The organism is Kitasatospora sp. NPDC038210 (genome assembly GCF_055600605.1).
Genome location: NZ_JBVJYK010000025.1, coordinates 1 through 55,330, shown reverse-complemented (window position 1 = coordinate 55,330; position 55,330 = coordinate 1). Strand labels below are relative to the sequence as shown.

Sequence of the window (55,330 nt, the reverse complement as noted above, 5' to 3'; positions counted from 1 at the left end):
GCACGGTGGGCGCGTCCGGTCCGTCGGGCGGCGGGGCGGCGACCGCCGAGGCGGTCGTGGTGGCGCCGATGTCGGCGACGGGCAGGGGCGTCGGCACGGCGGGACGGGACGCCGTGGGAGCGGGCGGAGTCGGGACCGACGTGGCCCGGGGCGCGGTCGGCCGCGTGCCCTCGTGGACCCGGGCCGGCGGCGGCGCGGGAACCTCGGCGGCCGGCCCGGGGTGCGACGGCGACGGGTGGGCCGGCGACGCGGACGGTGCGGTGGGTGCGGGCGAGGTCGTCGGTGGCTGCGTCGCCGGGGGACTGGCCGTGGGTGCGGGCGTGGGCGTGGGGCTGGGCGTCGGGCAGTCGGTCGGCGGTGGTTGGGGCCGGGGCGGCGGGGACGGCGGATGGACGTGCGGTGGCCGGGGCGGCAGCGGAACCGGGACCATCGGGAAGGGAACCGACGGGAGCGGCAACGGGTACGGACTCGCGGCGTGGTCCATCCCCCGATCATCCGACCGTCGGCACCGCCGTCGTCCTGCCTATTCGACCCAAACCCCCGTCCCTGGTGAACAGTTGGCCCCCGCAACGGAACGCCCGTGTCCGACTGATCCGGGTGTTCGACGGCCCGGCCGGTCGCGTGTGGTCGGTCGCCCGTGGCCGGTCGGGCCGTCACCGGTGGAGGGCGGCTTCGCACCACTCCTCCGCGTAGGGCCGGCAGAGCGTGGACGGGGTCAGCGCCCCGTACACCACCAGGTCGTCGGTGCCGGAGGCGAAGGTGAGGGTCAGCGTCCGGCCCGGGCCGACCATGTCGGTCAGTTTCCAACGGCCTTCGCCCTGGTACCAGGGCTCCACGAGGGAGTGCTGCGCTCCCGTCGCGGCCGTCGCGGTGGTGGCACCGGTGGCGCGGAAGGTGCCGTCGGCCGCCAGGGCGAGGGTCTCGCCGTTCGGGCCGCTCCAGGTGCCGACGACGGCCCGGCCGGCGGGATCGCCGGAGGTCCACGGTTGCTCGGCCTCGTAGCCGGTGACCCCCCACACCGCCCCGGCGACGGACAGGCCCGCCGCCGCCAGTGCCCCGCACCCGCGCAGCCACCGGGCCCGGCCACCGGCCCGCCCCCCGGTGACGGCGGCGAAGGCGACGACGGCAGCCACGGCCAACACCTGCAGCGGCCACAGCAGCGCCAGCAGCAGGCCGAGGTCGCACCAGGCCAGCCAGGCCAGGCCCGACCCCTCGCCCCGGGAGCGCCGCAGCTGCGCCCCGGCCAGACCGGCCGTCCCCGCCCCGACCGCCCAGAGCGCGGAAACCAGCAGGTAGTGCCCGAAGCCGCCGGTGTCCGTCGGGTTCGGGCCGCTCCAGGTCACCAGCCGCACCAGCGCGAGCCCCAGCAGGACCAGGGTGATCCCCGCACCGGCGAACGCCGTCAGCAGGAACCGCGCCGTCCCCCGGAAGGCTCTGGCCCAGGCCGCCGTGCCGGTTCCCGGCGCGACCTCGTTCCCGCCGTCCACGCGTCCCCCGTCGTCCACGCGTCCCCCGTCGTCGCGATGCTCGGTGCTCGGCCGACGATAGCCACCGGCGGCCCGTCGATGATCGGACCGCCCGGTTCCGGTACAGAACTGCGACAACCCGCCGGGCGACGCCTCGTGCCCACCGGCGTTCGAGTGGTGTAGGGCGGCTGCCCGGAGGAGTCACCGGCCCGTCGGCGGTCGAGCGGCCCCGGAGTGGTGAATGGCTGGAGCGGGCACCGTGGTGCCCCGCTCGTTTCCCGAGTCCAGGAGTGCTCATGTCGCTGCTGCCCGTGGCGGTGCGCCGTCTGATCGTCCTTCTCCCGCTCGTCCTGCTCGCGCTCGGCGTCGTTTCCGGCGGTCCGGGAGCGTCGACCGCTGCCGCGGCGGCGGAAGGTGTCCGGGCCGGTACGGACTGGGACGCCGTGGCCCGGTGCGAGAGCGGGGGGCGGTGGAACACCTCCACCGGGAACGGCTACTACGGGGGCCTGCAGTTCGACGCTGAGACCTGGCGCTCCAACGGGGGCCTCGCCTACGCGCCGCGCGCGGACCGGGCGACGAGGGAGCAGCAGATCGCGGTGGCCGAACGGCTCGCCGCGCGCCGCGGCCTGACGCCCTGGCCGGCCTGCGGGGCCCGGTCCGCCCACGGCGGTGACCACTCCGCCGCGCACCCCACCGCCCACACCGCCGCGCGCACCGACGGCCGCGGGCGCGGCAACCGCCCGGTGTACGCCCGGCCGCACGTACCCGCGGCCTCCCTCGCCCCGCAGCACACCGCCGACCCGGACACCGTCGCGGAGGCGAGCGGCGACCGGCGCACCGGCACGTGGACGGTGGGGGAGGGCGACACCCTCGGGGACATCGCGCAGGCGGTCGGCGTCCCCGGCGGCTGGCCCGCCCTGTACGCCCTCAACCGCGGCACCGTCGGCGACGACCCCGACCTGCTCCTGCCCGGCCAGGTCCTCACCCTGGCCGCCTGACCGCGGGGAGCCCCTCGGCCACCGGCCACGGGTGATCCCGCGGCCCGCGGGCGCTTCGAGCCGGTCCACCGGGCCCCGGCTCCGGAACCCGCCGGGGCACTCCGGACCACCCGCGACGACGTGACCGACCCCGTCGACCCCGTCGGCGCCGTCGACACCACGGCCCGTCAGTGGGACCGGACCCCGGGCCGGACCCCCTCGGGCAGGCGGGCGGCGAACGGCGTGTCGAGCAGCGCCAGCAGGCCCGGGTGGACCAGGGCCCCGGGCAGCCGGGGGTGACGGGTGAGCAGCCCCGCCCGACGCAGCCGGGCCAGCGCCGGGCCCGGGTCGTAGGGCAGCCGCGGCCGCAGCCAGTCGGCGGACACCGCCGGGGCGGCGGCGAACCCGCGCAGCACGCCCACCGCCTGCGGGTCCTCCCGGACGGTGTCGATCGCGGCGGTGAGCAGCCGACGGTAGGCGGTGAGGGTGGCGGTGCGGTGCCGGGCGGTCTCGGTGACGGCCTCGGCGAAGACCGCACCCCAGCGTGCCCAGTCGCCGTCGGCCGCGGCCACGATCGCCTCGTCGTGCGCGCCGCGCCGGGCCTCCACCCAGCCGTCCAGGTCGAGCAGCAGCCCGGGCAGCAGGCCGGCCGCGACCAGGTCGCACTGGGCGAGCAGCCGGGCGAGCCGGCCGTTGCCGTCCGGGAACGGGTGGACGGTGTACAGCCGCAGCACTCCGAAGGCCGCCAGGTCCAGGGGCGGTGAGTCGGTGGTCACCGTCCAGTCGTGCCAGCGCCGGAGGTGCCCGTGCAGCGGCCGGCCGGGCGGGACGGCGATCGCGAACCGCCGCCCGTCCGGCCACACCACGTGGGCGTCGGTGCGGCGCAGCCCGCCGCCGCCCGGTACGGACGGGTCCTCCGCGACCAGCAGGCGGTGCAGGTCGACGAGCGCGTCCGGGGTGAAGCAGGGCCGCTGCCCCGGCCGGTCGCGGAGCTCGGCCCGGACGGACGCCACGGCGAGCAGTCCGGCGGCGGCGCGGTTCCCGGCGGAGGCCACGGCCTGCTCGGCCAGCCGGCCGCGGTCCGCGCCGCCGAGCCGGCCGGGGTGGAGGCGGGTCCGGAGCCGGGGGCGGTGGAACAGGTCCGGGTTGTCCAGGTCGGCTGCGGCCTCGCGCAGTTCGGCCAGCGCGGCGAGGGCCGGACCGCGCGCCCCGGCCGGCACCGCCTCCGCCCCGGGCGGGGGCACGACCGGACGGACCGGCCGTGCCCCGCGCTCGGTGAACGGAGCGGTCATCCGCAGGGACCGGAGACCAGCGTGCCGGTCGGCTGGGTGACCGTCACGTACTGGGTCTCGGTCTGGCCCATCCAGTTGGTCGCGGTGATGGCGTACTCGACCGTCTGGTACTCCACCCCCAGCGCCCAGGTGCCGTGGGCCGGTATCTCCACCGAGACCTCGGTGGACTGGGTGGACACGGTGTTCAGCTCGTGCCCGACGGTGAGTTTCAGCGCGTTCAGCGCCTCGATCCCGAGCTCCATGCTCACCCTGTACGACACCGAGTAGCTGGTCGTGGTCTTGATCGTGGTCGGGTGGTCGGACGTGTTCTGGACGCAGTCCTTGCGGATCACCTTCTTGTTGACGATCTTCACCGGCGTCGCCCGGGTGCCGGGGCTCGAACCGGTGGAGCCGCCGCTGGGCGGCGTCCACTCCGGCTGCACCGGGACCGGGTCGGGCTGCGCCCGTCCGATCACCCGGATCACGTCGTCGTCCGGGAACGGCGTGCTGTCCAGCGGGAGGCCGTCGACGTCCAGGACGAAGCCGTCGCCGGTGTAGTCGTGGTCCCAGGGGTCGCACGAGGTGTAGCAGTCCGCCGCGAAGGCGGCCTGCGGCAGGACGGTCGCCGGAACGGCGGTGAGGACGGTGACTCCGAGCGCGACTGCGCTCAGGGCGGTCCGGAGCTTCACGGGGGTCTCCACTGTGGGCGAGGGGGCGGACGGAGGGTCCACGACCGCCCCGGCGCTCCGGGTCGCGGTGCGTGCGGGCGGCGGTCGGCCGTCCGCCGTCGAGTCTGGCCCCGGGGTGCCACCGCGGGCATCGGTAGACCTACGCAAGATGGTTACCGAGCAGTTGCCCTGGCGGAGCGTCAGGCCGCGGGCCCGGCGCCCGGCAGTCCGCCGTCGGTGTCCAGCGGCAGCCGGGCCAGCGCCGCGCGCGAGGCCACCCCGAGCTTGCGGTAGACGCTGCCCAGATGGGTCTCCACCGTCCGCGGGCTGAGCACCAGGTGCTCCGCGATCCGGCGCGAGCTGAGCCCCTGCGCGGCGAGTTCGGCCACCTCGCGTTCCCGCGCGCTCAGCCCGCTCAGGCCGGTCGAGCCGCTCAGGCCGGTCGGCCCGCTCAGCCCGGTCGGCCCGGTCGCCTTGCTCAGCCTGGTCGAGCCGCCGGTGGCCGTCGTCGATCCGCCGGTGGCGGCCGTCGGCGCGGCCGGCTGCTCCAGCAGCGCCGACCTGACCCGCGCGCCGTCCTCGCACAGCCGCAGCGCCCCGCAGCGCCGGGCCGACTCCACGGCCTCGTCGAGCCGGCCGAGCGCGGCCCGCCGGCCCAGCGCCGCCGCCATCGCCGGGGCCGCGCCGATCACCGTCCAGGCGGACAGCAGCGGCACGCGCAGCGCGTCGAAGGCCTTGGCGGCCCCCAGCGCCAGCCGTGCCGCCGCCCGGTGGTCGCCCTCGGCCAGCGCCAGCGCCGCGCCCGCCCGGTCGGCGTGCGCCTGCTGGAAGGTCGGCCGCCCGAGCCGCCGGGCCGCCTCGTCGGCCGCCGCCGCGCTGCGCCGCGCCGTCGCGAGGTCCCCGCACAGCGCGGCGGCCGTCGTCATCACCGCGAACAACGAGGGCCTGGACGGTGGTTGCAGCAGTTCGAGGTCGGGACCGCCGCCGTCGGCGAGGGTGCGCAGGCTGCCGGCCGGATCGCCGCCGGCCAGCCGGGCCACCGCGAGCAGACCGAGCGCCGAGCCGGCCCACCACCCGACCCCCGGGACGGTGGTCCGCAGGCCCCGCTCGGCCAGCGCCACGGCCTCTGCCGTACGCCGCCGGGGCGAGGCCCAGAGCAGTGCGGAGGCGCGCATCGCCATCGCCAGCCCGGCGGCGTCGGGGGCGCCGATCTCGTCCGCCAGCCGCTCGGCGCGCCGGGCCCGGCGCTGCGCCAGGTCGAGCCGGCCCGCCCACTGGTCGAGCATCGAGAGGCCGAGCAACTGGTCGACGGCGAGGTGCTTGTGCGCGCCGTCGCCGGCCACCGACAGGCCGCGGTCCAGGTGGCGGTAGGCGTCGGTGAACCGTTCCAGGTACAGCTCGGCGCAGCCCAGCAGCGCCAGCAGTTCCGGGGCCCGGCCGGCGAAGCCGTCCGGTCGGGAGTCGACCAGGTGGGCCAGGTCGGCCACCGCCGGGTCGGCGCGGGCGAAGTCACCGGCGTAGCTGTCGCAGAAGCCGGCCAGCACCTGCAGCGCGGTCCGGCCGGGCTGCCCGGCCACCCCGGCCGCCTGGTGGGCCAGGTCGCGGACCTCGGCGGCGGTGCCGCGCAGCGCGTGCAGCAGCCCGTAGTCGAAGACCAGCTCGGCGGTCTCGGCGGGCAGCGGGGCCGTCAGCGGCCGGGGCAGCGAGTCCAGTACGGTGCGCGCCATGGCGTCGGCCTCGGCGTACCGCCCGAGCAGCCGCTCCGCGCCGACACAGGCCGCGAGGACCGCCGAGCGCGGGCCCTCGGCCAGGGTGTGCGAGCCGTGCAGGACCTGGTGGGCGAGCTCGCGCGCCTCGGCGGGCCGGCCGGCGGCGGTCAGCGCCCGGCAGCAGTCCACTGCGAGGCGGACCCGGGCATCGGTGTCCCGGCTGTCCCGTGGCCGGTGCGCGAGGACGATCCGCAGCCAGCGCGCCGCGGTGGCGGGCGCGGTCGCGAAGACCTCGGCCGCGCCCTCGGCCAGCAGCCGCAGCGCCTCGGCCGGGGCCGTGCCGCGGACCGTGTGCTCGGAGTGCCTGGCCCGGGCGGCGGCCGGGGCGTCCCGGGTCTCCAGCAGGGCCAGGGCGCGCCGGTGGAGCGCCGTCCGGAGGCCGGGGTCGATCCGCCGGTGGAGCAGCGTCCCGAGGACGGGGTGACGGAAGGCCAGTTCGCCGCTGGGCCCGGCGGCGCGCACCAGGTCGGCCCGGGTCAGCTCGGCCAGCGCCTCGGCGGCGGGGGCGGCGGCGAGGCCGCGGACCTGTGCGAGGTCACCGGGCCAGAACGGTTCACCGAGCACGGCCGCGGCGTCCAGCAGCTCGGCGGCGGCCGGGGAGAGCAGGTCGAGCTCGGCGAGCAGCGGTGCGGCGGCCCGGGGCGGGCGGCCGCCGGCGGGAGACGGGCCGGGCCCGGGCCCGTACTCCAGCAGGATCCGCACGATCCGGGGATTGCCGCCCGAGGCTGCCCGCAGCCGTTCCGCCTCCCACCGGGCCGGGGCGGCGCCGGGGCCGGTGAGCCCGGCCGGCGGGGCCTTCGGCGCTGCGGCCGGCTCGGCGGCCGGGTCGGGCGGCCCGGCGGGCCCGGTGCGCTCGGTGTGCGCGCGCAGCAGGGCGGCGACCGCGGCGGTGTCCAGCGGCCGGGGCTCGATCCGGGTGGCGGTGCCGGCCTGTTCGGCCTCGTCGAGCGCGCTGAGCAGCGCGGGCGCGGTCTGCCGGGGCCGGTGGGCGAGCGCCAGCAGCAGGCCGGGCGGCGGCTGGTCGAGGAGCTGCCCGAGCAGCCGGGCGGACGACGGGTCGGCGTGGTGGAGGTCGTCGAGCAGCAGGACCGCGCCGTCCCTGCCGAGTGCGCCCAGCGCGCGGGCGAGTTCCCGGTCGGTGGCGGAGTCCCAGCGGGGGAGGCGTGCCGGGCCGGACGGCGCGGGCGGTTCGGGCGGTTCGGCCGCCGAGCACCAGGCGTCGCGGAACACCTGGTACGGCTTGGCCTCGCCCGGAACGGCCCTGGCACGTAGCAGCGCCGCGCCGCGGTCCGCCGCCAGCCGGGCCAGGGCGTTCAGCAGGTGGGTCTTGCCGCTGCCGGGGTCGCCAACCAGCTCCAGGACACCCCCGCGACCTGCGAGGACGCCGTCGAGGAGGCGGTCCATCGCCGCCATCGGATCCGGCTCCGCCGGTAACGCCGGCCGCTGGGACACACCGCTCCTCCCCGGCCGCGTCGGCGGGCGGCCCCGCGGCCGATGCTAGCGATCTTCACGAAGGGTCCACAAGAGTGGGCGGGCCCGGCCCCGTCGCACACGCCAGGCCGTCCGGACGCACCCGCCGGACGCACCTTCCGGACCCACCCTTCGGCGGACGGAGACCGCACGCGGTCGTCCTGCCCAGGGGTCAGGTACTCGTCCGGTTCGGGTGGTCGGAGGTGAGCCGGTCGTCCCGGATCCGGCCGTCCCGGACCTCCCAGGTGCCGCCGTCCGCGGTGGCGCCGCGCAGGCCGTCCAGGGCGCCGGGGCCCGCCAGGGCGGGCAGGCGGGGATCGCCGAGGGCGGCGAACGCGACGGCGCGGGCCGGGTCGAAGTCGGTGGACCGCCGCAGGCGGCGGGCGAGCCGGGCGAAGCCGGGGACGGCGGCCGCGATCACCCAGGCGTCGGGGGTCTGGGCGGTCAGACGGCGTGCGGGCCGCAGCCAGGAGGCCGCGTCCTCCGGCCAGTCCACCCGGGCGAGGACCGTGCCGCCGCGCGCCTGCCAGGCTTCGGCGAACGTGTGCGCGGCGGCGCGGGAGGCGTCGTCCCGGCCGTGACCGATCGCGACGGTTTCGACGCCGGCCCGGGCAGCGGTCAACAGGTCTACGAGAGCCGAGAGTTCGGCGTCGGTGTGGGTGGTCACGAGGCGTCGTGGAAGACGAGGCCGAGGGTGTGCCGGCGGCCGGAGCGGACGGTGCTCACGCCGTGCCGCATCGGTGCGGCCGACCAGCCCCGCCTGCTCGCCACGGGCCGCTCCCGCGTGGTGAAGACCAGACCGTGGCCCTGCGGGAGGAGGGTGGACGAGCCGCGGGACTGGGCGCGGGCGCGCTGCTCGGTCATCAGGAACTCGCCGCCGGTGTAGTCGGTGCCGGGAGCGTCGAGGCCGATGACGACCTGCAGCGGGAAGAGCATGTCGCCGAACACGTCGCGGTGCAGGGCGTTCCAGTCGCCGGGGCCGTAGCGCAGCAGGATCTGCGCGGACCTGGCCTGACCGGCGGAGTGGCACAGCTCCAGCCACTCGTCGAGGCGGTCGGGCCACGGCGCGGGGGCGCCGAGCCTGGCGGCCCAGGTGCGGGCGACGGGCAGCAGGCGGGGGTAGAAGGATTCACGCAAGTCCCCTACCAGGGCCGGCAGTTCGTGGGTGAAGTAGCGGTACTGGCCGGAGCCGAAGCGGTGCCGGGCCATGTCGACCGTCGTGCGGAAGTGCTCGGGTTCGTCGTAGCGGTCGGAGATCGTCCGGCACTCGGCGGGGGTGAGGAGTGGGCCGGTGAGGGCGTGCCCGTACGCGTCGAGTTCCCCGGCCAGGGCCGCCCAGTCGGTCCCGTCGAGCCGGTCGGCCACCGGCCTTTCCGTCGTCGTGTGCGCCGCCATCGGCCGGTGTCCCTTCGAGGTGGTCCTGCGGGCTTCCCCCACACGGACCACCCTCGTCGTTTCGGCTCCGGGTGTCCGGCGGATATCGGACGCCGCTCTGCGGGTCGGAGGAGCGACCGCAGGCGCCGTCCTTCCTCCTGCATCCGGCCTCAGTCACCGGCCTGCGACGCGAACCCGATCGCAGGGGACGTACGGCGCCGGCGCGTCAGGGGATCGAGGCCCCGATGTGGGCGAGCTGGGCGGCGAGGATCTCCTCGAAGGCGGCGCGGCGGTCCGCTCCGAGGGGACGGACGTCGCGGGCGAAGTGGGCCAGGGTGGGGAACCGTTCCGGGTCGGCGCCGAGCACCGCGACGCGGAACTGCTCCATGCCCTGTTCGTACTCGGCGGGCGAGATGGTGCTGATGCCGGCCTCGGAAGCGATCAGTGCGGCGAGGAGGATCACGATGCGGTGGTACCGCCCCGGCACCTCCTCGTCTGGCAGCCCGGACGCGCGCAGGGCCTGCAGCAGCTCCTCCATCACCAGCCGGGATCCGGTGCCGCCGGAGGCGTAGCGCCCCCACACCGCGGCGAGTTGGGGTTGCTCGCCGAAGGCCTCGCGCAGGCGCAGGGCCAGCGCGGTGATGCGCTGCTTCCAGTCGCCCTCGGGGCGGTAGCCGTCCATGGCGGCGAGCAGGATGCGGTCGGCCACCGCCCGCAGCAGTTCGGTCTTGTTGCGGAAGTGCCGGTAGAGGCTGGAGGAGTCGGTCCCGAGTGCTGCAGCGAGTTTGCGCACGCTGAACGACTCGGCATCGCTCGTGCGGAGCAGTTCCGCCGCCGTGTCCAGGATCTCCTCGGTCGACCATCGCCTTCGGCCGGTCATCCCGCCCCTCTCGTCCTTCTCGACTTGCTGGTCCTTCTCGTCCGGCGCTCAGCCTAACTCATGCACGCGGCTTTGCGCTTGGCAATGCACTTGATGATGCACGCGGTGCGTGCATACTGAGGACAACGCACCGTCCGGCCACGACGAACACCCGGCATGCAGCCGGGAGGGGGAGAAGGACACATGAGCGAGACCACGGCCACGCCCGCGACACGACCGCCGGAGCCGGACCTCTCGGCGATCACGGCCGAGGAACTGCGCGCCTACCGCGACGCGGAGAACCGCTGGCGGGCGTCCGGCACGGCCCGGGCCGTGCTCGGGGAACCGGACCCCGGCGCCGCGATCACCTGGCGGCACCTGGCGCTTCCCGGCCGCGACCTCCCGGTCCGGGTGTACCGGCCGGTGACGGCGGGAGACGGCGCCGACGACGCCCGGACCGACCTGCCACTCGTGGTCCACGTCCACGGAGGCGGCTTCGTGGGCACGGCGGCGCAGTGCGACTGGACCAACAGCCACCTCGCCGCCCACCTGCCCGCCCTCGTCGTCTCGGTCGAGCACCGTCTCCTCGCCCCCGACAGCCCGCTCGCGGACGCCGCCGACGACGGCTGGGACGCGCTCCGGCACGTGGTGCGCCACGCGGCACAGTGGGGCGTCGACCCTGCGCGCGTGGCCGTCTTCGGCGAGAGCTGCGGAGCGCTCATCAGCGCGCTGACGGCCATCCGGGCCAGGCGGGCGGGCCCGGAGCTCAGGGCACAGGTGCTGGTCAACCCCGTGGTCGACGTGACCGGGACGATGCTCGACCACCCCTCGATCGCCGAGTTCGCGTACAGCCCGACCCGGGCCCTGCCGCAACTGCGGTTCGTCCAGCGGCTCGCGATCCCGCCGGGAGGCGACGCCGCGGCCGTCTCGCCGCGGTACGCGGACGACCTGAGCGGGCTCGCCCCGGGGCTCGTGGTGGTGCCCACCCAGGACGCGGTCGCCGACCACGGGCGCCGCTACGCCGAGCAGTTGCGCGAGGCGGGGACCCCGGTGCGGCTCTCCGAATACCCGGGAGCGAAGCACGCGTTCCTCACCCTGCCCGGCGTGGAACCACAGGCCGAGGCCGCCCGGGCGGAGATCCTCGCGTTCCTCCGCGCGGCCCTGGCGACGTGACGGCGCCGACGCGCTGCCGACGGCGATGGGTGCGATCCCCAGCGCCGTGCTGGCGCACCCGGACCGGGTCCGGAGCCGGCACCCCCAGGCATCCCTGGCGGCCCTCGGCGCGGACGCACGCACCATCTGTGCCGAACAGCCGCTCGGCTACGCCCTCGGGAACGGTTCGCCCTTCGCGAGGATCCACCAGCCGGGCGGGTCCATCCTGCTGCTCGGCGTCGGGCACAACCGCAACTCGTTCCTGCACCACGCGGAATCGCTGGTGCCCACCCACCGGAAGAAGCTGCGCCGCTTCCCGTACCTGGTCGACGGTGAGCGGGTGTGGCTTGAGACGCCGGACGTCGGCGACGACAACGACACCTACTTCCCGCTCATCGGCGAGGAGTTCGCCGCCCGGGGGCTTTCCCGCAGCCGGGTGATCGGATCGGCCGTGTGTCAGTTGGTGCCCGCCGTCGGTTTCGTCGACTACGCCCGGAGGCGGCTGTCCCAACTGCTGCCCCGCACCGGATGAGTGACGGCCGACCGCCGCCCCTCGTCACCCGCGCCGTGGTCACCGTCCTCCGTCGTCCTCCAGGGCCCGCAGCCGGGCGGCCGCCTCCTGCCCGGCCTCACGGGCCCGCGAGGCCCGGGCGCGGGCGGCGTCGGCGGTGTCCTCGGCGGCCCGTACCCGGTCGTCGGCCCGGGCGAGGGCCGTCCGCGCGCTGCCGTCGCGCTCCCGGGCCTGCGCGAGGGCTGCCGCGGCCCGATCGGCCTCCTCCTGGGCCCGCTGCCGGGCCGACGTCGCGCGGCGCAGTTCGCGTGCGGCGTCGGCGGCCAGGTCGGCGGCCTCCCGCTCGGCCCGCTCCGAGGTGGCCACCGCGGCTCGGGCCTGCTCGCGCTCGCGTTCCAGTTTCCGTTCCCGTTCCCGTTCGTTCTCGCGCTCCTGTTCGCGTTCGGCGAGCGCCCGGGCCCGGGCCGCCGAGCCCTTCCGGTCGGCGGGTACCGCCTGGGCGGCCCGGGTGGCGGCCGCGTCCGGGCGCCCGGTCTCCGCGCCGGTGGGAGCGGCGCCCGGCCATAGGGGCGGCTCCAGGGCGGTGGTGAGCCGGCCGCCGGCCAGGGCCCGGGCCGCGTCCGGGTCCGCGAGGGCGGCAGAGAGTGTGCGGTCGAGGTCGGCGGCCGCGTCCGCGCCGAGCGGGTGCCCGGCCGCGGTGGCGTCCCGTTGTGCCTGCTCGGTCAGCTCCCGGACCAGTCGGCGGCGCCGGTCGGTGAGCGTGCGCAGGCGTTCCCCGGCCAGGTGCTGCTGGGCGTCGCGCAGCTCCCGGCCGAGGTCCAGGAGCTGCCCGACGAGGTTCCCGTGCCGGTGGGCGAGCAGGTTGGCGGCCCAGGCGGCGTGGGTGGGGCGGTGCAGGGCACGGACGCGCTTGGCCAGCGGCGGGTCGGCCTTCTTGACCTCGTCGGCGCGCGCGTTGCGGGCGACGGTGAAGTCGGCCGGCGCGAGGGCGTACAGCGCGTCGGCGATCTCGTCGAAGACTGGCGGGTCGGCCATGCCTCCGGACTCTACGGCCGATGCCGCCTCCGGGCACGCTGCGCGCAGGCCCGCACACTGACCCGCCCGTCGCCCCGCCCGACCGGGTTCGAGGTCCGCCCGGCCGGGCGGACCTCAGCGTCCGGGGTCAGGCGACCGTCAGGACGATCTTGCCGGTGGTGCGGCCCCGCTCGCCGAGCTCGTGCGCCTTCGCGGCCTGCGACAGCGGCAGGACCGTCTCCACCACGGGCCGCAGCACGCCGCGCTCCACCAGCGCGGCGATCTCGCGCAGGCCCAGGTGGTCCGGCTCGACCAGCACCCACTGGGCCTGCACGTCGTCCGGGGCGGCGGGCACGTCGTCCGGGCCGGGCAGGGTGATCAGCCGGCCGCCGGGCCGGAGCACCTGCAGGGAACGCTGCGCCGTCTCGCCGCCGAGGCCGTCCAGCACCACGTCGACGTCGGAGACGGCGTCCTCGAAGCGCACGGCCCGGTAGTCGACGACCTCGTCCGCGCCCAGCTCCCGCACCAGGTCGTGCTTGCCGGCACTGGCGGTGCCGATGACGTACGCGCCGCGGGCCTTGGCGATCTGCACCGCGAAGTGGCCGACCCCGCCGGCCGCCGCGTGCACCAGCACCCGCTCGCCGGGGCGCACGTCCGCCGTGTCCACCAGTGCCTGCCAGGCGGTGAGCGCGGCCAGCGGCAGCGCGGCGGCCTCCACGTGGGTCAGGGCGGCCGGCTTGGGGGCGAGGTGACGGGCCGGTGCCACCACGTACTCGGCGTACCCGCCCGCCTGGCGCGGGAACAGCGGCATCCCGAAGACCTCGTCGCCGGGGCGGAACACGCCCACGCCGGGCCCGACGGCCTCGACCGTGCCGGACACGTCCCACCCGACCGCCGGGACGTCACCCCACTCGATGAGGGCGCCGCCGGCCCGGGTCTTCCAGTCCACCGGGTTCACGCCGGCCGCGTGCACCCGCACCAGGACCTCGTTCAGGCCCGGTTCGGGGCGCTCGACCTCGCGCTCGACCAGGTTCTCGGGCCCGCCCCACTGCTCCACGACCACCGCTCGCATGCTGTCCTGCCTCGTCCTTCGTTCCGTTCGGTGCGCCGCCGTTCCCCGGCGACGCAGTCCACGATCCGGTATCCGGGACGGCGGCGGTGTTGGCCGTCCGGCCACTATGTGACAGGATCTGGCCATGGGCACGGCGCAGCGGACAGGGGCGGCAGAGACGGCTCGGGACACGGACGAACGGGAGCCCGCGCAGGCCCGGAACCCCGGGTGGACGAAGCCCCGACGGCACCGGATCGCCGTGCTCGCCCTGCCCGGCGTCCCGCCCTTCGAGCTGGGGATCCCCTCCCGGGTGTTCGGCAGCGCCCTCGACGCCGACGGCCGCCCGCTCTACGACGTCGTCGTCTGCACCGCCGACGGTGCCCCCGTCCTCAGCGACGCCGGCTTCACCGTGCAACCGGCCGCCGGGCCCGAGGCGCTGGCCACGGCGGACACCGTGATCGTCCCGCCCACGCACGCCATGCCCGAGCTGGGCCGCGGCGGCCCGCTGCCGCCCGAGGTCGAAGCGGCCATCGCCGGCATCCGGCCCGGCACCCGGCTGGTGTCCATCTGCTCCGGCTCCTACGTGCTCGCCGCCGCCGGGCTGCTCGACGGCCGGCCGGCCACCACGCACTGGAACCTGGCCCCGGAGTTCCGCCGGGCCTACCCGGCGGTCAAGGTGGACGAGGAGGTGCTCTTCGTCGACGACGGCGACGTGCTCACCTCCGCGGGTGTGGCCGCCGGGGTCGACCTGTGCCTGCACGTGATCCGCCGCGACCACGGCGCCGCGGTCGCCAACCGGACCGCGCGGATGTGCGTCGTGCCGCCCTGGCGGGACGGCGGACAGGCCCAGTACATCGACCGCCCGGTCCCCGAACCCACCGTCGCCAGCACCACCGCCACCCGCGCCTGGGCCCTGGAACACCTCGGCGAGCCGCTGCCCCTCACCCGCCTCGCCGGGCACGCCCGGATGAGCCTGCGCTCCTTCACCCGGCGCTTCCGCGACGAAGCCGGCATGACCCCGGTGCAGTGGCTGACCGCCCAACGCCTGGAAATGGCCAAGCAGTTGCTGGAGACCACCGACCTCTCGATCGACCTGGTCGCCCACCGGGCCGGCTTCGGCTCCGCCAACTCCCTGCGCGCGCACATGCGGACGGCCTTCGGGGTCTCCCCGGCTGCCTACCGCCGCACCTTCAGCCCGCACGAGCTGCCGGCCGACGGCTGACACCAGGACGCCCGTGCCACACCCGCCGGGAGCGTCACCAGTCGGCGGCGATCTGCTCCGCGACCGCGAAGTCGCACCCGCAGTCGGGGCAGGCGGCGTGGCCGAAGACGTAGGTCAGGGCGTGCGCGACCTCGGGCTGCCCCTCGGCGAGGGCGAGGTCGTGGAGGCGCCGGCCGATGCCGTCGAGGTCTGCGGGCGGCGAGGGGCGCAGGGCCCTCGTCTCGATCGTCGCGATGCCGCCGTCCGCGAGCGCGTGGTCCTCGCTGCTGGAGAAGAAGCCGCGTTCGCCGAGGACGATGTACAGGTCCGTCTCGCAGTCCGGGCAGGAGACCACGTACTCCTCGCTCCCGAGTCCCCAGGCCAGGTCCTCACCCCAGCCGACGACGCCCTCGAAGCCGAGCGTGGCTTCCAGGAGGTGGATGTAGTCGGCGCGGTCGGAAGCCGTCCGGCGGTACCCGTCCACGGCTGTCAGCAGCGCGGCGATCTGCGGCGCGTACACCGAGCGGACGTCGTCGACCCCGCGGCACTGGTCGGCGCGGGCCACGATCGCGCCCGCCAGGACCAGGGCGTCGACCGCCTGTTCCCGGTTCCCGCCCGCGGCCGTTCCGGCCAGCCAGGGAAGTGCCGCGAAGCTCGCCGTGTAGACGCTGCCCTGGTGGCACAGCGCCGACCACAGGTCGCTCCAGAGTTCCCGGCTCGGCTCGGCGGTGATCCGGTCGAGCAGCGCCGGTATGTCCCCGGCGGCTCCGTAGGCATGGCTGAGTCGCGACCAATCCGTCATGCGTTGATCCAACCAGGTCCGCCGTCGCGGCATTGCGGCCACCCGCGCTCCGGGGGGCGGTGCGACGCCGGCGCGACGCCGGCGCCGATGTCGGCCCGGGCGGCGGGCCTGATCCGGGCTCAGAAACCCGAGGTGTCGAGTCCGACGTCCAACGGCTGCGGCAGCCGGAGCGGAGTGCCGAAGGGGTGGGGGCCCTCCACCAGGGTGTAGCCGAGTCGGCCCGGCTGGGAGAACAGCGTGCAGGTGCGTTCCTGCCGGTCCACGAGGAGGTACACCGGGGCGCCGAACTGGGAGTAGCGCCGACGCTTGGCGGTGCGGTCGGTCTCACCGTTCGACGGTGACGTCACCTCGACGACGAGCACGGTCTGGTCGGGGAGGAGCGCACCCTCCGTCTTCGCCAGCTCGGCCGGCACGACGGCGAGGTCCGGTACGTAGAAGTTCTCCGTGCCCGGCAGATCGAGGTTCCCGGAGCCGGCGCGGAGGCCGAGCTCGCGCATGCGGGGACCGATCTGTTCACGGATCAGGTCGACAGCGGTCTCGTGGGCCCAGGACGGTGACACGGGGGTGATGACTCCCTCGACGATCTCGACCCGGTCACCCGCGATGTGCTGGATCGCGTACTTGAGGGCCTGTTCCGGATTCGGCACCGTGCTGTAGTCACCCGGGCCGGCATGCGCTGTGCTCATGTGCTGCTCTCCCTGTCCGGATCGTGTGTGCTGGAGCCCGGCTGTCACGGCCGGGACACCTGGCCGCCCCTGGTACAGCACTTGGTCACGCTACCGGGTGCGGCCGTGCCGTGTCCGCTCCGTGCACGGTCGGCCGTCCCGGCTCGCTGCCGGGTCGGCGTCCACCCCCGTCGCGCGGACGCCGACCCGGTCGTCTCCCGGACCCGGGCCGCTCAGGCCGTGGGCCCGTCGCTGCCGGCCTCCCCGCCGCCGAACACCGCCTTGACGAGCCGGTCCAGCGCCTTCGGGAACTCCTGTGCCGGGTCGGTCGCGGAGTCCCCGGTGGTGAGCCCCGCGGTGAGGGTCCTTCCGCCGTCGGGGGTGCTGATCATCAGCGCCCCGAAGCCGCCCGGGGCGCCGCCGTTGTGGTGGACGATGGTGCCGTGACCCGGTCCGAGGTCCTGCACGAACAGGCCGAGGCCGTACCCGAGCATCCCGTGCGGGGTGCGCATCTCGTCCAGCAGCGGGGCCGGCAGGAGCCTGCCGCCCAGCAGCGCCGAGAAGAAGGTGTGGAGGTCCCGGGTGGTGGAGATCATGTCGCCGGCGCCGACCAGCAGGGAGAGGTTCTGGCGGGTGACGTCGACGACCTCCCACCGCTCGGCGTCCTGGTAGCGGTAGTAGCCGTGGGCGTGCGGTTCGGGGAGCTCCGGGGAGGTGCCGGGCACCGCGGTGTCCCGCAGCCCGAGCGGCTGGAGGATCCGTCGCCGCATCTCCTCGGCGTACGAGCGGCCGCTGATCCGCTCGACCAGTAGCACGGCCACCGTGTAGTTGGTGTTGGAGTAGCTCTGGTCCGTTCCCGGCTCGAACCGCGCGGGCCGGGAGAGCGCGAACTGCACCAGCTCCTCCGCGCGGTAGCTGTGGAACCGGTTCTCCACCCAGGCCTTGCCCACCGAGGGGAGTCCCGGCACGAACGTCCCGTCGGGGTCGAGCTCGCCGGTGTAGTTGTACAGCCCGCTGGTGTGCTGCAGCAGCATCCGTACGGTGATGCGCTCGTCCAGGCCGAGCCCGGGCAGGTGGCCGGCCACCGGGCTGTCCAGCCCGATCGCGCCGTCGGCCACCAGCTGCAGGACCAGGGTCGCGACGAAGGTCTTGGTGGTGCTGCCGATCCAGAACCGACCGTCCGCCGGAGGCTCCCCGGCCTCGCCCAGCTCGCGCACCCCGGCGGTGCCGACCCAGGCGCCCCGCTCGTCGTGCACCCGCATCTGCATCCCGGCGAAGCCGGCGTCGACGAAGGCCTGGACGGCCTCCTGCAGCTCCGGGCGGTCCTGCCCGGTGGCGGGCTCGGACAGGGCCGGCTCGGGCTGGTGGGTGGGGGTGACGGACATGGTGGTGCCTCCTTCGGATCCGCCGGCGGCGGACGTCGGCGTGGGAACCCGGCCGGCTCCCGCCAGTGTTCGGCCTTTGCTGAACGTACTCGACGCTACATTGCGTTCATGAATCGGTCAACGCCCGAAAGGGCCTCATCTCGCTTGCTTTATAAGGGTCTTTCTGTCATCGAAGGCTCCGTCATTGCAATGACCTTGGCGCTTAATGCAATGGGCTGTCGAGCCTTCCTTTGCAATGAGATGCGGCTGAATGCATACTGTGGCGCGAGGTTCGCGGGCACCGGCCCCGCGCGCGCCGGCAGAGGGGGGACGGGTGCCGATGCCCGGAGGCAGACTCACCAGCGAGGAGCGCCGGCAGATCGCCGCAGGGCTGGCCGACGGACTCGGGTACGCGGAGATCGGCCGCCGCCTGGGCCGGCCCGCCTCGACCGTCATGCGGGAGGTCACCCGCAACGGCGGGCCCGACGGCTACGGGGCGACCCGGGCGCACGAGGCCACCCGCCATCGCGCCCGCCGGCACAAGCAGGCCGAGCCCGCGGCGGCTCCGGTCCCCGACGGCGTCCGGGGGCGCGACCCCCACACGATCCAGGACCTCACGGAGTCCTGGGCCGCCGTCCTGGTCCGGCAGGGGGTGCCCCGGGTGGCGGCCGGGGTGCTGGCCTGCCTGTACGTCACCGACTCCGGCGCCCTCACCGCCGCCGAGCTGGTCCAGTGGCTCCGCGTCAGTCCGGCGTCGATCTCGAACGCCGTCACGTTCCTCGAACAGCAGGGACTGCTGCGACGGGAGCGGACTCCCGGCGTGCGCCGCGAACGCTACGTCATCGACGACGGCATCTGGGTCCGGACCCTGCTGGTCACCATGCAGACGAACGACGCCCTGGCGGCCGAGGCGAAGCGCGCGGCCGGGATCCTCGGGGCTGCGACCCCGGCGGGCGCCCGGTTCGAGTCCTCCGCCGGACTCCTGCTGACGGTGAACGAGTCCCTCCGCCAGGGCATGGAGCAGTGGCGCCGGAGCCTGGCCGAACGCTCCGACGGCGGGTGAGTGCACGCCGCCGCCCCGCAGCACCCGCAGCGCTCGCCACGCCCGGCGGTCATCCGGTGGTCATCCGACGGGCGTGCGCTGCTGCTGCCAGCGGGCCCGGTGGAAGATCGGCTCGACGGCGACGACGCAGAACGCGTGCATCGGCCGGTTCGTGCCCTCGGGGTCGAAGAAGCCGACGATGTCGCCGAGGAAGCACTCGCCGTGCTGATGCACGTGCGGCTCCGCGGCGACGCGGTCGCCGACGTCGGTGAGCCAGTCCCCGATCCAGAACAGGAGCTCGGCCCGGGCGGTGATGACGATCGTCGCGGCGTGCTCGGTGAAACGGGCGGGGTGGCGGTCGGCGCGGCGACGGACGTCGTCGGGGCGGTCGGCGGAGCGTGCCGCCGGGGCCGTCACCCTCAGGGGCGCCGAGGCGCGGCGCATCCGGCGCCGCAGGTCCGGCCAGTGCGAGGGTCGCAGCCCGGTGTCCTCGCGGGCCAGGAGCAGCGGCAGCGGACGGGCGTTGCCGACGAAGGTCGTCGGCTGGTCGCCCGGCGGGAGCGGGATGTGGACCGCGCTGTGCGGGCTCGTCGCGGCGACGCGGAACAGGGCGCCGAGCCGCAGGAGGTCGGCGCGGCTCGCGGTCAGAAAGGCGACCTGGCCGTCGGGCGGGTGGACGAAGGTGTTGCGGAGCATCCGGCCGGTGCTCAGGATCCGGCTGAGCCCGGAACCCGGATCACCGACAGGATGGCTCGTCAGTGGCAGTCGCATCCGGCCGTCGTCAACCCCCATGCGCCCAGTACAGCACCCGCACCGGGTGGTCCGACACTCCTTATTGCGGCGCGGCCCTGCGGCCCGCACCCGGGGGTACGGGCCGCAAGGCGGCTGGGGCCTGCGGGGCCGGCGCGGCGGACGCCCGGCGGCCTGGCGGACCTCCGGAGGCTCTGCCCGTCCGTCAGACGGGCTGGGTGGCGAAGACGAAGAGGCCCCCGGGGCCGCGGACAGCGGCGTACCCGTTCGTCGTGAACTGCGGCATCTCCGCGATCCCGGAGGCCAGCAGCTTCTTGTCGCGGGCGTCGAGTGCGGCTCCGGCGCCGTTCACGTACGCGTAGAGGACACCGTTGCCCGGGAGGGCGCGCGGCGTGATGTTCACCTCGTCCGCGGCCTGGCGCCACAGCTCCTTGCCGGTCTCCGTGTTCCAGGCGACCGCGCCCTTGCCGTACTGCACCACGGCGGTGTTGCCGTCCGGGGAGACGGCGAGGCCGTCGTCATCGACGGTGCCGTTGGTGTCGATGCCCGGCCCCTCGGCGAGCCGGCGGCCGCTCTTGACGTCGATCAGCGTCATGACCGCTTCGGATTCGCCGTACGAGGACCATTCGAGCAGGGCCTTGTCGCCCTGGTACGGCATCAGCCGCGCGCTGGTCGCCTTGGCCGGGGTGATCAGCTTGGCGACGGCGGCCGGCGGCGCGAGGTCCTTGGTGTTCCACGCCTTCTTGCCCGTGCGGATGTCCGTGGCGGTCAGCCAGTTGGCGTACGGCTGGAAGGAGGTGTCCTTCTGCGAGGAGTAGCCGAGACCGGGACCGACCGCCCCCTTGAGATCGATCTGCGAGGCTTCGGTGGTCAGGGTCTCCCCGTCGCCGATCGGGATGAACTTGGCGCCGCCGGAGCTGCTGGTGTCCACGAGGTACCCGTTCCTGACCGGGGTGGACATGTGGGTGTCGCCGTCGAAGGAGGAGCTCCCCAGCTTCTCGCCGGACGGCGCGTACATGGTCAGCACGGTCTGGGTCGAGGCCTTCTTCAGGCCGTCCGCCGGGGTGTCGACGCGGTTGCGGATCAGCAGGGCGGCCGAACCGTCCTGCCACTCGCCCACCTGCGCGAGGGCCACCGTGGGGGTGGACCCGCCGCTCTTCTCGGGGAGGGCGAAGTCGAACCTCTTGCGCAGCTTGCCGGTCTTGGCGTCGAGCAGCTGGGCGGTGAAGGTGCTCGTGCCCGACTGCCCGTCGCGGTAGCCGGTGACGATGACGGCGTCCCCGACCGTGCAGACGTCGCGCTGCGACGAGTCCTTCTCGGACGCCTTGCTCGCGCAGTTCCCCGCCTCATCGGCCGTCAGACTCCAGGCCGGCTGCGCTGCCAGCCCGGGCACCGGCTTGCCCTGGTAGACCGGGCCCTTCGGCGACGCGGGCGCGGACTCCGCTGCCTTTCCCGTCTCCCCGCCGCCGGCCTTGGCGCCGGCGTCCGCCCCGCCGGAGCACCCGGTCACGAGGCCCGCGGACAGCACCAGACCGAGTGCCAGCGTCATGCGTATGCGATTCAACTTCTTCGTCCGTCTTTCCTCTTGAATGATCACGCCCGACGGACCACCCACTTTGATCATGATCCGCTCCCCGGTCGAGGAGGGCGTCGAGGTCGGCGGGGACGGGGTCGTCCGTCGCCGGCAACGGCGGCGGTGCCGCGGAACGGCACACCGGACGCACACGCACACGTCCTTCCTGCACTCCGCCACCGACGATGCCGGTTGGCATCCACCGGGCACGGACGCGGTCAGGGGGAGAGGTGCCACCACTGGTCGTCGTACGCCTCGCCGCAGGAGGTCTGCGCCGCGGGGCGGCCCGCCTCCCTGCCCTGGACCACCAGGCACTTGGCGTTGCCGGTGCTGCGCAGCGTGAAGTGCCCCGACCGGGCCCCGGCTCCCCACAGCAGTTCCCAGTGCTGCCCGTCGGGCCGGGCGGTGCAGTCGACCTGGCGGACGGCGGCGAAGTTCTCCGGGCCGGCCGTGGACAGGCACCGGTCGCTGTCGGCGTTGCGCAGGGTGCGGAGGGCGCCGTTCTGCGGGGCCAGCGTCCAGGTCCGGTCGGCGTCGCCGGTACAGGCGTCCTGCACGGGGACGAGGCCGTCCCCGGGGCCGGGCACCCGAAGGCACAGCCCGCTGCCGTCGTTGACCAGCCGCCCGGTGAGCACCGACGGATCGGCCTCGGGGGTGCCGGGCGGGGTCGGACCCGACGGTGCCGTGCCGGGCGTCTGCGCCGCGTTCGAGGCCGGGGTGCCCGCGCCCGGCCCGGCGCTCCGGGGCGTGGGGTCGCTGCCCACCCGGACGGCGATCACGGTGACCACGCAGACCAGGGCGACCGCGCAGGCGGAGATGATGCCCGTGCGGTGCTCGTGAAAGTTGACCTGGAGGTTGCCGTTGCCGTGCTGCAGTCCGGTCGGGCCGCGGAAGACGTGCCCCCGGGGGCCGTCCTCGCGCCGACCGTCACCGCCGCCGGGCCGCCTCTCGGGCCCGGCGCCGGGCCCGGTCACGAGCGGGAGCCGAACCGGTTCACCTGGACGTTGTTGTCGCCCGACTGGACCGCCGTCTGATCGAGGAACACGTTCCCCGTGACGCCTCCGCCGGACGGCCGCGACGCTTGCGCGGCCTCGTCGAGCAGCAGGCGGAGCCCGGTCGCGAGGTCGGCGCGCTCGTCCGGATCCAGCTCCTCCAGGAGGTCCTCGACGCGGGTCCGCCACGCTGTGCCGAGCCGGGTGCGCTCCTCGCCGCCGGCGCCCTCCGGTCCGACCGCGGCCAGTTCGGCGGCCGTCCGGTCCAGCCGTTCCAACTGGGCGTTCTCCTGCTGCCGGTCGGCGCGGCCCAACAGCCGGGCCAGCCGGTTCCTGAACGCCACCCAGGCGTCCGTCCCGGCGGCCTGCACGACACCCGAACCCACCGCCGCGGCCAATGCGGCCATCGCTCCGTCCAGCACAACCGTCCCCCCTCGACGTCCCCGAGCAGTGCTTCCACGGTAGCCGCGCCCGTCCCGGCGCGACAGCCGTTCGCAGGGGAGGAGCACGGCGGGCGCACCGGGGTTCGGGTCACCGGTCGTCGAGGAAAGCCGCCGCCCGGCGCTGCCGGGAACGCGAACGGGGTCCGGTACCTGGGTAGGTACCGGACCCCGTCCGACAATGGAGCGCCAGGCCCGGGTCGCACGGACTCTTCCTACTGAAAGTAGGACGTGCTCTGGTAGCACCGCTGACGCCTGACGAGGAATCATTCTCCCTCGCGACAAGAAGAATATTAGCAGCTCAGCGCCCGTGCGCGGAAACCGCCGTGGGAGGCTCGTGCGGCTTCCCCCGTCCCGGACTACCCGGCCGTCGCGCACAGGGCGGCCGCGTAGGCGGGGATCAGCGGGGAGCGGTCGGCCCGGCGCCAGGCGAGGACCAGGCGGCTCGGCGGGAGGTCGTCGACCGGGCGGAAGGCGATGCCCTCGACCCGGTGGCGGGCGGTCGCCTGACCGGGGACGAGGGCGACGGCGCGCTGCCACAGGACGGCGTGCAGGCACTCGTCCAGGGACCGGACCGCCGGTCCGTCGGCGCTGTCGGGGGTCGGCTGCCAGAAGGCCCGCCAGGTGGGGTCGGCGGTTTCCGGCAGACGGACGGAGCTGCGGTGGGCGAGTTCCCCGGCGCTCAGGCTGCGCCGACGGGCCAGCGGGTCGTCCGCGGGGACGGCGGCGTAGCAGCGGTCCTCGCGCACCGTCCGCGTCGCCAACCCGGTCTCGTCGAACGGGCCGTAGGTGATCGCCACGTCGACCTGGTCGGCCGTGAGTCCGATCAGCGGGTCGCCCAGGTCGCCCTGGTGCAGCCGGACGGTCGTGTCGGGGCAGCTCCGTGCGAAGGCCCGGGCAGCGGGGAAGGACAGCGCCTGCTCGCCCGGTCCGAGCACCCCGACCCGCAGCACCCGCTCGCCCGCGGCCCGTCGTACCCGCTCGCGGGCCCGTTCGGCGCCGGCCAGCAGGGCGCGGGCCTCCACCAGCAGGACCCGGCCCGGCGCGGTCAGTTCCATGCCCCGCGGGGTCCGGACGAACAGCGCGCAGCCGAGGTCCGCTTCGAGTTCGCGGATGCGCTGGCTCAGGGGCGGCTGCGACATCCGTAGCCGCTTCGCGGCCCGTCCGACGTTCGCCTCCTCCGCCACCGCGACGAAGTAGCCGAGTCTGCGCAGGTCCATGGGGGTCACGATAGCGATCGGAAGCGATAGCGGAAGCATGCCCACCCGGTCCGAAACGGTCTTGGACGTGCCGTGCGCCGCGCGGCTTGGATCGGGCCATGACCTACCAACAGCCCTCGGACCTGCGCACCGTGCCGACCGTCCGCGCCCTGGCCCGGGACGAGTTCGACGCCTTCATCCACTTCCACGAATCGGTCTTCCGGGAGGGCGGGACGATTCCGCTCAAGCTGCGCGAACTGGTCGCACTGGCCGTCGCGATGACGACGCGGTGCTCCTACTGCATCGACACCCACACCCGGGGCGCGACGGACGCGGGGGCCACGCGCGAGGAGATCGCCGAGATCGGGTTCGTCGCGGCGGCCGTCTGCGCCGGCGGCGCGATGGCCCACGCCCTGCTCGCCCTGCGCCTCGACCGTGAGCACCACCACCCCGGGAAGGACGACTCCGAGTAACCGGTCCGCAACTCGCGGCCGGCGGCTGGTGATCCGCCGCCGGTCCTCTCCGGCCGCGGTGCGGGTGAGTCCGCCCGCACCGCGGCCGGACGGCTTCACGGCGCCCGCCCGGTCGCCCGACAGCGCGCCGGATCGTCTCGATCCCTGTCCCGTCGACCCCTCGGCGACCGCTCGGCGACCCCTCGGTGTCCCGTTCCAGCGTTCCAGGCTCGGCCCATCCCCGCTGGTCAGAGCCTCATTCGCCGTTCCACCCTCCCGATCGTGCCGCCAGGTGTGGTGGCTGGGACGAAGTGCCCCGCAGGCTTCGGTCATCAAGCCTCGGTCATCCGATCGACGCACCGGCCCACCACGTGGGCGAACGCCGAAAGGGGCACCACCACATGTCCGTCCGCACCTCCCGCACCCGGCTGATCACCATTGCCGCCGGCGTCGCCATCGCCGCCCTCTCGATGACCGCGTGCAACGGCGACGAGGACGTCAAGTCGGCGGGACCCGCCCCGACGGTCACGGTCACCCCGTTCACCGCGCCGCCCACCGCACCCGCGACCCCCTCGACCTCCGCGGCGCCCGGCGCCCCGTCCGCCGCCGCCCCCACCGGCAAGGCCCCGGCCGCCACCGCCTCCAAGCCCGCCGCCAACGCCCCGGCCTCCTCCGCACCGAAGGCCCCCGCGGTTCCCGCCGCCGCCAACCCGAGCACCTGCGAGGGTTCCAACACCAAGACCACCGCCGCCCCGCTCAACCGCCCCGTGAACCACATGCTGCTCACGGTCACCAACACGGGCTCCGGCATCTGCTACCTCTACGGCTACCCGGCCGTCCGCTTCGGCGAGGCCCAGTCCGTGCCCCCGGTCATCGACGACTCGAAGCCGCAGGCCGTCGTCACGCTCAAGCCCGGCGAGTCCGGCTACGCCTCCGTCAACCTCTCCTCCACCGACGGCACCGACGGCGCCAACGGCCGCACCGTGGCCTCCCTGGAGGTCTACTTCCACGGCCCCTCCGGCAATGAGAGCGTCGGCGCCGGAGCCCACCCGCCGCTGCCGGCCAAGGGCGCGTACGTCGACGACTCCCTCAAGGTCACCTACTGGCAGCAGTCGATGGACGACGCCGTCTCCTGGTGACACCCGCACCACCCGACCCGATGAGCGACCGGTCGCCCGAAGGCCGGCAGCCCGAAGACCACTAGCCCGAACACCAGTCAGCCAGGCCCGGAAGACAGGAAGGCAGACCACCATGCCCGACACCGCCCGCAGGATCGCCCGTCGCCTGGCCGTCTACGCCGGCACGGCCCTCCGGATCCTCGTCCTCGGCCGTCCCGAGGACCCGGACCTCGCGCGCAAGGCCGGCCTCACCCTGCGCTGACGTCCGACGCCCTGCCCCCTGGCCTCCAGTGCCACCCGGCGGCCGACGCGGGCGGTGCACCACCGGATCCGCCGCGCGGTCGACAACTCCCACCGGCACAACGGGATCTGTCAACCGCGCCGTACCCGATCGAACGTCACGGTCCGGTCCCTGTCATGTCCTGGCGATTGTGACGCCACGGATGCCACCAAATGCCTTCTGCCGTACGTCCTTTGAACTGTCCGAGCGCATCGGTGCCGATCGGCGCCGGTCAGCGCCCCTCACATGCCCGTCATCATCGAGGAGTCACCATGTTCGTCCGCAACCGCCGTCCGCTGCTCGCCACCGCCGTCCTCGTCGTCGGGGCAGGGCTGGCGTTGACCGCGTGCGGGCCCGACAACGCCGACACGGCAGGCGGCTCTCCGGCCCCCGCGCCCACCTCGGTGGCCGCCGCGCCGTCGACGCCGGCCGGCTCGGCCACCGGTGCTCCCACCGCGAGCGCGCCCACCGCCGGTGCCTCGTCCACCGCCACCCGCCCGGCCGCCAAGACACCGCCCGCCGCGAGCCCGTCGGGCGCCGCCAAGCCCGGCGGCACCCAGCCCGGCGGCGGGGACGCCGGCACCGACGCCCGGCCGTGCGACATCGAGAACCTCACCGTCCAGGCGGCGCCCCGCGCCGGGTCTCCGAGCCAGTGGGCCATCGAGGTCCGCAACAACGGCACGGGCACCTGCAGCCTGAGCTCCACCCCGGGCGTCGACCTGGGCAACTCCACCGCCCGGGACCAGAGCAACAACATCAAGCCGATCCTCGCCAGCGGCACCCTGCGCTTCCCGGTCCCGGCGGGCCGCAGCGCCTACGTGGTGATCGACCTCGACCCGAGCGGCGCCACCACCGGCACCACCCCCGGCATCAACGAAATCAACGTCCTGGTCGACGACGACGACACCAACATGCCCCTCGCCAACACCCGCAACTTCCCGCTCGCCGCGGGCACCCACGTCCTCAACCCGCAGATGGGCATCTACCGCCCCACCCTGGCCGAAGCCGTCACCTCCGTGGCATCGGCCGGCAAGTAGCCGGCCGCCCTGCGGCCTGCGGTCGTCCCGGCCCGTCCACCGCATGTCCTTCACCGACGGCCTCCGGTGGGACACAGCGGGCACACCGGTGGATCGCGGGGGCCCGGCGCCGGGCAGGGACGCCGACCGGCTCCGGCCCCGGATCCGACTCCCCGGGCTTCGGATCCGACTCCCGGGCCCGGACGTCGGAGCGATTGCCACGTATCCGGCGATACCGCCTCCGAGCTGGGAATTCACGCTGGCCGACGGCGCCACGGATCCCCTAGAGTCGGCGCGCCCGCCCCCGTCGGGGTGGTGGCGTACCGGTGTGCGGGGTCGAGCACACGGCGATTCCAGGAGTTGACGATCTGATGGTGTGTGCGGCGTGCGGGGCACGCCCCGTGGGAACGGACAGCGGCCGCTGCTTCGGCTGCGCGGAGGCGGTCCCCGGATGGGCTGCGGCGCTGAGCCCGGCGAACGGCCTCGCCGTGGCGGTGTACGCCCTGCTGGCGTTGGACGCCGCGCTGGCGGTGCTGGCGGTCGCGCTCGACGTGTGGTCCGACGTCCTCGTGGGCGGGCTGCTGGACGCGCCGGGTGACGCCGACCTCGACGACTTCGATGCCGTGCAGTCCGCGGCGCAGACGCTGAACGAGGTGTACTCCCCGTTGGCGGTGGCCACCGTGGTGATGTTCATCGTCTGGTTCTACCGCATCCGCAAGAACGCCGATCTGCTGCTGCCGAACGGGCACCGCCTCGGGCGCGGCTGGGTCATCGGGGCGTGGTTCACCCCCGTCGTCGCGCTCTGGTTCCCCTGGCAGCTGATGGTCGACTGCTGGAGGGCCAGCGCGCCGCTGGACGCCGAGGGAAGGCGGCGCACGCCGTCGGAGAAGGTCATCGCCCTCTGGTGGTCCACCTGGATCGGCTCGATCATCGTCGGCCGGATCGCCGCCACCATGCTGACGCACGTGGACCCGTCGGTCCCGGGCGACCTCGAAAGCCTGCGAAGCACCATCCGGGTGGAGGCCGCCGGGTCGGCGCTCCGGCTGGTGGCCGCGATCGCGGCGATCATGGTGGTCAACCGTCTGACCGCCATGCAGCTGGCCCGTCGAGCCGACATCAAGCCGCGCGCGGCAAGGGCCGCCCAGGAAGCCCTCGCCCTCGCCCTGGTCTCGGCCCCGGCCGTTCCGCCGGTGTCCGACGCCGCACCCGCGCCGGTGTCCGACGCCGCACCCGCGCCGGTGGCCGACGCCGCACCCGCGTCCGCGGCCGCGTCCACCCCCGCCGCCGCGCCGGAGGGCCGACCCTCCACCTGACCGACGGCCCACGCGCCCGGCCGGGCCCTCCCCGGCCGGGCTGTCCGTCCGCGCCCGGTCGCGTGCGCCGGCCGCGGAGCTGTCGCCACCACCGGCGGACGGCCGAAGGGCGAGGCCCAGCCGTGGGGTCCGGCAGGCAGCGGAAGGGGTGCCCGTCGGCCCGCTCGATCACAACGGTTGCCACCCCTCCCGACCGCCAACCCGGCCAGGCTGATGGTCAGTTGACCTCACGTCGCCCGCGGGTGGCGTGGTGCGGGACCGGCAGCCGTGCACACCGGGCCGTGCGGGCAGCGGAGTTGGCGGATTCGAGCGCTTGCGGGGAGGTGGTCGCCGTGCGCAGGCTGTGTCATGTCGGCGACGTGCTCGGGCGGCCGTGTCGCACGCCCCCGGGGGAGCGCAGGGAGCGGCCCATGCCCTACCACCACCTGGACAGTTCCGCCGTCGAGCCGGGGCACCGGTTCGAGTGGTGGTGCGAGATGGTCGCCCGGGACGTCGCGCCCACCCGGATCACCACCGAGCACGCCGACGACTTCCCCGCGACCGTCGGCACGCTGGCGCTCGGCCCCGGGCAACACCTCACCACGATGTCCTTCCCGTCCATCCGATCGGAGCGCACCCCCGCTCTCATCCGACGTTCCGACCCGGAGGTGTACGAGCTCGCGCTGATCCGGGGCAGCGCGATGTGGATCGCCCAGGGCGACAACGAGACCAGGATGCGCTCCGGCGACCTCGTGATGTGGAACACCTCCCGCCCGTTCGACGGCCGCGGGTTGCCCGGCGGCGTGTCCCGGGCCGTCATCCTGCACCTTCCGGCAGCCGAACTCCCGCTGCACCACCGCCGCTTGGACCGGCTGCTGGCCAGCTCCGCGTCCGCCCGCGGCGGCGTAGGCGGGGTGCTGGCCGCATTCCTGCGCGGCCTCGTGCGGGAGGCGCCCGCCGTCGCCGAGCACGAGGCCGTCCGGCTCGGCATCGCGGCGCGCGAACTGGCCGTGGCCTTCCTCGCGCACCGGCTGGGCGTGGAGGACCGGCTGCCGCCGGAGCCGCGCCACCGGATGCTGCTCGCCCGCATCGACGCCTTCATCGAGGAGAACCTCGGCGACCCGGACCTCTCGCCCACCGCGATCGCCGCCCGGCACCACATCTCGCTGCGCACCCTGCACGGGCTCTTCCACCGTGAACAGCGCGGTGGTGTCGCGGCGGTGGTCCGCCGGCGCCGCCTGGAGCGGTGCCGGGCGGACCTCGCCGACCAGGGTCTCGCGGTGGTGCCGGTGCACGCGATCGCGGCGCGCTGGGGCTTCCGCACCGCTGCCGTCTTCAGCCGGGCCTTCCGCGACGAGTACGGCACCACCGCGAGCGACTTCCGGGCCTCGACGGGTGCGGGCGCCGCTACGAGCCGCAGCGGACGTTGACCGCGCTCAGCCGGTCGTTGTGCGCGGAGGCGAGGTTGCCCTGCCACCAGCGCGGGACGGTGCCCATGAATCCGGAGTAGTCGGAGCCGGCGTAGATGTCGGCGGGGCCGCCGCCGCGGTTCCAGACCGAGCTGGCGCGGTCGTCGAACCAGTCCGGGACGTCGTTCAGCCCGCAGTAGGGCACGATCCAGATCCAGCCGCCGGCGTTGGCGTTCTGCCAGAAACAGGTCTGGCCGTCCTTGCAGAGGTCCCAGGCCGAGTCGAGCGCGTCCGGCCCGGTGACCCGGTACAGCCCGGGCTCCCCGGCGACCGCGGCGACGGTGGTCCCGGCGCTCGCGGACGGAGCGGCGGCGAGCACCGAGGCACCGGCCAGGGCGGCGACGGCCGCGGCGGCGAGCCTGGTGCGGACGGACGGCCTGGTGCGGACGGGCGACATGGTGCGGATGGGCGACATGGTGCATCCCTCCCGGGTACGGCGGTGGGCACCGGCGTGGTGCCCACCAACAACACTGCGGCAGCGCGCGACCGGAGTCGTCGGCCTTCCGCGCAAGGTCCTTTGACGATGCGCGCAGGCCCGTCGGGTGCCGCCGGGCAGGCGGCGTACCGCGCGGCCTCCCGGTCGGGCACCGGCATCGCGGGCGACGGAGTCGTCGGCTTCCCGGACGGCCGCCGGCCGACCCTTCCGTCGATGCGGAACGCGCCGCCCCGGTCCCGTGCGACAGGGTCGGCGTGGGGACAAGCGTTACATTGGGGCGGAAAGAGGCACGATCGCCGACGAGGTGTGGCCGATGCACGCGATCACCGACTGGCTGCGCAGCCTGTCCGGCCCGGTCGTGTACGCGGTCATCGGCGGCATGGTCTTCACCGAGGACGCCCTGTTCTTCAGCTTCTTCATCCCCGGCGAGACCGCCGCCGTGTTCGGCGGCTTCCTGGCCCACCAGGGGCGCGCCTCGCTCGGCCTGATGGTCCTGGTCGTGGTCTGCGCGGCCGTCCTCGGCGACTCCGCCGGGTACGAGATCGGCCGGCACCTCGGCCCGTCGATCCTCCACACCCGCCCGCTGCGGCGTCATGCCAAGCGGGTCGGCACGGCACAGGACCTGATCCGCCGGCGCGGGCCGGCCGCCGTGTTCGTCGGCCGCTTCATCGCCTTCTTCCGCCCGCTGGTGCCCTCGCTGGCCGGGATGTCCCGCATGCCGTACCGCCGGTTCCTGCTCTACAACGCCCTCGGCGGGGTCGCGTGGGGCGTCGGCTTCACTCTCCTCGGCTACTTCGCCGGAGCCGCCTACACCAGGGTGGAGGGCACGGTCGGCCGGGTCGCCGCCATCGCGATCGCCGTGATCATCGCCGTCACCCTGCTGGTCTGGTACCTGCGGCAGCACCGCTCGCGGGGCGGCGAGTCGTCGGACGACAACAGCGACGACGAGGGCGACGGCGACGACGAGGGCGACGACGGGGGCGACGGCGACAGTGATGGCGACGACGGCAGTGACGGCGACAGTCACGGACGGAGCCCCTGAACCGGCCGCCCCGACGACGCGGGCGGCCTCGGGGCGGCTACTGCCCGCCGTGCGCGGACATGGCCCTCTGGTAGAGGACGGTGCGGGATCGACGGGTGCGTTGCACGAGTCCGGCCCGGTGGAGGATCTGCAGGTGGTAGGAGACGGTCGCGGGGCTGAGGTGGACGCGCCGGGCGAGTTCTCCGGTCGTGCGGGGCTGGGCGAGTTCGGCCATGAGCCTCGTGCGCGTCGGGCCGATCAGTGCTCCGTCGGGCGCGGTCGGGAGGCAGTCGTTCGGCCCGACCGGGTAGACGATCAACGGCAGGCGGGGGGCCGGCGCGCCCGGGGGCTCGGCACCGCAGAAGGTCGCCCGTCCCGCGAAGACGCTCGGTACGAAGATCGCGGCGTCGGCGTCGAGGTTCGCCGCGGGCAGGCCGGGGGCCGTCGGGTGGACGGTCAGGGCGGCGCCGTCCCACTCCAGGTTGGGGGCCAGGTGGTTGACGGCTTCCGCGATGCCGTGCCGGGTGATCACGGTGGCGCGGGCGGCGACGTCGCCCTCCAGCCGGGCCCGGATGCCGGGCCAGTGACGCGCGAGGGCGGTGTGCCAGAACTGCTCCAGCTCCACTGCGACGCGCTGTGCCACGTACTCCTCGCCCCGTTCCATGGCATCGAGGAGCAGCCGGGGCGGCCGGTCGGCTGCGGTGCGCCCCCATGAGTGGCCGCCGACGGCCCCCGTGAGTTCGTAGCGGATCCGCTCCCGGCTCGTGGTGGCGACGCGGTGCAGGGCCTCGTCCAGGGGCAGCTGGAAGCCGGGCGGTTCCGGCCGGAGGAAGTCGGGGGCGTAGCCGCGTGGGCCCCCGCCCGCGACGACGGCGAGCAATCCCAGCCGCCCCGCGGACAGCGCCTGCCGGGCCGAGGCCTGCCACTCGGGGCCGAGTCGACCGGGCGAGCGGGCGAGGGAGTACAGCAGGTCCTTGGCGACGTCGAGCGGGGTCATGGCGAACCTGACCTTGCCCAGCCCCTGACTGCCGAGGTCGATCCTGATCACGAGCCGCCCCCGCGTCGAGATTCTCTTCGAAAGAAATCGAATCATTCGACGGCGGATGTGTCACCGGGGTTCCCTGGATCCCGTGCCCGACACCCAGGGCGGTCGGCCCGAGTTCCGCCGGGCTCCACCGGTCGACGAACGGGTGCCCCGCACCGACCTTCCATGACCCACTGACACCTACGAGGGAGTCACATGAAGCTCGTGAAGGCAGGACTGACCACTGCCGCCGTCCTCGCGGCCACGCTGGGCGCCACCACCTCCGCACACGCGACGACGACGCACTGCAACAGCAACGCCAACTTCTCCATCTGTGCCTACGCCACCTGGTACCGGTACGTGGGCGACACCTACGCCACGGTATCGCTGTCCTCCGGCCACTACACCGACTACCGGTGGACGATCACCCCGTCCAGCGGCAACTCGCAGACCGGCCTGTTCTACCCCGGTCAGAGCGCTTCGGCGGACTTCTCCGGCCGGGTCAACGTCACCGTGTGCGTCAGGGAGGCGACGCTCGGCACCGTGTGCGTGGGTCCGTTCTCGCCGGACACCAGCAACGCCAGCTGATCCAGCGCCGGCATCGGTCCGCCCCGGTCTGTCACGGCCGGGGCGGGCCGGTGCGGCAACGAGCCCGAGCCCGGTCCCGAGCCCCGCGCATGGCGACGTTTCGGCAGATCAGCTCCGGTTGAATCCGTTCTTCTTCGTCTCCGTGGCGTTGTTCCTGGCGATCGCCGGGTACGCGTGGTGGTGGTACGGCGACTCCGACAAGGCGGTGGCTCTGCGGGCGCAGGTGGAAGCGAAGAAGGCCGCCCGGCAACTCCGGTCTCCCGGTGGTCAGCCGCGCTCGTAGTGCGCGAGGTACCCGGTGAGTTCGTCGTCCATGCTCTCCTCGCCGTAGCCGTGCAGCGCGCACCACAGGCGGTTCTCCACCCAGAAGCGGAACGCGAACTCCTCGAACGAGGAAGCGCACCGGGCGATGGCCCCGAACCAGTCCACCGGCACGCCCGGTTCGGCCCACTCCGGCGCGTCCGCGAGGTCCAGCGGGGAGGCCACCACGAAGGCCTCGCCCGTGGGGCGCAGGTACAGGTACCAGTGCACGCAGTCCTGTTGGTCGCGCAGGAAGCGGACCAGGAAGGCACCGGGCTCCACCGGGCTCGGTATCGGCGACGAGACGTCCGTCCAGCAGGCCGTGGCCGACACCGCGTCCAGGGACTGGTAGCTGGTGGCGCCGGTCTGGAAGGCGGTGAACTCGGCGGGCAGCAGGATCCCGGCGCCCGCCAGCTCGGCGGCGACGGCGTCGAGGTGCCCGGCGAGCTCCGGCACCACCGGGCCGGTGCCGCCGAGCCACCCGAACCCGCCGTCGAAACGGGCCGGTTCCAGCGGCGGCAGCGTGTCGGCGTCGTACCACTCGTAGGTGCCGCCGCACGGGCGGTGCGGACCGAGGTCGGACGCGCACCAGAGGTCCTGGAAGACGGGACGGCAGGTCGGCTCGGTGGCGGCGGTCACGGTGCTCCTCGGTACGGGCTGCTGCGTCACCTGACATCCTTCCGCCCGGCACTGACAATCCACGGCCCGGCAGCCTGACGGTGTGGGAGACTCCGCCGGAGTCGATCACGGGGGTGCGCGGTGGGACGTGTCTTGACGTGGCTGGTCCGGTGCTGCGCGGTGGGGGCGTGGGCGGCGATGGCGGTCGCGCTGGTGCGGGCCTTCGGGCTGGCCCCGACGACCGCAGCCGGGTTCGCCTGAACCGCACTCGGAGCCGGCAGCACTTGCATAGCCTCGGCCCCATGGACTGGTCACCATTCGCGAGCACCGCCCTCGGCGCCGTCATCGGCGTCACGTCCACGCTCATCGCGGACCGGGTCAGGTGGCGGCGCGACCACCGGGACCGGCACCGGGACGCCAAGCGACTGCTCTACGCGGAGTACCTCGCAGCGCTGTCCAGGACCTGGAACGAGATCCGCCAGGCTGCGCGGAACCCCACGCTGCCCGCGGACGAGCGCGGCCGGGTCGCGGTGGAGGCATTCAAGTCCGGGGGTGCCTACGAGCTGCGGTACCAGGTCTCGATCACCGCGTCGGACGGTGTCGAACAGTCCTCCGTCACAGCCTTCAGAGCGCTGCGGGACCTTCGTGACCTGGTCGAGTCCGGCGTCACGTACACCGAGCCGGAGTATCAGGAGGCCCGCCGGCACTGGGACCGTCTCTTCGGCGAGCTGCGGCTCCGCATACGCGCCGACCTCGACGGGGCCTGAGCGGAGCAGGCGGTCTGCCAGGTCTGCGAGGTCTGCGAGGTCTGCGAGGCCTGCCCGGCCCACCAGGCCTGCCCGGCCCACCAGGCCTGCCGGCCTTCCCCGACCGGGGTGTCCCGCCCGGGTGTTACCGGTCGGCCGCTTCCAGGACCTGCGTGACCAGGGAGACGTCGGCCTTGGGGATCACGATCACGTGCTGCTCGTCGCCCGCGGCGAGGTCGAGGCGGGCCATCTTCGGGAGCGGCGCCTTCTGCTCCGACGGCGAGAGCCGGAACGGGCCCTGGAGGACGACGTTCTCGCGGGTGCGCCGGTTGTGCCAGGTCACCGTGTCGGCCGAGAGGTGGAGGTGGCCGGAGGCCGTGTGCGGAACGGTGCGTCCCTTGCCGACCGACAGCATCTTGACGGTGCCCAGCGTCGGGCTTGAGCAGAACACCTGCAGGGTGGTGCCCGCCCGGAGGTCGGCGAGGTCCTTCTCGGTGCTCAGCCGCCGGATGCCGAACATCGAGAGCAGGGCGTCGGAGAGGGTTCTGGTTCCCGCGGAGCGGCGGATGTCGGTTGTCATGGCGCAGATTCTCCCAGGGGCCGCCGACAGGCCTGTGACCAGGGTGGTTCCCGAGACGCCGAGGCATTCCCCGTGGCCTCCGGGCGGGTTCGTCCGCCTCCTGAGGCCTGTCGATCGGCCGCCGGTTCGTCACGGTGGGTGACGACCGGACGGGCCGGGCTAGCCGGGACGAGCGCGTTCGCCGAGGGTTGGCAGTACGGAAGGCGCATGTCGGACGCCAGTCATCGAAAGTGGGCGAATGCCATGAAGGTCGCAGTCATCGGCGGAACCGGGCTGATCGGGTCACGGGTCGTGCAGAACCTGAACGCCTCCGGGCACCAGGCCGTACCGCACTCCCTGTCCACGGGCGTGGACGTCATCACGGGGCAGGGGCTGGAGGCGGCCGTGGCGGGCGCCGACGTCGTCGTCAACCTGACGAACTCCCCGACCTTCGACGACGCCTCGCTCGTCTTCTTCCGGACCTCGATGGACAACCTTCTCGCCGCGAGCCACAAGGGCGGGGTCGGGCACGCCGTCATCCTCTCCATCGTCGGCGTGGACCAGGTGCCCGACCTGGACTACTACCGCGCGAAGGTGCTCCAGGAGGAGACCCTCAAGGCCGGACCGCTCCCGTACTCCATCGTCCGCGCGACGCAGTTCATGGAGTTCATGGACGCGACCCTGGCCATGACCGCCGACGGCGACACCGTCCGCCTGCCGCGCACGCCGATCCAGCCGATCGCCGCCGCGGACGTCGCCACCGTGGTCGCCGAAGTCGCCGCGGGCAGCCCCCTGAACGGCGTCGTCGACATCGCGGGCCCGGACGTCTACCCGCTCGACGAACTCGGCCGGCTCACCCTGACCGCCAAGGGCGACGGGCGTCGCGTCGTCACCGATGACACCGCGGGCCTGTTCGCCGCCGTCCACGGTGACGTCCTCACCGCCCCGCACGGCGCCCGCATCGCCCCCACCCACTACACCGACTGGCTCGCCTGAGGGCCCGTGCCGGGTCCGGGCGCCCGCGGATCACATGTGATCGACGGACTCCCGGGCGACGGCGTGAGATCGGCGCGGCGCCCGGCGGTGGCCCGCCAGGCGCCGCGGCTCACTGGTGGCCTGCCGTGCCGGTCGTGCTCGACCTCGGCCCGGCCGCCACGAAGGGCGTCGTCAGTGCCCGCACCCGCAGCGTCGGAAGCCGAAGTCGAGGGTGTGGTCGTTCTCGCCCGGGCCGCCGGTGATCAGGGCCCGTTCGGGATAGTGCTCTCCCGGCGGGGCGATGCCCTTGGAGTTGACGAAGGGATCGTCACCGACGTCGTGCCGGGTGGGCACCCAGCGGTGGAGCGGACCGCCCTCGGCGTAGTCGGACGGGTTGTCCAGCCGGATCGTGTACGCGGTGTGCGGTGCGAGGCCGCCGTCCACGTTCGAGTCGTCGAAGTAGTACTCGCCGCGCGCCGTCGTCGTCGTGGTTCCGACGAGCCCGCCCGACCCGTCGTACAGGTGGACGGTGACGCCCTGCGCGGGGAGTTGGCCGGGTTCCTGGATGCCTTCGCGCTCGGGGTCGTACCAGACCCGGTTGCCGATCTGCAGCGGCGCCCGGTCGCAGAGCACTTCGAGGTCGCCCATCGAGGCGCCCTTGCCGAACGGCGCCGGGACGTTCGGCGGGTTGAGGCGCAGTCCGAACGCCGGGTCCGGCTTGCCGTCCGCCCGCTGGAGGAACGACGTGCCGTAGCCGAAGGCGGTGCTGTTGGGGTCGAACCCGGAGATCCCGAGGGTGCGTTCGACCTTGGACAGCGCCATCCCGGCGTAGGCCGCGTTGTGGTGGAAGCCCATCCGGCTGGTGTCGAAGAAGCGGGTGCCCCGGGGCGAGAGTCCGCAGCCGTTGTCGGTGTCCAGCACGTAGGTGCCGTTCACCGGGCAGGCCTTGTCCAGATCGCCGCCCGACAGGACCTGCCCGACGGCGGCACCCGCCGCCTCCTGGCCCGTCGCCCGGTCGGCGAAGCGGTCGCGGAAGGCCAGCAGCATCGAACCGTCCGCCTCGAAACCGACCTCGCCCAACTCCGGTTCCGGCTGGGCGCGGAAGCCGGAGCAGGTCTGGCCGTTCTGCGTGGTGGGGTAGGTGTCCGTCCACGGGAACCAGCCCGCGCCGTCGCACGGGCCCGCGCCGACGGTCGACTGGCGCGGGTAGTCCAGCGGCTGGTCCAGCACGGCCGGGCGGAACCGGCCGGTGGCCGGGTCGAAGGGCAGCACGACCGCCCGCAGGTCCGACACCGCGCCCGTCGACTCGCCCGAGCAGACACCGCCGAGGTAGCCGGTCCCGTCCTGGAAGCCCAGGCCGAAGGGGCGCCAGTCACCAGCCGAGGGGCAGCCCGGGTCGGGGACGGGGTAGACGGCCTTCGGCGACGCCGCGGTCGCCGCGGTGGCGTCGTAGCGGTACAGCCGACGGTCGTTGAGGTTGACGACGAACAGGTCCCGGCCGTCGTCCGTCACCTTGAGCCCGCCGAGGCTCTCCTTGCCCGGCACCGCCAGGAAGGCGTCGTCCGTCCCCGGCCCGTGCGCCGTGCTTCCGGCGTCCGGGACGGTGGTGAACAGCGTGGTCCTCTTCTGCGCCAGGTCGGTCACGTAGATCCCGCCGGAGCCGCCCGGGCCGTAGCCGGTGGTGCGCTTGGCCGCCGCCGAGGAGAACACCCGCCCGTCGGCCCTGTTCCACGCGATGCCGAACAGCGTGCCGGTCTCCGCGTCGGTGGCGATGTCCGTGACGTTCACGTCCACGCCGTCCTGGCCGCGCGCACCGTACGGGAAGGACACCAGCGTGCGCTGCGCACCGCCCTCCCACGTGGTGTTCTGGCAGGTCGTCACCAGGGGGGCGTTCTTCTGGCAGTAGTCGCCGGGGCTCCACAGGCCCGTGGTGTACGAGACGTTCCGGCCGTCGGAGAGGTCGACGAACTCAAGGTTGGAGCTGAGCCGGTCGGGCGCCCCGTCCAGTCCCTCCCGCGAGGCGAAGGCGGGGAACAGCACGCCCGGCTTCGGGTTCACCACCTGCACCCGGTACTTGCCGCCGCGGTCCCGGTTCCGCGGCGGTGCCAGCGTCACCGTCCCGTCGGCTGCGGTGGTGCCCTCGACGTGGACCCGGTTCCCGCCGGTCAGGGTCACCCGCACGCCCGCCAGGCCCGGTTCCAGCGCGGGCGTCCACGCACCCGTGGCGTCGACGGCCCGGACCACCCGGACCGTCACCGTTCCGTCCGCGCTCTGCGGGTACGCCGCGGGTGCCGTCAGCACCCCGCTGACGGTCAGCGCGACGGTGAGCACCGCGCCCCGCGCGACGCGCGTCCTTCGTCTTGTCATCCCCACCTGGGGCCTCACTCTCGTGGTCGGCGGGCGGATCGCCCGATCCGGACAGGACCCCCAGGAGAGCGGCGACCGGTCGTACACGCCCCCCCTTCGGGGCGCGTTCACCGGTGGGTGTGACGGAGAACGGGCCGGAAATCGCATCAAGTTCGGACACGGACTCACAGGTTCGTAGGCAATCGGAGGCGACGGGGTGCCCGGGGTGCTCGCCGCCCGGCCCGCCGTCCGACCGAAACCCCTCTGGCACAGCTGCGGCCCCGGCTGACACAGTGAGCACCGTGCACGAAACGGAAACCGAGGCAGGCGACCTGACGGTCCCGCAGGTGATGAGCGAACGGTGGGGGAGCGACCTGCCGGACGAAGGGCTGCAGCAACGGTTCACCGAACCGGGCTGGACCTACCAGGAGCAGCTGCCCCGCCCGTGCCCCGAGTGCGACCGGCCGCTGCACTCGCTGCGCCGCCCGTACGAGTCCGGCGGACGCCAGTACCGTTACGTCGCCCTGGTCTGCCCCGCCTGCCCGCGCGCGTACACACTCGCCGACCTCGGCGTGAAGACCTACGACAAACTCCTGCGAGCCGCGCCCGCGGCCCCGGTGGTGCCCGCCGCCCGCGCGCCCCGGTGGACGAAGGCGGCTCCCACGACGACCGTCCGCGCCGCGGCCCGGCTGGTCGCCGGCCTCGACCCGGGCCGCCGCCCGACCGGGCCCGGCGTGACGGTCACCGCGGTCCGCCTGCCCCACCCCTCCCGGGAGCAAGCACCCGCCCCGGCGGGCCCGGCGTGGCCCGAGGACCTGCCGCTGCCCGCGCAGCGGGAGACGCGTGCCCTGTGGTGGGGGAAGGTCACCGACCCCGCCTGGAGCGTGCCCGAGCCCGTGCTGCGCGCAGCCGCCGACGTCCGGGTCATCGTCCCGGCGGGGGAGGGGTTCGACGGCCTGCGCCACGCCCTCACCGGCCTCGGCGCCCGGGTGCGCACCGCCGCGCACTGGGTCGAGGACGAGTTCGTGACCACGGTGTCCGACCTCGGCGGGCCCGTCGACCTGGCCGCCTGGTCCGGAGGTGCGGCGACACCCGCCGCGGGCCCCGCCGCGTACGCCGCCCGGGACGCGTTCGCCGCCCAGTGGGACGCCCTGGACGAGCTTCCGGCCGGCGACATCGAGGCGTTCGTGCCCGTCGAGGAGCTGGTCCCCGAACACTGGAAGGCGCTGCTGCCGCACCCGGCGTTCAACCCCGTCCAGGCCTCCACCGTCCCCGTCGTCACCGGCGGCGACGAGCACGTGATGGTCGTCGCCCCGACCGGCGCGGGCAAGACCGCGATCGGCATGGTCGCCGCCCTCACCGCCCACCGGCGCGGCCGCAAGGCCGCCTGGCTCGTTCCCCAGCGCTCCCTCACCGACGAACTCGACCGCGACCTCGCCGCCTGGCGCAGGGCCGGCCTGCGCGTGGTCCGGCTGACCGGCGAGGCCGCCGTCGACACCGACCTCATCCGCGAGGCGGACCTGTGGGTCGCCACCACCGAGAAGTTCGAGGCGATCTGCCGCGCCGGCTCGCTGCGCGCGGCGCTCGCCGAGGTCGGCTGCCTGATCGTCGACGAGATCCACCTGCTCGGCGACCCGGTCCGCGGTCCGGTCCTGGAAGCACTCCTGGCCCGGGTCCGCGAGGACGCCGCCCGGGTGCGGATCGTGGGCCTGTCCGCGACCGTCGCCAACGCCGACGAGACGGCCGACTGGCTCGGTGCCCGCCTGGTCCGCTCGCCCTGGCGTCCCACCCGCCTGACCTGGCAGCTACCGGCGATGCCACCGGACGCGGACGCACCCGACTGGGCCACCCGCAACCTCACCCGCACCGCCCGCACGGTCGACCTGGCCCGCCGCCACACCGCCGACGGCGGCAGCGTCCTGGTGTTCTGCGGCAGCAAGCGCTCGGTTCGCACCACGGCCCTCGCCCTGGCCCACGACCGCGGCGTCGACACCACCGGCGCCGACCCGGACGACGGCGACCTCGTGGAGCGCCTGTGCACCAAGGCCGGCGTCCGCCTCCACTACCGGGACTGGCCCCACAAGCGCGACGCCGAACAGGCCTTCCGCGACCGCCGGGCCGCCATCCTCGTCGCCACCTCCACCGTCGCCGCCGGCGTCAACCTCCCCGCCCGCGCCGTCATCGTGCGGGACACCCAGATCGGCATGAGCCGCATCGAAGTGTCCATGGTCCAGCAGATGTTCGGCCGCGCCGGCCGCATCGGTGCCGGCGAACGCGAAGGCCACGCCTACCTGCTCACCGCGCCCAGCGAACGCCACCACTGGCAGGCCCGGCTCGCCGCCGGGTACACCGTCACCTCCCGCATCCGCGACCGCCTGCCCGACCACCTCCTCGCCGAAGCCGTCCAGAACCGCCTGGCCACCGTCACCCAGGCCGAGAACTGGTGGAAGAGCACCTTCGCCTTCCACCAGGGCCACCACCCCTTCGACCCCCTCCACGACGCCACCGACTTCCTGACCGACGCCGCCTACCTCACCCGCACCCCCGACCCCGACGGGGACGACAGGCTCGAAGCCACCGAACTCGGCCGCCTCACCAGCCGGTTCATGGTCGACGCCGACCTCGCCGCCACGCTCGCCGAGGCCGCCGCCCTACTCCCCGTCCCCACCGACCCGGACGCCGCGGAAGGCGCCCTCATCACCACCCTCGCCACCCGCCTGCCCGCACTCGAACAGGCCCCCTTCACCGACCGTGCCAAGGCCGAGCTCTACAACGTCCTGCGCACCCTCGGCAGACCCGACGGGAGCGAACCCGCGGACGAGGAGGAGGACGACGAATGGCAGCCGGTCGCCGGGGACCTCGCCCGCGCCGTCCTGCTCCTCGTCGCCCGCGCACCGCACGCCTTCCGCGGCCGGCCCGCCTACATCCGCGGCATCCCGGCCGACTCCATGGCACCGGTCCTCGACGACGCCCAGCGCTACCTCGCCTGGCTCGGCGCCCAAGGACCCCTCGTCACCGTCCACCCCTGGATAGCCGTCACCGCCGCCGACCTCGCCCAGCGCATCCGCTGGCGCACCCTCGGCCCCGCACTCGGCGCGGGCCGGCTGCTGTGGATGTGCGAACAGATGGCCACCCCGATGCACGCCCACGCCCTGGTCCCCGCCATGTGGCAGGCAGCCCGCTCCCGCGGCATCGACTCACCGGACTGGCCGGGCACCACCCCGCCCGACACCTGCCGCCTCACCCCGGGCGACTACCTCGCGCTCCTCGCGTCCCGGACCACCGGTACCGAGATCACCCTCCACCCCGACCGCGCGCACGTCCGGGCGCCGCGCGGAGCCACGGTCGTCACCTGGAACGGAACCGCGGCCGCCCGACACACCGAGGTCGGCACCGACGGCGGTACCGGTACCGGCACCGCCGTCGAGGCGCCGTACCCGGCTCCTCGGCAGGACGACCCGTCAGCCGGGCGGACCGGCGCCGCCGTCTTCACCCGGGGCGACCGCACCGCCGCCGGCTGGGCGGCCGCCTACCACCGCATCGCGCGCTGACGAGGCGCGGAGGCCGGAGCCCGGGAGGAGCGCTGCCGCGCCGTGCGGTGCCGTGCCGTGCGGTGAGCTGCCGCGCCGTGCCCTGCCCTGCTGCGCAGAACACCGCTTCGTCGACGCGGCGTCAGTAGACTGGCCGCCCGTGATCAGGGCGCAGGTCGCCGTCTCGGTGAGCGGTGAGCGGGCGTAGCTGAAGGAGCACCCGGGGGTGTCGTTCAGCAGCTCGGCGGCTGTTCGCAGGTCGTCCGGGCCGAGGGTGGCGGTGATGCCCTCCAGGGCCTCCCGGGCGGCGCGCAGGGTGTCGGCGAGCGCCCGGGCGGCCGGGGGTCGGTGTCCGCGGCCGGCCGCGGGGCGGGGGTGGCGGGGGCGTGCAGGGCGGCGGCGATCCTGAGCTCCTGGAAGCCGCGGAGTTCGCGCGGGCGTGATCTGCATGGGCTCTCGGCGTTCGCCCGCGTCACCGGAGCACCTCCGCGCTTCGGCCGGCCGCGACCACACTGCGGAGGGGGAACGCGAGGAGCAGCGCGACGGCGACCAGGAATCCGCTCGACCACAGCGGCCCGAGGTTCCCGGCTCCGGTGCCGAGGGTGGTCGCGGCGATGAGGGGGCCGGCGGCGGCGCCGACGTTGAGTGCGGCGGTCGCGTACGACCCTGCCATGGAGGGGGCTCCTGCGGCTTCGTAGAGGACCCGGGTGATCAGGGTGCTGCCCAGCGCGAACGACAGGGCACCCTGGACGAACACGAGGGCCAGCAGGGCGACCGGCTGGTCGGCCAGGACGGCCAGTGCCGGCCAGCCGAGGAGCAGCAGCGGGCCGCCGACCGCGACGACCGGGCCGGGGTGCCGGTCGGACAGTCGACCGGCGACCGTGACGCCGGCGAACGACCCGGTACCGAAGAGCACCAGCGCGACGGGGATCCACAGCTCGCTCAGCCCGGCGGTGCCGGTCACGACGGGGGCGAGGAAGGTGAAGCCGGCGAAGGTCGCCGCGTTCACCAGCGCACCCAGCAGCATCACCAGGACCAGCCTCGGCTTCGCCAGTTGGGCGAGTTCTGCTCGCAGGGTCGGCCCGTCGGCGGTCCGTTCCTCCGCGCGTCCCGCCGGGATGCCCTTCAGGACGCCGAGAGCAGCGGGCAGGCAGAGCGCGGCGACGGCCCAGAACACGGCCCGCCAGCCGAGCAGGGTGCCGAGCACCGAGCCGCCGGGGACACCGGCGATGGTGGCCGTCGTCGTGCCTGACAGCAGCACGGCCAGGGCGCGTCCCTTCTTGTCGGGCGGGACCAGTGTGGCGGCAGCCGTCAGGGCGACGGCGAGGAACCCCGCGTTCGCGAGCGCGGCAACGATCCGGGTGGCGAACAGCACCGGGAAGCTCGTGGTGACGGCGCCCACGGCGTGCGCCGCCGAGAACGCGAGGACGAACCCGAGCAGGCCGGCGCGCCTGGGCCAGTTGCGGGAGAGTGCGGCCACCAGGGGAGCGCCGACGATCATGCCGATCGCGAAGGCCGAGGTGAGCACCCCTGCCGTCCCGACGGTGACGTCGAGATCCGGGGCGAGGTCCGGCAGGAGGCCGGCGAGCATGAACTCCGAGGTGCCCATGGCGAAGACCGCCACGGCAAGCAGGTACAGCGGAAGAGGCATCGAGAGGCTCCGGGACGAGGAGAAGCACGAGACGGTCATCTCGTCACCGCGGCCGGCCCCCTGAGGGCGCACCCGTCCGACCGCAGAACGCGGTTCGACGACGGGGCTTACGAGCTCAGTGGTGAAGGGGGCTGACGGCGTGACCGAAAGCCCCCACCTCGTCTGACTCAGGACTCGACATGATCCGCACGCTACCCGACCACTGCCGGCCGAGGCACCCCGTTTTCACCGTCGTGGCCACCGGCGCGCCGAGGTGGTTCACCGCGCGCCTCCGGGCTGGCGGTCCCGCGCCCGAGTCTGGGCCTGGCCCTGGTCCAGGGCCGGGGCCTGGACCTGTGCCGGGTCCAGGGCCGGGGCCTGGCCTTGTGCCCGGGCCGGGGGCGGCGGGAAGGACGGCGGTGCGTCGGCCGGGTCGCTGCCCCAGGAGGGGTCGGGCGTGTCGGAGAGGGTGAAGGCGAGGGTGCCGCCGTGGCGGACGAAGTCCTCGCTCACCCAGGGGCGGCCGGTGGGACGGCCGTCGGTGCGCAGCGCGTGGACGTAGCGGACGGTGTCGGAGGCGCCCGGGGCGCTGATGTCGATGGTGGGGCCGTCGCCCCGGCGGATGGTGACGGCGGGGAACCGGGGGCTGGCCAGGACGAGTTCGGCCCGGCCGGGCACCTGCGGGTACATGCCGAGGGCGGCCCACACCGCCCAGGAGGACATCTGCCCGAGGTCGTCGTTGCCGGGTTCGCCTCCTGGGGTGTCGGTGAACAGCGTGGTGAGGGCGCGCCGGACCACGTCCTGGGCGCGGTCCGGGCGGCCCGCGTAGGCGTAGGCCCAGGGCGTGTTCAGGGAGGGTTCGTTGCCGAGGTAGGCGTAGGGCGCCCGGGAGCCGGCGTTGAGCTCGGTGAAGAAGGTGTCGAGCCGGTTCACGGCGGCCGCACGGCCGCCCATCGCGTCGAACAGGCCGCGCTGGTCGTGGGGCACCATCCAGGTGTACTGGGCGGAGTTCCCCTCGGCGAACCCGCCGGGCCGCTCGGGGCCGAAGGGGGGCCAGCTGCCGTCCGCGTCGCGCGGCTGGATGTAGCGGCTGGTGTCGTTGAAGACGTTGCGCCAGTTCGCCGAGCGTCGCAGCAGGACGTCACGGGCGGCGGAGTCCCCGAGCCGGGCGGCCAGTTGGGCCAGCGCGAAGTCCGTGGTCGCGTACTCCAGCGTGATGGACGCACCTTGCCCTTCCGTGTTCGCCGGGACGAATCCCGTTGTGTCGTAGGCCTCGTGGCCGGGGCGTTGGCGCGGGTCGTCCCTGCCCTGCCGGGCCAGCCGGAGCAGCCGGGGCGCGTCGAAGCCGGTGGCTCCGAAGGCGTGGACGGTGGCGGCCATGGTCGGCAGCGGGTCACCGACCATCACGCCGGTGCCGCCGTTGGCCAGGGTCCACCGGTCGAAGTAGCCGGCCGAGTCGCCCTGGTCGGTGATCGACTGCGCGATGTCGGCGGCCTCGTCCGGGGCGATCAGCGCGATCAGCTGGATCTGCGAGCGGTAGACGTCCCAGCCGGAGAAGTCGGCGTACTGGGCGTGGCCGCGGTGGGCGGTGCGGAGCCGTCCGTCGAAGCCCGGGTAGCGGCCGTCGGTGTCGCTGAACACGCTCGGGTGCAGCAGGGCGTGGTAGAGCGCGGTGTAGAAGACCCGGCGCTGCTCGCTGGTGCCGCCCGCGACGGCGATCCGGCCCAGCAGGTCGTTCCAGCGGGCGCGGGAGTGGGCGCGGACCTCCGCCAGCGGGGCGCCGCGCTGCTCGCTCTCCAGGTTGGCGCGGGCGCCCTCGACGCTGACGAAGGAGATCCCGACCCGGGCGGTGACCACCCGGTCGGGGCCGGTGTCGAACGAGACCACGGTCCTGGCGGCGGGCGAGCGGTCGCCGGCGTCCACGTGGCTGAAGGGGCGGTCGAACGCGGCGTGGAAGTAGACCCGGTAGCGGTTGGACGTGCCGCAGAAGCCGCCGCCGTCGGTGAACCCGGAGATGGTGGAGCCCTCGACGGTGAGCTCGCCCGACGCCGCGTTGAAGGCCCGGCCCGCATCGACGGCGAGGGACGCGGTGTGCCCGGCCGGATAGCTGAAGCGGGCGATCCCGGACCGCTGGGTGACGGCCAGGTCGATGCCGATGCCGTTGTCGAGGGTGACACCGTACGACCCGGGGGCGAGGCGCTCGTTGGCGTGCGAGAACGCGGAGGACGTCGTCGGCGTGCCGTCCAGGACGGGCATGAACGGGGTGGTGCCGTAGTCGCTGCAGCCCGCACCGGAGATGTGGGTGAGGCTGAGGCCGCTCAGCCTCGGGTCGTCGTAGGCGTAGCCGCCGTGCTGGTAGGTGGCGGTGTCGGGGCTCCACTGCATCATGCCGAACGGCGCGGACGCCCCCGGGAAGGTGTTGCCGGCGCCGCCGCCGTGGCCCCGGTCGGGAGCGTCCGCCCGGGTGCCGACGTACGGGTCGACGTAGCCGGCGGGGTCCTCGACCACCACGTGGGCCGGGAGCCGCCCGGCAGCGGGCAGGCCCGCGGCGGCCGATGTGCGCGGGTTCGGCCCGGCGGCCGCCATCGCGGCCCCGAGGAGCAGGACGACCCCGGCCCGCGCAAGGGAACGGAGACGGAACACGGGGACCTCCCGAAGGCACCTGGTTGACTGCCGATCAGGGCATTCTGTCGGTGTCCGCACGGCTGACCCGGTCGCGACAGGCAGCTTGTCCCCCGTGTGGCCCGGGGCCGACGCGGCCCGTGGCCCGGGAAACCCGCCCGCGACGGCCGAGGCCGACCGTCCCCGGCGGCCGGGGCCAAGGGCGCGGGAAAGTCCGGTGCACCGCCGGACCGCCTGCCCTAGCATGCGGGGGTGAACCTCTCACATCTCGGCGTGCCGACCGGGCCGATGATCCGCGTCCACGGCGGGTTCGCCAACCGGATGTACCGGCTCGACACCGACCAAGGGTCCTTCGCGGTCAAGGAGTTGAATCTCGCCGACCGTCGCGTGACCTATCACTTCGAGGACGTGTTCAGGTTCGAGCAGGCGGCCTTCGCCGCCGGCATCCCGATGCCGGAGCCGGTCTCGGCCGACCACGACACGCTCGTCCACCGCTGGGCCGAGGGCGAGAAGGTGCCCGAGGCCCCGGTGTCGACGGCGTTCGCGTTCGAGATCGGTGGGATCCTCGCGCGCATCCACGCGCTCGATGTCGCCTGGCCACACGTGCCGGCCGAGGACCCGACGCCACGGGACTGGCCCGAACTCGCGGCGCGGGCGCTGGCGACCGGACAGCCGTGGGCCGACGAACTCGCCTCCCACGTCGGGACGTTCCTCGCGATCGCGCACTTCGTCGACACCTGCGAACGGCCGGGCCCCGTCGTGCTGACCCACCAGGACATCCACCCGTGGAACCTGCTGGCCCGGGAGGGCCGGCCGGTGGTGCTCGACTGGGAGCTCTCGGGCATGCTCGACCTGTCCGGCGAGCTCGGCTCGACCGCGCTGAGCCTCGCGAAGGGCCCCGGCTTGGACGACATCAGGCCCGCCGTCTTCCGCTCGGTCCTCGACGGCTACGCCGCGGGGGGCGGGGCGCTGCCACCGCCGGGTCCGAGCTGGTTCGTGTACACGGTCGGGGGCTGGCTGGGGCACACCAGGTGGAACGTCCTCCGGTGCCTCGCCGGTGTCGAGGCGGGCACCGGACCCGACCTCGCGCTGTCCCACGAGTCCGCACGCAACGGCGTGCGCGGCCTGCCGGAGCTGTTCGGCCGACTCCCGGAGCTCGAAGCGCTGCTCCGGTGAGCGACCCCCGTCCGTGCGCGCACGCGGCGTACCGGGACACCGGTCACCGCTTCCCGGTCCGCTGCGGTGAGGTCCCGCCCCGCACCGTCAGGCGCATCCGCGTGGTTCGTCGCCCGCCGTCGTCCTGACCTGCTTGCGGTAGGCCCCGGGCGGCGATCCGAAGTGCCGTTTGAAGGCCTTGGCGAAGGCGAACTCCGACGTGTACCCCGTGTGCTGCGCGATCGTGCTCAGCGGGGCCGGCGACCGGTGGAGCAACCGGGCCGCGGTGGCCATCCGCCAGTTGGTCAGGTAGGTCAAGGGCGGCTCGCCGACCACCGACGCGAAGCGGCGCGCGAACGCCGCGCGGGACAGCCCGGCGCGGGTGCCCAGCGACTCCACGGTCCAGGGGTGGCCGGGATCGTCGTGGATCGCCTTCAGGGCGGGGGCGACCGCCGGGTCGGTCAGCGCGGCCGCCCAACCCCGGGTCCGCTCCTGCGGCAGGTCGGCGTACCACGACCGGAGGATGTACAGCAGCAGCAGATCGACGAGCGCCGTGACGACCGCGTCCGAGCCCGGCTGCGGCGCGTGGAACTCGGCGCACAGCTGATCGACCGCCGAACGCAGCACCGGGTGGCGGCCCGGAACCGCGGGGAGGTGGATCACCTCCGGCAGATCGCCGAACAGCGGATGCGGGCGATCGACGTCGATCGCGTACGCGCCGCACACCAGCACCGTGCGCGGCCCCGGCCCGTCCACGGTGACCTGGCCGATCGGCGAGGAACGGTCCACGCGCTCCGGCACGAAGTCCACCGGCTCGCGGCCCGGCACGTCGCACAGGGTGTGTCCGCTGCCGCGCTGCAGGAACACGATGTCGCCGGGCCCGAGCGCGAGCGGTCGGCCGTGCGGTGGCAGCAGGTGGCAGTGTCCCTCCACCACCACGTGGAATCCGGCTCCCGAGACGGGTTGGAACCTCAGGGCCCACGGGGCGTGCGCATCGGTGCGAGTCACCATCGGGCGCCCCGTGCGCAGGACTTCGAGGGTGTCGCTCAGGATGTCCATGACGCCACTCTACGCCCTGCAGAGCGAGACGATGTGACAGGGAATCGAGATCTCAAGGCATTCACCGTCTCGATGGTCGCGGCGTACGTTCGTGCCACGGCGGTCGCCGAACCCCGGCACCGCATCGAGGAAGGAACGGACTCCATGTCTCTGTCCGGCAAGAAGATCGTGATCATTGGCGGAACCTCCGGCATCGGCTTCGCGGTGGCCCGACAGGCCGCGGCGGCCGGGGCGGCCGTCGTGGTCGCCTCCAGCAACCAGGACCGCGTGGACGCCGCGACGAAGCGCTTGGGCGAGCCGGCCGAAGGCCGCCGCCTGGACGTCGCCGACGGTGACGCCATCGCCGCGTTCTTCGAGCAGGTCGGGGAGTTCGACCACCTCGTCTACACCGCGGGCGAAGCCCTGCTGATCAAGCCGCTGGCCGACACCACCCCGCAGGAGGCCAGGGCCGTCTTCGAGCGCCGGTTCTGGGGCGCTTTCCTCGCCGCCCAGTACGCCGCACCGCGACTGCGCGAGGGCGGCTCGATCACCTTCAGCTCCGGCGTCCTCGCGATCCGCCCCCTGTCCGGAACCGTGCTCACGGCAGGCATCACCGGCGGCATCGAGGCCCTCTCCCGGGCACTCGCCGTCGAACTCGCCCCGCTGCGCGTCAACGTGGTCCAGCCCGGTGTGATCCGCACCGAGCTGTGGGACGGCAGCGTCCCGGACCCGGAGGCCTTCCTCCAGGGCGCCGGGTCCGAGCTGCTCACAGGGCGTGTCGGCACCGCCGAGGAAGCCGCGGCGGCCTATCTCTTCGTGCTGTCCAACGCCTACGTCACCGGCACCACGATCGCGGTGGACGGCGGCGCGGCCCTGGTGTGACACGGGCACCCCGCACCCGCGCGGCAGGCGGAACGGCGCCGGGGCGCCGGAACGGCGCAGCCCGCGCTCGGGCTGCCGCGCGGGCCCCTGGGCGCCGACCCACGGGCCCCGGGATCACGACCGAGCCGACTTGCGGGCGGCGCGGCGGCGGGCCAGGAAGACGCCGATCAGCATGCCGACGAGGATCGTGACGGTCAGGACGACCCAGAGCGGCATGGTGACGTCGGAGACCCACAGGGTGATGGTCACCGAGGCGGTGTTGACCGCGATGAACCAGACGGCCAGGACCGCGATGACGGCCATGGCAATGGTGCGCAGTCGTACCTCGCGGCCCTTGACCGTGAGACGCGACGGCTCGTGGTGCGTGCGGGCGTTCTGCGACATGGCTTCAGTATCGTGCGGTTTGCCCGCCGCCGCGCCGCGCGGCGGTCCACCCCGTCCCAGGCCCCGTCGCGCACGGTGATCGGCCGCGCTCCCGCTGCCCGGGGCGGCCGGGACATCAGCGCCGCCCGGGGACACCGTCGGCGCCACCGCCACCGCTACCGCCACCGGGGCCGGGCGGCCCCTGCGCCCGCACCCGCTCGCGATTGGTCAGCGCCTTGGCCGCGTTGTGGTCGTCGCCGAGCTCGCGGAACAGCGCCGCGGCGCTGCCGAAGGAGTTCAGGGCCGCCCCCGTCAGACCCGCCCTCTGCTGGGCGAGGCCGAGGTTGTTCAACGCGCCGCCCTCGCGGTGGCGGTCGTGGAGCGCACGGTGCGCCTCGACGGCACGGGTGAGGGCGGCGATGGCCTCCTCGATCCTGCCCGCCGCCTTCAGGGCGGCGCCGAGGTTTGTCAGCACGGTGGCCTCGCCGTGGAGGTCCTGGAGTTCGTCGAACGTGCTGCCCGCACCGGTGAGGGTGTCGATGGCTTCGTCGAACCGGCGCATCTCCAGCAGGACGAGCCCCAGGTTGTTGAGTGCCCTGGCCTCGTTCCGGCGGTCGTGGCAGCGCGCGTAGGTCGCGGCGGCCCGGGAATGGGCGTCGACCGCGTCGTCGAACCGGCCCTCCTCGCGCATCGTGGCGCCGAGGTTGCTCAGCACGATGGCCTCTCCGTAGAGGTCGCCGAGTCCACCGTAGACGGCGGCCGCCTCGGTCAGGGTGTCGATGGCTTCGTCGAAACGGCGTTCCTCCCGCAGGGCGAGCCCGAGGTTGTTGAGTGCCCTGGCCCTGCCGAGGTGGTGGCCGAGCGCACGGAAGACAGCGGCCGCCCGCGTGTGGGCCGCGCGGGCCTCGTCGAACCGGCGCAGTTCCAGCAGGGCGAGTCCGAGGAGGTTCAGTGCGCTGGCCTCGCCGTGCCGGTCGGCGTCTTCCCGGAAGAGCTCCAGGGCGGTGGTGGTGACGTCGAGCCAGTCGTCGAGATGACGACGGTGACCGAGGTACCGGGCCAGGTCCAGGGCGAGGGCGGTCGTGGTCCCGGGCCGCCCGAGGGGTGGTTCGGCGCCGATGAGGGCGATGAGGTTGGGCCGTTCGGCATCGAGCCAGGCCAAGGCCGTCGCGAGGTCGGGAAAGCGGGGCGAGGGCGGATCGGACAGCGTGGCCAGGTGGGAGTCGGCCGCACGGACGGTGGCGGTGAAGTGCCCGTGGAGCCGGTCCTGGGCGGCGTCCCGATGGTCGGCTGCGGCGTGTACGGGCAGGCGCCCCTGTTCGTCCGCGTAGAGGCGGACGAGGTCGTGCATGCGCCAGCGCCCCCACACGCCGGCCACCTCGACGAGGTGCGCGCGGGAGAGGTCGCAGAGGAGCTGCTCGGCCTCGATGTCGTCGACCCCGGCCAGCACGGCGGCGGACTCGGTGGCGAAGTCGGGGCCGGGGCTGAGGGAGAGCAGGCGGAACAGGCGGGCGTGGGCGGCGCGCAGGTGCCCGTAGGAGAGGTCGAACGCAGCCCGGACGGCGCGGTCCGCGTGCTGCAGGCGCTCCAGGCGGGTGTGGTCGGCGGCCAGGGCCTTGGCCAGGGAGGACACCGGCCGGTCGGGGCTGTCGGCGAGCAGCGCGCCGGCGATGCGCAGGGCCAGCGGCAGGCCCGCGCACAGCCGGACGACGGCGGCCGTGTCCTCGGGGGCGTCGGCCACGCGGGTGTCGCCCTCGCCGCGGGCCTGGCGCACGGCGTGGGCGAGGAGGCCGACGGAGGCCCGGTGTCCGAGCTCGGCCAGTTCGTGCAGCCGGGCGTCGACGGCGAGGGTGTCGCGGGACGTGACGATCGCCGCGGTGACGCCGTCGCCCGGCAGGAGCGGGCGGACCTGGTCGGGGCCGGCGGCGTTGTCGACGACCAGGAGGACCGGACGGCCGGCCTCGGCGTGGGCCGACAGGACGCTGCGGAAGAGCCGGGAGCGGTCCTGGACGCCGGGCGGGATGTGCGCGGGCGGGACTCCGAGCGCGCGCAGCCAGCCGTCCAGGGCGTGGTCGGGGGGAACGCGGCGGTCCGGGTCGTAACCGAGCAGGTCGACGAAGAGGACGCCGCCGGGGAACCACGTCTTCCTGCGGAGCGCCTCATCGGCGGCCTGGACGGCGAGCTCGGTCTTCCCGATCCCCGCGAGCCCGGCCACCACGTGGACGCGTGGCAACCGCCCGACGGTCTCCGGCGCCAGCCCCGCGAGGAGCGTGGCGAGTTCCTCGTCGCGGCCGGTGAAGGCGGAGGAACACTGCGGCAGGCCGGTCAGTGCGCGCTCGGGGTCCCGTGTGAGCCGCAGTTCGACGCGTCTGCCCTGGATCACGGTGCCGAAGAAGTGCCCGCCCACGATGGTGTTGCGCACCTGCGGAGACGCATCGTCCCCCAGCTCGTCCCCCGGTGCCGTCCCGACCGACACGTCGGTCACCGCCCCTCGATCCCTGTTCCCCCACACCCTAGGGAAGGCCGGCCGCCCGCGTGCCGTGTTCCGGCGAACGGCGAACGGCGCACGAACCCGGACCGCCGGCTCGGGCGGCTCCTACGGGTCCTCGCTCAGCGTCTCGCACGACTCCTCGCACGGGTCCTCGCTCAGCTTGTCGAGCAGCTCCTCGCACCACCACCTGCACGGGTCGTCCGGCTCATCCCATCCGCACAGGTCGTCCACCTTGTCCACCTCGTCCAGCTCGACCGAGACATCCGCCTCCGGCGGCTCCGCCAGCTCGGGCAGGACCACCGCCAAGGGATCCTCGTCATCCAAGAGGAGCCGGGGGAGCCGTCCCAGCCATGGGAACAAGTCCAGTCACGGGAGCGGGTTCAGCGGCAGCAACAGTTTTGATTCCGACCATGCCAGCACCAAGGCCGGCGCCAGCGCGAGCGCAGACGGAGGCAGCAGCCAGAGCAGCAGTTCGGATTCCGAGAGCGGCAGTGCCAGTGCCGGCGCGTAGGAAGGCAGCAGCGAGCCCCCGAACCCCGGAAGCCCGTGACGAGCCAGAGGTCGCCCGGTGGGTCATCAGGTGACGAGATGGTAGATGCTGCTGGCGGTGAGCCAGAGTCCGGCCAGCAGCGAGAGGGTGATGATCAGCTGGTCCTGATGCTGTTCGAGCCAGGTTCGCAGCGCGTCGAGCCGGGCGCGGGAGCTCTCCGGAGCCCAGACGGTGTACAGCTCCATCACCAGCAGACTGAGGGTGGCCAGCAGGCAGTAGCCGGTCAGGTCGAGCCAGGTGTAGACGGAGGAGAGGTCGGCGTCGACGACCGTGGCGGCGCCGGCCCCGACCAGAGCCCAGGGCTGGAGCAGCCAGGCGAGTCCGGCAGCGGTGCCGAGCGAGGCGTTGTCGACGCGCCCCGCCCAACTCGGTGGCCGGTACGGGCGGGGAGGTTGCCGACTCCGGTAGCCGCCGAACACGACCAGGCCGACGCCGATCGCGAGCTTGGCGGCGAGGGCCGCGCTCGACGGCGAACTGTGGTGGACTGGTGGCGTCCCGCCGGTCAGCAGCAGCACACAGGCGACGACGGCGACCAGGTTGGCCAGCCAGGACAGCAGGAAGGCGAGCCCCTTGCGGACGCCGCGCCGCGAGGACAGCAGGAGGACGAACGCGCTGTTGTGCAGCGGCCCCAGGGTGATGGCCGTACCGATCACGATCAAGTCGACAACCATCGGATCACCCGCTCCCTCACGTCGACGCTCCGCCCGGTACGCCCGGACCGGCTCCGGCCCACGCGGCGGGCCGACTGCCGATGCTGCACACGGCCGCACCCGACTCTGCGGGGCCCGACCCGACGGGTCAAGCAGGCCACGCCGACAGGCCCTCTTCGACGTCGCGGCCCCGTTCGCGGCCAGTCACCGCACCGCACGGAGCCGCCCGACCGCCGCACTGCCCACCGCCGGCGGGTGCGTGCTCGGCTGGCGGCCAAGCAGACCGCCGTACCGCCGTACTGCCGTACTGCCGTACCCGGTTCAGCGTCGTCGGACCTCTTCTCCGGTGGCTCCGGTCAGTGAGGCATCCGGTTGTCGGTCGCCAACACGTCGCCCGGCACCGTCGAGCCCACCTGGCGCCGCAGTGCGCCGATCGCCGGATCGGAGATGGAGACCGTGAGCCGGTAGGGCGGCTGGCCGATGATGGTGTTGTGCGAGTCGGTCGGTGACATCAGGCGTTGCTGGACGGCGAAGCCGTCGAAGCCCGGGCACAGGGCCCCGGCCGGGAGGGTCAGCTGGACGGAGGCGCCGCCCTCGGGTCCGACGTGGACGGTGCCGCCGGCGTCGGACGGGGTGTCGTCGTCGCGCGTGAGCGGGAGGTTGTGGGCGCCGCCGACCAGGCCGTCCGGGCCCTCGATCTCCACCGCCACACCCTGCGGTCCGAGTGGCGCGGACAGGTCCAGCGCGCGGTCGGCGGCGCCCGGACCGAGCAGCAGACCGATGGTGAACTGCCCGGGGTCCTTCGCCGAGGACCGTGAGAACCCGTAGGAGCCGAGGACGAGTTGCGGTCCTGGTGGTGGTGGGGCGTCCGGCTGCGATCCGCCGGCGAAGGTGAAGGAAGCGGGCGCCGGTTCGAAGTAGTGGAAGCCCTTCGTGCCGCACCTGGTGCCGTCGGAGACCCCGCCGCCGGGCAGCGCGACATCCGCAGTCGGCCGGGGCGATGCGGGCACGGCCCGCGGGCCGCGTACCGCCGGGCTGTCCCTGTTCAGCAGGCCGGCCGGGTCCGCTCCGACCGCGACGGCCAGCAGCGCCGCGAAAGCGGTGACCGCGATCAGCACGGTGCGCCGGCGTCCCGGCCGGGTCCACTTCGAGCGGGCCGTGCCGGCGGCCGCGCCAGGTGCCCAGCGGCGGCCTCCCGGGTCCACCGGCGGCTCCGTGCGCCACTGCGCGGCGAGCATCCGGGTCCGGGCGGTCGGCTCCTTGACGGCGGCGTCCTTGATGAACCGTTCGTCCAGGACGAGTCCCTGGAACGGGTCGGGTGTCGCCCGGCCCGGCGCTATCGGTTCCGGTTCACGGGACGGGGGCTGGTGGGGTTCCTCGGCGGTCGGCACGGCGCCATCATGCCCGCCCGTTCGGACACACCGAGCGGCGAGGTGGCCCGGAACGTCCCGCGGCTCGGCCACCGACGGTCACTCAAGAACCGCCCCCGGGGCGCTTCGTCCGCCCCGGGCCGCCGAGGACCCGACGCAGCTTCAACGCGACGCAGTCTCCTGATGGTCATCACCCCGGGGCCCCCGGTCCCCGGTCCAGCGGTCGGTGTCAGGGCCGCGGTCTACTCTCCCTCTCACCTACGAGTTATCGGGAGACCGGATGTCCTACGACGATGACGATGACGTTGACGAGTTCGAGTACGCGTACATGCCCGCGCTGAGCACGGCCCTGGCCGATCCGTTCGAGGGGACGCGGACGGTCGACGGCTGGCGGATCGAACGGCTCGGCCTGATCCAGGGATCCGGCGGCCACGGCACGATCTACGACCCGCTGGGGCCCGAGGGCGGCGGCTTCCCGATGCGGTCCGGTGGCACACCGGTCTACCTGGTCGCTCGTGAGGCCGCACCCGGGGTGCCGGTGGCGGTCCTGGTGCACCCCGGCGAGACCGTCCCGGTCCGCACGGAGGACTGCGGCGACCGGGTGGCGACCCCGTCCGGCCTGGCCGTGATACACGCGAATCCCAGCACGACCTGGATCGAGCCGGGCACCGGGATGCTCAAGCGCGCCTGGGCCACCCTGTCCGCGCGCGCCGCCGGTGGCGAAAGCTGGCGGCTGGAGCGCCTCCGCGAGATGCTCCAGGACGCATCGGTGGACCCGACCGACTGGCCGGTGGAGCCGGTCGAGGGCGACTTCGCGAACGACTGGCTGATGATCCCGGACGAGGACGGCACCGGCACCGTGCTGGGCATCCTTGCCGACCCGGACGGCTCCAGCACCACCGAGTGCCTGGACGCCGAGGGCAACACGGTCGCGATCCTGCTCGTCCTCGACTAGTGAGCTGGTTCGGAGATGCGTGAGCAGTAGCGGCAGATCCGGTCGATGATCTGGTCGGCGGTCCTGGTCCACTTGAACGGTTTGGCGTTCTCGTTCCAGACCTTGATCCAGCCTTCGACGCTGGCCTGGAGGTCGTCCAGTGAACAGTTCACGCCGCGTTCGAGGCAGCGTCGTTCCAGTTCGGCGAACCAGCGCTCGACCTGGTTGATCCATGACGAGTACGTCGGCGTGAAGTGCAGCTGGA

Annotated in this window: 51 protein-coding genes and 1 pseudogene (1 of these 52 cut by a window edge); 20 read left to right on the top strand and 32 right to left on the bottom strand. The window is 74.2% G+C overall.

Annotated elements, in window-relative coordinates; translation table 11 throughout:
- Both ACZ7KX_RS34495 and ACZ7KX_RS34490 read right to left on the bottom strand, forming a co-directional pair.
- Positions 1-97: the 5' end (the start) of a hypothetical protein gene (locus tag ACZ7KX_RS34495; protein ID WP_470329931.1), read on the bottom strand. The gene continues 113 nt to the left of window position 1, outside the view; only the first 97 of its 210 coding nucleotides appear in the window; it begins with the start codon at positions 95-97; the stop codon falls past the left edge of the window.
- Positions 98-653: 556 nt separating this feature from the next.
- On the bottom strand, positions 654-1,505 hold the full coding sequence (locus ACZ7KX_RS34490) for a hypothetical protein (protein ID WP_470329930.1): 852 nt from the start codon (positions 1,503-1,505) through the stop codon (positions 654-656).
- 257 nt (positions 1,506-1,762) lie between these two features.
- Here ACZ7KX_RS34490 and ACZ7KX_RS34485 point away from each other — a divergent pair, with 257 nt between their 5' ends.
- Positions 1,763-2,464: a LysM peptidoglycan-binding domain-containing protein gene (locus tag ACZ7KX_RS34485; protein ID WP_470329929.1), complete on the top strand. Its 702-nt coding sequence runs from the start codon at positions 1,763-1,765 to the stop codon at positions 2,462-2,464.
- 167 nt (positions 2,465-2,631) lie between these two features.
- Here the strand turns inward: ACZ7KX_RS34485 and ACZ7KX_RS34480 are convergent, their stop codons facing one another.
- From ACZ7KX_RS34480 to ACZ7KX_RS34455, 6 genes are all read right to left on the bottom strand, one after another.
- The gene (locus tag ACZ7KX_RS34480; protein WP_470329928.1) at positions 2,632-3,735 is read right to left on the bottom strand and encodes a Fic family protein; all 1,104 of its coding nucleotides are present in this window, start codon (positions 3,733-3,735) and stop codon (positions 2,632-2,634) included.
- Complete coding sequence (locus ACZ7KX_RS34475; RefSeq protein ID WP_470329927.1) at positions 3,732-4,403, bottom strand: DUF6426 family protein; 672 nt, start codon at positions 4,401-4,403, stop codon at positions 3,732-3,734. The genes ACZ7KX_RS34480 and ACZ7KX_RS34475 overlap by 4 nt, the downstream gene beginning before the upstream one ends.
- Positions 4,404-4,582: 179 nt before the next feature.
- Positions 4,583-7,555, bottom strand: coding sequence for a helix-turn-helix transcriptional regulator (locus tag ACZ7KX_RS34470; protein ID WP_470329926.1), 2,973 nt, complete (start codon positions 7,553-7,555; stop codon positions 4,583-4,585).
- Positions 7,556-7,793: 238 nt separating this feature from the next.
- Positions 7,794-8,288, bottom strand: a complete 495-nt coding sequence (locus ACZ7KX_RS34465; RefSeq protein WP_470329925.1) for an ABC transporter substrate-binding protein — start codon at positions 8,286-8,288, stop codon at positions 7,794-7,796.
- Positions 8,285-9,016: a 2OG-Fe(II) oxygenase gene (locus ACZ7KX_RS34460; protein ID WP_470329924.1), complete on the bottom strand. Its 732-nt coding sequence runs from the start codon at positions 9,014-9,016 to the stop codon at positions 8,285-8,287. The genes ACZ7KX_RS34465 and ACZ7KX_RS34460 overlap by 4 nt, the downstream gene beginning before the upstream one ends.
- 205 nt (positions 9,017-9,221) lie before the next feature.
- Positions 9,222-9,875 carry a TetR/AcrR family transcriptional regulator gene (locus ACZ7KX_RS34455; RefSeq protein WP_470329923.1) on the bottom strand — a complete coding sequence of 218 codons (654 nt, stop codon included), beginning with the start codon at positions 9,873-9,875 and terminating at the stop codon, positions 9,222-9,224.
- A gap of 183 nt (positions 9,876-10,058) precedes the next feature.
- Between ACZ7KX_RS34455 and ACZ7KX_RS34450 the strand changes: the two genes are divergently transcribed.
- Together ACZ7KX_RS34450 and ACZ7KX_RS34445 are read left to right on the top strand one after the other, a co-directional pair.
- Positions 10,059-11,027, top strand: coding sequence for an alpha/beta hydrolase fold domain-containing protein (locus ACZ7KX_RS34450; RefSeq protein WP_470329922.1), 969 nt, complete (start codon positions 10,059-10,061; stop codon positions 11,025-11,027).
- Between the two features lie 25 nt (positions 11,028-11,052).
- On the top strand, positions 11,053-11,538 hold the full coding sequence (locus tag ACZ7KX_RS34445) for an AAC(3) family N-acetyltransferase (RefSeq protein ID WP_470329921.1): 486 nt from the start codon (positions 11,053-11,055) through the stop codon (positions 11,536-11,538).
- A gap of 39 nt (positions 11,539-11,577) precedes the next feature.
- On the opposite strand, the gene ACZ7KX_RS34440 is transcribed toward ACZ7KX_RS34445, so the two are convergent.
- Together ACZ7KX_RS34440 and ACZ7KX_RS34435 are read right to left on the bottom strand one after the other, a co-directional pair.
- Positions 11,578-12,552, bottom strand: a complete 975-nt coding sequence (locus ACZ7KX_RS34440; protein WP_470329920.1) for a hypothetical protein — start codon at positions 12,550-12,552, stop codon at positions 11,578-11,580.
- A gap of 127 nt (positions 12,553-12,679) precedes the next feature.
- A complete protein-coding gene (locus ACZ7KX_RS34435; RefSeq protein WP_470329919.1) occupies positions 12,680-13,603 on the bottom strand; it encodes an NADP-dependent oxidoreductase in 924 nt (307 codons plus the stop codon).
- Between the two features lie 124 nt (positions 13,604-13,727).
- Here ACZ7KX_RS34435 and ACZ7KX_RS34430 point away from each other — a divergent pair, with 124 nt between their 5' ends.
- The gene (locus ACZ7KX_RS34430; RefSeq protein ID WP_470329918.1) at positions 13,728-14,804 is read left to right on the top strand and encodes a GlxA family transcriptional regulator; all 1,077 of its coding nucleotides are present in this window, start codon (positions 13,728-13,730) and stop codon (positions 14,802-14,804) included.
- Positions 14,805-14,838: 34 nt separating this feature from the next.
- On the opposite strand, the gene ACZ7KX_RS34425 is transcribed toward ACZ7KX_RS34430, so the two are convergent.
- The 3 genes from ACZ7KX_RS34425 to ACZ7KX_RS34415 form a co-directional block, all read right to left on the bottom strand.
- Positions 14,839-15,585, bottom strand: a complete 747-nt coding sequence (locus ACZ7KX_RS34425) for a hypothetical protein (protein WP_470329917.1) — start codon at positions 15,583-15,585, stop codon at positions 14,839-14,841.
- A gap of 119 nt (positions 15,586-15,704) precedes the next feature.
- Positions 15,705-16,271 (bottom strand): Uma2 family endonuclease, encoded by a 567-nt coding sequence (locus ACZ7KX_RS34420; protein WP_470329916.1) that lies wholly within the window; start codon positions 16,269-16,271, stop codon positions 15,705-15,707.
- A 212-nt stretch (positions 16,272-16,483) separates the two neighbouring features.
- A complete protein-coding gene (locus ACZ7KX_RS34415) occupies positions 16,484-17,635 on the bottom strand; it encodes a serine hydrolase domain-containing protein (protein WP_470329915.1) in 1,152 nt (383 codons plus the stop codon).
- Positions 17,636-17,954: 319 nt separating this feature from the next.
- Between ACZ7KX_RS34415 and ACZ7KX_RS34410 the strand changes: the two genes are divergently transcribed.
- On the top strand, positions 17,955-18,677 hold the full coding sequence (locus ACZ7KX_RS34410; protein WP_470329914.1) for a GbsR/MarR family transcriptional regulator: 723 nt from the start codon (positions 17,955-17,957) through the stop codon (positions 18,675-18,677).
- 60 nt (positions 18,678-18,737) lie between these two features.
- Here ACZ7KX_RS34410 and ACZ7KX_RS34405 read toward each other — a convergent pair whose 3' ends face one another.
- The 5 genes from ACZ7KX_RS34405 to ACZ7KX_RS34385 all read right to left on the bottom strand — a co-directional run bounded on the left by ACZ7KX_RS34405 (position 18,738) and on the right by ACZ7KX_RS34385 (position 23,631).
- A complete protein-coding gene (locus tag ACZ7KX_RS34405; RefSeq protein WP_470329913.1) occupies positions 18,738-19,448 on the bottom strand; it encodes a hypothetical protein in 711 nt (236 codons plus the stop codon).
- A gap of 163 nt (positions 19,449-19,611) precedes the next feature.
- Positions 19,612-20,955, bottom strand: a complete 1,344-nt coding sequence (locus ACZ7KX_RS34400; protein WP_470329912.1) for an outer membrane protein assembly factor BamB family protein — start codon at positions 20,953-20,955, stop codon at positions 19,612-19,614.
- A 242-nt stretch (positions 20,956-21,197) separates the two neighbouring features.
- A complete protein-coding gene (locus tag ACZ7KX_RS34395; protein ID WP_470329911.1) occupies positions 21,198-21,953 on the bottom strand; it encodes an RICIN domain-containing protein in 756 nt (251 codons plus the stop codon).
- The gene (locus tag ACZ7KX_RS34390) at positions 21,950-22,378 is read right to left on the bottom strand and encodes a hypothetical protein (RefSeq protein ID WP_470329910.1); all 429 of its coding nucleotides are present in this window, start codon (positions 22,376-22,378) and stop codon (positions 21,950-21,952) included. Before ACZ7KX_RS34390 ends, ACZ7KX_RS34395 begins: the two co-directional genes overlap by 4 nt.
- A 392-nt stretch (positions 22,379-22,770) precedes the next feature.
- A complete protein-coding gene (locus ACZ7KX_RS34385; protein WP_470329909.1) occupies positions 22,771-23,631 on the bottom strand; it encodes a LysR family transcriptional regulator in 861 nt (286 codons plus the stop codon).
- A gap of 98 nt (positions 23,632-23,729) precedes the next feature.
- On the opposite strand from ACZ7KX_RS34385, the gene ACZ7KX_RS34380 reads away from it, so the two are divergent.
- From ACZ7KX_RS34380 to ACZ7KX_RS34355, 6 genes are all read left to right on the top strand, one after another.
- Positions 23,730-24,083, top strand: coding sequence for a carboxymuconolactone decarboxylase family protein (locus ACZ7KX_RS34380; RefSeq protein WP_350522432.1), 354 nt, complete (start codon positions 23,730-23,732; stop codon positions 24,081-24,083).
- Positions 24,084-24,463: 380 nt separating this feature from the next.
- Positions 24,464-25,201 (top strand): DUF4232 domain-containing protein, encoded by a 738-nt coding sequence (locus tag ACZ7KX_RS34375; RefSeq protein WP_470329908.1) that lies wholly within the window; start codon positions 24,464-24,466, stop codon positions 25,199-25,201.
- Positions 25,202-25,313: 112 nt separating this feature from the next.
- The gene (locus tag ACZ7KX_RS34370; RefSeq protein ID WP_350522430.1) at positions 25,314-25,442 is read left to right on the top strand and encodes a hypothetical protein; all 129 of its coding nucleotides are present in this window, start codon (positions 25,314-25,316) and stop codon (positions 25,440-25,442) included.
- 290 nt (positions 25,443-25,732) lie between these two features.
- Complete coding sequence (locus tag ACZ7KX_RS34365) at positions 25,733-26,497, top strand: DUF4232 domain-containing protein (RefSeq protein WP_470329907.1); 765 nt, start codon at positions 25,733-25,735, stop codon at positions 26,495-26,497.
- Between the two features lie 380 nt (positions 26,498-26,877).
- Positions 26,878-27,789, top strand: a complete 912-nt coding sequence (locus ACZ7KX_RS34360; protein WP_470329906.1) for a DUF4328 domain-containing protein — start codon at positions 26,878-26,880, stop codon at positions 27,787-27,789.
- A gap of 410 nt (positions 27,790-28,199) precedes the next feature.
- Complete coding sequence (locus tag ACZ7KX_RS34355; RefSeq protein WP_470329905.1) at positions 28,200-29,198, top strand: AraC-like ligand-binding domain-containing protein; 999 nt, start codon at positions 28,200-28,202, stop codon at positions 29,196-29,198.
- Here ACZ7KX_RS34355 and ACZ7KX_RS34350 read toward each other — a convergent pair.
- Positions 29,176-29,652: a peptidase inhibitor family I36 protein gene (locus ACZ7KX_RS34350; RefSeq protein ID WP_470329904.1), complete on the bottom strand. Its 477-nt coding sequence runs from the start codon at positions 29,650-29,652 to the stop codon at positions 29,176-29,178. The genes ACZ7KX_RS34355 and ACZ7KX_RS34350 overlap by 23 nt on opposite strands.
- A gap of 334 nt (positions 29,653-29,986) precedes the next feature.
- Between ACZ7KX_RS34350 and ACZ7KX_RS34345 the strand changes: the two genes are divergently transcribed.
- Positions 29,987-30,715 (top strand): DedA family protein, encoded by a 729-nt coding sequence (locus tag ACZ7KX_RS34345; RefSeq protein ID WP_470329903.1) that lies wholly within the window; start codon positions 29,987-29,989, stop codon positions 30,713-30,715.
- 37 nt (positions 30,716-30,752) lie between these two features.
- On the opposite strand, the gene ACZ7KX_RS34340 is transcribed toward ACZ7KX_RS34345, so the two are convergent.
- On the bottom strand, positions 30,753-31,742 hold the full coding sequence (locus ACZ7KX_RS34340; RefSeq protein WP_470329902.1) for an ArsR/SmtB family transcription factor: 990 nt from the start codon (positions 31,740-31,742) through the stop codon (positions 30,753-30,755).
- A 192-nt stretch (positions 31,743-31,934) separates the two neighbouring features.
- Between ACZ7KX_RS34340 and ACZ7KX_RS34335 the strand changes: the two genes are divergently transcribed.
- Positions 31,935-32,306 (top strand): hypothetical protein, encoded by a 372-nt coding sequence (locus ACZ7KX_RS34335; RefSeq protein ID WP_470329901.1) that lies wholly within the window; start codon positions 31,935-31,937, stop codon positions 32,304-32,306.
- Between the two features lie 118 nt (positions 32,307-32,424).
- Positions 32,425-32,589: a hypothetical protein gene (locus ACZ7KX_RS34330; protein ID WP_470329900.1), complete on the top strand. Its 165-nt coding sequence runs from the start codon at positions 32,425-32,427 to the stop codon at positions 32,587-32,589.
- Here ACZ7KX_RS34330 and ACZ7KX_RS34325 read toward each other — a convergent pair.
- Positions 32,574-33,275 carry a hypothetical protein gene (locus ACZ7KX_RS34325; RefSeq protein WP_470329899.1) on the bottom strand — a complete coding sequence of 234 codons (702 nt, stop codon included), beginning with the start codon at positions 33,273-33,275 and terminating at the stop codon, positions 32,574-32,576. The genes ACZ7KX_RS34330 and ACZ7KX_RS34325 overlap by 16 nt on opposite strands.
- A gap of 251 nt (positions 33,276-33,526) precedes the next feature.
- On the opposite strand from ACZ7KX_RS34325, the gene ACZ7KX_RS34320 reads away from it, so the two are divergent.
- Positions 33,527-33,991, top strand: a complete 465-nt coding sequence (locus tag ACZ7KX_RS34320; RefSeq protein ID WP_470329898.1) for a hypothetical protein — start codon at positions 33,527-33,529, stop codon at positions 33,989-33,991.
- Between the two features lie 124 nt (positions 33,992-34,115).
- Here the strand turns inward: ACZ7KX_RS34320 and ACZ7KX_RS34315 are convergent, their stop codons facing one another.
- Entirely contained in the window at positions 34,116-34,550 is a 435-nt protein-coding gene (locus ACZ7KX_RS34315) for a hypothetical protein (protein ID WP_470329897.1), read from the bottom strand.
- A gap of 243 nt (positions 34,551-34,793) precedes the next feature.
- On the opposite strand from ACZ7KX_RS34315, the gene ACZ7KX_RS34310 reads away from it, so the two are divergent.
- Positions 34,794-35,525: an SDR family oxidoreductase gene (locus tag ACZ7KX_RS34310; protein ID WP_470329896.1), complete on the top strand. Its 732-nt coding sequence runs from the start codon at positions 34,794-34,796 to the stop codon at positions 35,523-35,525.
- A gap of 171 nt (positions 35,526-35,696) precedes the next feature.
- Here ACZ7KX_RS34310 and ACZ7KX_RS34305 read toward each other — a convergent pair whose 3' ends face one another.
- Complete coding sequence (locus ACZ7KX_RS34305) at positions 35,697-37,871, bottom strand: SdrD B-like domain-containing protein (RefSeq protein ID WP_470329895.1); 2,175 nt, start codon at positions 37,869-37,871, stop codon at positions 35,697-35,699.
- A gap of 281 nt (positions 37,872-38,152) precedes the next feature.
- On the opposite strand from ACZ7KX_RS34305, the gene ACZ7KX_RS34300 reads away from it, so the two are divergent.
- Complete coding sequence (locus ACZ7KX_RS34300; RefSeq protein WP_470329894.1) at positions 38,153-41,401, top strand: DEAD/DEAH box helicase; 3,249 nt, start codon at positions 38,153-38,155, stop codon at positions 41,399-41,401.
- Between the two features lie 451 nt (positions 41,402-41,852).
- Here the strand turns inward: ACZ7KX_RS34300 and ACZ7KX_RS34295 are convergent, their stop codons facing one another.
- Both ACZ7KX_RS34295 and ACZ7KX_RS34290 read right to left on the bottom strand, forming a co-directional pair.
- Positions 41,853-43,031, bottom strand: a complete 1,179-nt coding sequence (locus ACZ7KX_RS34295; RefSeq protein ID WP_470329893.1) for a Cmx/CmrA family chloramphenicol efflux MFS transporter — start codon at positions 43,029-43,031, stop codon at positions 41,853-41,855.
- A gap of 258 nt (positions 43,032-43,289) precedes the next feature.
- Complete coding sequence (locus ACZ7KX_RS34290; RefSeq protein ID WP_470329892.1) at positions 43,290-45,653, bottom strand: GH92 family glycosyl hydrolase; 2,364 nt, start codon at positions 45,651-45,653, stop codon at positions 43,290-43,292.
- Positions 45,654-45,884: 231 nt separating this feature from the next.
- Here ACZ7KX_RS34290 and ACZ7KX_RS34285 point away from each other — a divergent pair, with 231 nt between their 5' ends.
- Positions 45,885-46,808: a phosphotransferase family protein gene (locus ACZ7KX_RS34285; protein WP_470329891.1), complete on the top strand. Its 924-nt coding sequence runs from the start codon at positions 45,885-45,887 to the stop codon at positions 46,806-46,808.
- 87 nt (positions 46,809-46,895) lie between these two features.
- On the opposite strand, the gene ACZ7KX_RS34280 is transcribed toward ACZ7KX_RS34285, so the two are convergent.
- Positions 46,896-47,846 (bottom strand): AraC family transcriptional regulator, encoded by a 951-nt coding sequence (locus ACZ7KX_RS34280; RefSeq protein WP_470329890.1) that lies wholly within the window; start codon positions 47,844-47,846, stop codon positions 46,896-46,898.
- A gap of 144 nt (positions 47,847-47,990) precedes the next feature.
- On the opposite strand from ACZ7KX_RS34280, the gene ACZ7KX_RS34275 reads away from it, so the two are divergent.
- The gene (locus ACZ7KX_RS34275; RefSeq protein ID WP_470329889.1) at positions 47,991-48,707 is read left to right on the top strand and encodes an SDR family oxidoreductase; all 717 of its coding nucleotides are present in this window, start codon (positions 47,991-47,993) and stop codon (positions 48,705-48,707) included.
- Positions 48,708-48,821: 114 nt separating this feature from the next.
- Here the strand turns inward: ACZ7KX_RS34275 and ACZ7KX_RS34270 are convergent, their stop codons facing one another.
- The 5 genes from ACZ7KX_RS34270 to ACZ7KX_RS34250 all read right to left on the bottom strand — a co-directional run bounded on the left by ACZ7KX_RS34270 (position 48,822) and on the right by ACZ7KX_RS34250 (position 54,152).
- Positions 48,822-49,091: a LapA family protein gene (locus ACZ7KX_RS34270; RefSeq protein ID WP_350522402.1), complete on the bottom strand. Its 270-nt coding sequence runs from the start codon at positions 49,089-49,091 to the stop codon at positions 48,822-48,824.
- A gap of 115 nt (positions 49,092-49,206) precedes the next feature.
- Positions 49,207-51,555 carry a tetratricopeptide repeat protein gene (locus tag ACZ7KX_RS34265; protein WP_470329888.1) on the bottom strand — a complete coding sequence of 783 codons (2,349 nt, stop codon included), beginning with the start codon at positions 51,553-51,555 and terminating at the stop codon, positions 49,207-49,209.
- Positions 51,556-51,666: 111 nt separating this feature from the next.
- Positions 51,667-51,861 carry a hypothetical protein gene (locus ACZ7KX_RS34260; RefSeq protein ID WP_470329887.1) on the bottom strand — a complete coding sequence of 65 codons (195 nt, stop codon included), beginning with the start codon at positions 51,859-51,861 and terminating at the stop codon, positions 51,667-51,669.
- 276 nt (positions 51,862-52,137) lie between these two features.
- A complete protein-coding gene (locus ACZ7KX_RS34255) occupies positions 52,138-52,782 on the bottom strand; it encodes a GAP family protein (protein WP_470329886.1) in 645 nt (214 codons plus the stop codon).
- Positions 52,783-53,117: 335 nt separating this feature from the next.
- Positions 53,118-54,152, bottom strand: coding sequence for an SCO2583/SCO2584 N-terminal domain-containing protein (locus tag ACZ7KX_RS34250; RefSeq protein WP_470329885.1), 1,035 nt, complete (start codon positions 54,150-54,152; stop codon positions 53,118-53,120).
- 259 nt (positions 54,153-54,411) lie between these two features.
- Here ACZ7KX_RS34250 and ACZ7KX_RS34245 point away from each other — a divergent pair, with 259 nt between their 5' ends.
- Positions 54,412-55,086 (top strand): hypothetical protein, encoded by a 675-nt coding sequence (locus ACZ7KX_RS34245; RefSeq protein WP_470329884.1) that lies wholly within the window; start codon positions 54,412-54,414, stop codon positions 55,084-55,086.
- Here ACZ7KX_RS34245 and ACZ7KX_RS34240 read toward each other — a convergent pair.
- Positions 55,083-55,330: pseudogene (locus tag ACZ7KX_RS34240) on the bottom strand (IS630 family transposase); the annotation flags it as partial. The gene ACZ7KX_RS34245 and the pseudogene ACZ7KX_RS34240 overlap by 4 nt on opposite strands.

Bases quoted from the DNA above. Each gene is read 5' to 3' on its own strand.
- ACZ7KX_RS34450 (WP_470329922.1), top strand. From the start codon at position 10,059: ATGAGCGAGACCACGGCCACGCCCGCGACACGACCGCCGGAGCCGGAC.
- ACZ7KX_RS34245 (WP_470329884.1), top strand. From the start codon at position 54,412: ATGTCCTACGACGATGACGATGACGTTGACGAGTTCGAGTACGCGTAC.
- ACZ7KX_RS34375 (WP_470329908.1), top strand. From the start codon at position 24,464: ATGTCCGTCCGCACCTCCCGCACCCGGCTGATCACCATTGCCGCCGGC.
- ACZ7KX_RS34460 (WP_470329924.1), bottom strand. From the start codon at position 9,016: ATGGCGGCGCACACGACGACGGAAAGGCCGGTGGCCGACCGGCTCGAC.
- ACZ7KX_RS34380 (WP_350522432.1), top strand. From the start codon at position 23,730: ATGACCTACCAACAGCCCTCGGACCTGCGCACCGTGCCGACCGTCCGC.
- ACZ7KX_RS34280 (WP_470329890.1), bottom strand. From the start codon at position 47,846: ATGGACATCCTGAGCGACACCCTCGAAGTCCTGCGCACGGGGCGCCCG.
- ACZ7KX_RS34405 (WP_470329913.1), bottom strand. From the start codon at position 19,448: ATGGGGGTTGACGACGGCCGGATGCGACTGCCACTGACGAGCCATCCT.
- ACZ7KX_RS34430 (WP_470329918.1), top strand. From the start codon at position 13,728: ATGGGCACGGCGCAGCGGACAGGGGCGGCAGAGACGGCTCGGGACACG.
- ACZ7KX_RS34355 (WP_470329905.1), top strand. From the start codon at position 28,200: ATGCCCTACCACCACCTGGACAGTTCCGCCGTCGAGCCGGGGCACCGG.
- ACZ7KX_RS34385 (WP_470329909.1), bottom strand. From the start codon at position 23,631: ATGGACCTGCGCAGACTCGGCTACTTCGTCGCGGTGGCGGAGGAGGCG.
- ACZ7KX_RS34400 (WP_470329912.1), bottom strand. From the start codon at position 20,955: ATGACGCTGGCACTCGGTCTGGTGCTGTCCGCGGGCCTCGTGACCGGG.
- ACZ7KX_RS34320 (WP_470329898.1), top strand. From the start codon at position 33,527: ATGGACTGGTCACCATTCGCGAGCACCGCCCTCGGCGCCGTCATCGGC.
- ACZ7KX_RS34410 (WP_470329914.1), top strand. From the start codon at position 17,955: ATGCCCGGAGGCAGACTCACCAGCGAGGAGCGCCGGCAGATCGCCGCA.
- ACZ7KX_RS34425 (WP_470329917.1), bottom strand. From the start codon at position 15,585: ATGACGGATTGGTCGCGACTCAGCCATGCCTACGGAGCCGCCGGGGAC.
- ACZ7KX_RS34310 (WP_470329896.1), top strand. From the start codon at position 34,794: ATGAAGGTCGCAGTCATCGGCGGAACCGGGCTGATCGGGTCACGGGTC.
- ACZ7KX_RS34345 (WP_470329903.1), top strand. From the start codon at position 29,987: ATGCACGCGATCACCGACTGGCTGCGCAGCCTGTCCGGCCCGGTCGTG.
- ACZ7KX_RS34370 (WP_350522430.1), top strand. From the start codon at position 25,314: ATGCCCGACACCGCCCGCAGGATCGCCCGTCGCCTGGCCGTCTACGCC.
- ACZ7KX_RS34440 (WP_470329920.1), bottom strand. From the start codon at position 12,552: ATGGCCGACCCGCCAGTCTTCGACGAGATCGCCGACGCGCTGTACGCC.
- ACZ7KX_RS34350 (WP_470329904.1), bottom strand. From the start codon at position 29,652: ATGTCGCCCATCCGCACCATGTCGCCCGTCCGCACCAGGCCGTCCGTC.
- ACZ7KX_RS34445 (WP_470329921.1), top strand. From the start codon at position 11,053: ATGGGTGCGATCCCCAGCGCCGTGCTGGCGCACCCGGACCGGGTCCGG.
- ACZ7KX_RS34270 (WP_350522402.1), bottom strand. From the start codon at position 49,091: ATGTCGCAGAACGCCCGCACGCACCACGAGCCGTCGCGTCTCACGGTC.
- ACZ7KX_RS34435 (WP_470329919.1), bottom strand. From the start codon at position 13,603: ATGCGAGCGGTGGTCGTGGAGCAGTGGGGCGGGCCCGAGAACCTGGTC.
- ACZ7KX_RS34485 (WP_470329929.1), top strand. From the start codon at position 1,763: ATGTCGCTGCTGCCCGTGGCGGTGCGCCGTCTGATCGTCCTTCTCCCG.
- ACZ7KX_RS34335 (WP_470329901.1), top strand. From the start codon at position 31,935: ATGAAGCTCGTGAAGGCAGGACTGACCACTGCCGCCGTCCTCGCGGCC.
- ACZ7KX_RS34415 (WP_470329915.1), bottom strand. From the start codon at position 17,635: ATGTCCGTCACCCCCACCCACCAGCCCGAGCCGGCCCTGTCCGAGCCC.
- ACZ7KX_RS34455 (WP_470329923.1), bottom strand. From the start codon at position 9,875: ATGACCGGCCGAAGGCGATGGTCGACCGAGGAGATCCTGGACACGGCG.
- ACZ7KX_RS34365 (WP_470329907.1), top strand. From the start codon at position 25,733: ATGTTCGTCCGCAACCGCCGTCCGCTGCTCGCCACCGCCGTCCTCGTC.
- ACZ7KX_RS34295 (WP_470329893.1), bottom strand. From the start codon at position 43,031: ATGCCTCTTCCGCTGTACCTGCTTGCCGTGGCGGTCTTCGCCATGGGC.
- ACZ7KX_RS34390 (WP_470329910.1), bottom strand. From the start codon at position 22,378: ATGGCCGCATTGGCCGCGGCGGTGGGTTCGGGTGTCGTGCAGGCCGCC.
- ACZ7KX_RS34420 (WP_470329916.1), bottom strand. From the start codon at position 16,271: ATGAGCACAGCGCATGCCGGCCCGGGTGACTACAGCACGGTGCCGAAT.
- ACZ7KX_RS34305 (WP_470329895.1), bottom strand. From the start codon at position 37,871: ATGACAAGACGAAGGACGCGCGTCGCGCGGGGCGCGGTGCTCACCGTC.
- ACZ7KX_RS34275 (WP_470329889.1), top strand. From the start codon at position 47,991: ATGTCTCTGTCCGGCAAGAAGATCGTGATCATTGGCGGAACCTCCGGC.
- ACZ7KX_RS34255 (WP_470329886.1), bottom strand. From the start codon at position 52,782: ATGGTTGTCGACTTGATCGTGATCGGTACGGCCATCACCCTGGGGCCG.
- ACZ7KX_RS34470 (WP_470329926.1), bottom strand. From the start codon at position 7,555: ATGGACCGCCTCCTCGACGGCGTCCTCGCAGGTCGCGGGGGTGTCCTG.
- ACZ7KX_RS34480 (WP_470329928.1), bottom strand. From the start codon at position 3,735: ATGACCGCTCCGTTCACCGAGCGCGGGGCACGGCCGGTCCGTCCGGTC.
- ACZ7KX_RS34315 (WP_470329897.1), bottom strand. From the start codon at position 34,550: ATGACAACCGACATCCGCCGCTCCGCGGGAACCAGAACCCTCTCCGAC.